At 36.8% G+C, this 52,212-nt stretch carries 39 protein-coding genes, 1 rRNA gene and 1 riboswitch; of the genes, 10 read left to right on the forward strand and 30 right to left on the reverse strand.

Going from position 1 to position 52,212, the window contains the following annotated elements; genetic code table 11:
* Window positions 1-371: 371 nt before the first annotated feature.
* The 6 genes from J7Q84_RS16365 to J7Q84_RS16390 all read right to left on the reverse strand — a co-directional run bounded on the left by J7Q84_RS16365 (window position 372) and on the right by J7Q84_RS16390 (window position 12,988).
* Window positions 372-1,679 (reverse strand): hypothetical protein, encoded by a 1,308-nt coding sequence (locus tag J7Q84_RS16365; RefSeq protein ID WP_209096077.1) that lies wholly within the window; start codon window positions 1,677-1,679, stop codon window positions 372-374.
* A 130-nt stretch (window positions 1,680-1,809) separates the two neighbouring features.
* Window positions 1,810-5,148 (reverse strand): DEAD/DEAH box helicase family protein, encoded by a 3,339-nt coding sequence (locus J7Q84_RS16370; RefSeq protein ID WP_209096079.1) that lies wholly within the window; start codon window positions 5,146-5,148, stop codon window positions 1,810-1,812.
* Window positions 5,149-5,182: 34 nt separating this feature from the next.
* The gene (locus tag J7Q84_RS16375) at window positions 5,183-6,382 is read right to left on the reverse strand and encodes a restriction endonuclease subunit S (protein WP_209096081.1); all 1,200 of its coding nucleotides are present in this window, start codon (window positions 6,380-6,382) and stop codon (window positions 5,183-5,185) included.
* Window positions 6,372-7,889 carry a type I restriction-modification system subunit M gene (locus tag J7Q84_RS16380; protein WP_209096082.1) on the reverse strand — a complete coding sequence of 506 codons (1,518 nt, stop codon included), beginning with the start codon at window positions 7,887-7,889 and terminating at the stop codon, window positions 6,372-6,374. The genes J7Q84_RS16375 and J7Q84_RS16380 overlap by 11 nt, the downstream gene beginning before the upstream one ends.
* A 34-nt stretch (window positions 7,890-7,923) precedes the next feature.
* A complete protein-coding gene (locus J7Q84_RS16385) occupies window positions 7,924-9,786 on the reverse strand; it encodes an N-6 DNA methylase (RefSeq protein WP_209096084.1) in 1,863 nt (620 codons plus the stop codon).
* A 463-nt stretch (window positions 9,787-10,249) separates the two neighbouring features.
* Window positions 10,250-12,988 (reverse strand): immunoglobulin-like domain-containing protein, encoded by a 2,739-nt coding sequence (locus J7Q84_RS16390; RefSeq protein ID WP_209096086.1) that lies wholly within the window; start codon window positions 12,986-12,988, stop codon window positions 10,250-10,252.
* Window positions 12,989-13,608: 620 nt separating this feature from the next.
* Here J7Q84_RS16390 and J7Q84_RS18635 point away from each other — a divergent pair.
* From J7Q84_RS18635 to J7Q84_RS16405, 4 genes are all read left to right on the forward strand, one after another.
* On the forward strand, window positions 13,609-13,731 hold the full coding sequence (locus J7Q84_RS18635; RefSeq protein ID WP_280635608.1) for a hypothetical protein: 123 nt from the start codon (window positions 13,609-13,611) through the stop codon (window positions 13,729-13,731).
* Window positions 13,732-13,975: 244 nt separating this feature from the next.
* Window positions 13,976-15,382, forward strand: a complete 1,407-nt coding sequence (locus tag J7Q84_RS16395) for a recombinase family protein (RefSeq protein ID WP_209096088.1) — start codon at window positions 13,976-13,978, stop codon at window positions 15,380-15,382.
* Window positions 15,379-16,848, forward strand: coding sequence for a recombinase family protein (locus J7Q84_RS16400; protein ID WP_209096090.1), 1,470 nt, complete (start codon window positions 15,379-15,381; stop codon window positions 16,846-16,848). The genes J7Q84_RS16395 and J7Q84_RS16400 overlap by 4 nt, the downstream gene beginning before the upstream one ends.
* Window positions 16,849-17,189: 341 nt before the next feature.
* The gene (locus tag J7Q84_RS16405; RefSeq protein WP_209096092.1) at window positions 17,190-18,692 is read left to right on the forward strand and encodes a recombinase family protein; all 1,503 of its coding nucleotides are present in this window, start codon (window positions 17,190-17,192) and stop codon (window positions 18,690-18,692) included.
* Here J7Q84_RS16405 and rlmD read toward each other — a convergent pair.
* Entirely contained in the window at window positions 18,689-20,074 is a 1,386-nt protein-coding gene (gene rlmD / locus J7Q84_RS16410; RefSeq protein ID WP_209096094.1) for a 23S rRNA (uracil(1939)-C(5))-methyltransferase RlmD, read from the reverse strand. The two genes, J7Q84_RS16405 and rlmD, sit on opposite strands and share 4 nt — an antisense overlap.
* 251 nt (window positions 20,075-20,325) lie before the next feature.
* Between rlmD and J7Q84_RS16415 the strand changes: the two genes are divergently transcribed.
* The gene (locus J7Q84_RS16415) at window positions 20,326-21,375 is read left to right on the forward strand and encodes a polysaccharide deacetylase family protein (protein WP_209096096.1); all 1,050 of its coding nucleotides are present in this window, start codon (window positions 20,326-20,328) and stop codon (window positions 21,373-21,375) included.
* A 25-nt stretch (window positions 21,376-21,400) separates the two neighbouring features.
* Here J7Q84_RS16415 and J7Q84_RS16420 read toward each other — a convergent pair whose 3' ends face one another.
* The 4 genes from J7Q84_RS16420 to gatC all read right to left on the reverse strand — a co-directional run bounded on the left by J7Q84_RS16420 (window position 21,401) and on the right by gatC (window position 26,120).
* A complete protein-coding gene (locus J7Q84_RS16420) occupies window positions 21,401-22,285 on the reverse strand; it encodes a diacylglycerol kinase (protein WP_209096098.1) in 885 nt (294 codons plus the stop codon).
* 624 nt (window positions 22,286-22,909) lie between these two features.
* Window positions 22,910-24,340 (reverse strand): Asp-tRNA(Asn)/Glu-tRNA(Gln) amidotransferase subunit GatB, encoded by a 1,431-nt coding sequence (gene gatB / locus J7Q84_RS16425; protein WP_209096100.1) that lies wholly within the window; start codon window positions 24,338-24,340, stop codon window positions 22,910-22,912.
* A 14-nt stretch (window positions 24,341-24,354) separates the two neighbouring features.
* On the reverse strand, window positions 24,355-25,815 hold the full coding sequence (gene gatA / locus J7Q84_RS16430) for an Asp-tRNA(Asn)/Glu-tRNA(Gln) amidotransferase subunit GatA (RefSeq protein ID WP_209096102.1): 1,461 nt from the start codon (window positions 25,813-25,815) through the stop codon (window positions 24,355-24,357).
* Window positions 25,816-25,829: 14 nt separating this feature from the next.
* The gene (gene gatC / locus J7Q84_RS16435) at window positions 25,830-26,120 is read right to left on the reverse strand and encodes an Asp-tRNA(Asn)/Glu-tRNA(Gln) amidotransferase subunit GatC (protein WP_209096103.1); all 291 of its coding nucleotides are present in this window, start codon (window positions 26,118-26,120) and stop codon (window positions 25,830-25,832) included.
* A 196-nt stretch (window positions 26,121-26,316) separates the two neighbouring features.
* Between gatC and J7Q84_RS16440 the strand changes: the two genes are divergently transcribed.
* From J7Q84_RS16440 to J7Q84_RS16450, 3 genes are all read left to right on the forward strand, one after another.
* The gene (locus J7Q84_RS16440) at window positions 26,317-26,799 is read left to right on the forward strand and encodes a MarR family winged helix-turn-helix transcriptional regulator (protein ID WP_209096104.1); all 483 of its coding nucleotides are present in this window, start codon (window positions 26,317-26,319) and stop codon (window positions 26,797-26,799) included.
* A gap of 82 nt (window positions 26,800-26,881) precedes the next feature.
* Window positions 26,882-28,060: an ArsA family ATPase gene (locus J7Q84_RS16445; protein WP_209096105.1), complete on the forward strand. Its 1,179-nt coding sequence runs from the start codon at window positions 26,882-26,884 to the stop codon at window positions 28,058-28,060.
* A complete protein-coding gene (locus J7Q84_RS16450) occupies window positions 28,053-28,259 on the forward strand; it encodes a DUF3926 domain-containing protein (RefSeq protein WP_209096106.1) in 207 nt (68 codons plus the stop codon). The genes J7Q84_RS16445 and J7Q84_RS16450 overlap by 8 nt, the downstream gene beginning before the upstream one ends.
* A gap of 360 nt (window positions 28,260-28,619) precedes the next feature.
* On the opposite strand, the gene pruA is transcribed toward J7Q84_RS16450, so the two are convergent.
* Entirely contained in the window at window positions 28,620-30,167 is a 1,548-nt protein-coding gene (gene pruA / locus J7Q84_RS16455) for an L-glutamate gamma-semialdehyde dehydrogenase (RefSeq protein WP_209096107.1), read from the reverse strand.
* Between the two features lie 256 nt (window positions 30,168-30,423).
* Here pruA and J7Q84_RS16460 point away from each other — a divergent pair, with 256 nt between their 5' ends.
* Entirely contained in the window at window positions 30,424-30,882 is a 459-nt protein-coding gene (locus J7Q84_RS16460; RefSeq protein ID WP_209096108.1) for a hypothetical protein, read from the forward strand.
* Window positions 30,883-30,917: 35 nt separating this feature from the next.
* Here J7Q84_RS16460 and J7Q84_RS16465 read toward each other — a convergent pair whose 3' ends face one another.
* The 5 genes from J7Q84_RS16465 to pcrB all read right to left on the reverse strand — a co-directional run bounded on the left by J7Q84_RS16465 (window position 30,918) and on the right by pcrB (window position 37,906).
* On the reverse strand, window positions 30,918-31,688 hold the full coding sequence (locus J7Q84_RS16465) for a TSUP family transporter (RefSeq protein ID WP_209096109.1): 771 nt from the start codon (window positions 31,686-31,688) through the stop codon (window positions 30,918-30,920).
* Window positions 31,689-31,774: 86 nt separating this feature from the next.
* Window positions 31,775-32,962 carry a CamS family sex pheromone protein gene (locus tag J7Q84_RS16470; RefSeq protein ID WP_209096111.1) on the reverse strand — a complete coding sequence of 396 codons (1,188 nt, stop codon included), beginning with the start codon at window positions 32,960-32,962 and terminating at the stop codon, window positions 31,775-31,777.
* 14 nt (window positions 32,963-32,976) lie between these two features.
* Entirely contained in the window at window positions 32,977-34,986 is a 2,010-nt protein-coding gene (gene ligA / locus J7Q84_RS16475; protein ID WP_209096113.1) for an NAD-dependent DNA ligase LigA, read from the reverse strand.
* A gap of 17 nt (window positions 34,987-35,003) precedes the next feature.
* Window positions 35,004-37,202 carry a DNA helicase PcrA gene (pcrA, locus tag J7Q84_RS16480; protein ID WP_209096115.1) on the reverse strand — a complete coding sequence of 733 codons (2,199 nt, stop codon included), beginning with the start codon at window positions 37,200-37,202 and terminating at the stop codon, window positions 35,004-35,006.
* Window positions 37,203-37,219: 17 nt separating this feature from the next.
* Window positions 37,220-37,906, reverse strand: a complete 687-nt coding sequence (gene pcrB, locus J7Q84_RS16485) for a heptaprenylglyceryl phosphate synthase (RefSeq protein WP_209096116.1) — start codon at window positions 37,904-37,906, stop codon at window positions 37,220-37,222.
* Window positions 37,907-38,208: 302 nt separating this feature from the next.
* On the opposite strand from pcrB, the gene J7Q84_RS16490 reads away from it, so the two are divergent.
* Window positions 38,209-38,520 (forward strand): YgaP family membrane protein, encoded by a 312-nt coding sequence (locus J7Q84_RS16490; RefSeq protein ID WP_209096117.1) that lies wholly within the window; start codon window positions 38,209-38,211, stop codon window positions 38,518-38,520.
* A gap of 150 nt (window positions 38,521-38,670) precedes the next feature.
* Here J7Q84_RS16490 and purD read toward each other — a convergent pair whose 3' ends face one another.
* From purD to rrf, 13 genes are all read right to left on the reverse strand, one after another.
* Entirely contained in the window at window positions 38,671-39,939 is a 1,269-nt protein-coding gene (gene purD / locus J7Q84_RS16495; protein ID WP_209096118.1) for a phosphoribosylamine--glycine ligase, read from the reverse strand.
* Between the two features lie 62 nt (window positions 39,940-40,001).
* Entirely contained in the window at window positions 40,002-41,537 is a 1,536-nt protein-coding gene (gene purH / locus J7Q84_RS16500) for a bifunctional phosphoribosylaminoimidazolecarboxamide formyltransferase/IMP cyclohydrolase (protein ID WP_209096119.1), read from the reverse strand.
* Window positions 41,537-42,115 carry a phosphoribosylglycinamide formyltransferase gene (purN, locus tag J7Q84_RS16505; RefSeq protein ID WP_209096120.1) on the reverse strand — a complete coding sequence of 193 codons (579 nt, stop codon included), beginning with the start codon at window positions 42,113-42,115 and terminating at the stop codon, window positions 41,537-41,539. The genes purH and purN overlap by 1 nt, the downstream gene beginning before the upstream one ends.
* Window positions 42,112-43,152, reverse strand: a complete 1,041-nt coding sequence (purM, locus tag J7Q84_RS16510; RefSeq protein ID WP_209096121.1) for a phosphoribosylformylglycinamidine cyclo-ligase — start codon at window positions 43,150-43,152, stop codon at window positions 42,112-42,114. Before purM ends, purN begins: the two co-directional genes overlap by 4 nt.
* A 127-nt stretch (window positions 43,153-43,279) precedes the next feature.
* On the reverse strand, window positions 43,280-44,689 hold the full coding sequence (gene purF, locus J7Q84_RS16515; protein ID WP_209096123.1) for an amidophosphoribosyltransferase: 1,410 nt from the start codon (window positions 44,687-44,689) through the stop codon (window positions 43,280-43,282).
* Window positions 44,665-46,893 carry a phosphoribosylformylglycinamidine synthase subunit PurL gene (purL, locus tag J7Q84_RS16520; RefSeq protein ID WP_209096125.1) on the reverse strand — a complete coding sequence of 743 codons (2,229 nt, stop codon included), beginning with the start codon at window positions 46,891-46,893 and terminating at the stop codon, window positions 44,665-44,667. The genes purF and purL overlap by 25 nt, the downstream gene beginning before the upstream one ends.
* Window positions 46,877-47,560: a phosphoribosylformylglycinamidine synthase subunit PurQ gene (purQ, locus tag J7Q84_RS16525; protein ID WP_209096127.1), complete on the reverse strand. Its 684-nt coding sequence runs from the start codon at window positions 47,558-47,560 to the stop codon at window positions 46,877-46,879. The genes purL and purQ overlap by 17 nt, the downstream gene beginning before the upstream one ends.
* Window positions 47,557-47,811 carry a phosphoribosylformylglycinamidine synthase subunit PurS gene (gene purS / locus J7Q84_RS16530; RefSeq protein WP_209096128.1) on the reverse strand — a complete coding sequence of 85 codons (255 nt, stop codon included), beginning with the start codon at window positions 47,809-47,811 and terminating at the stop codon, window positions 47,557-47,559. Before purS ends, purQ begins: the two co-directional genes overlap by 4 nt.
* Window positions 47,799-48,521 carry a phosphoribosylaminoimidazolesuccinocarboxamide synthase gene (gene purC, locus J7Q84_RS16535; protein WP_209096131.1) on the reverse strand — a complete coding sequence of 241 codons (723 nt, stop codon included), beginning with the start codon at window positions 48,519-48,521 and terminating at the stop codon, window positions 47,799-47,801. Before purC ends, purS begins: the two co-directional genes overlap by 13 nt.
* Before the next feature lie 89 nt (window positions 48,522-48,610).
* The gene (purB, locus tag J7Q84_RS16540) at window positions 48,611-49,906 is read right to left on the reverse strand and encodes an adenylosuccinate lyase (RefSeq protein ID WP_209096133.1); all 1,296 of its coding nucleotides are present in this window, start codon (window positions 49,904-49,906) and stop codon (window positions 48,611-48,613) included.
* The gene (gene purK, locus J7Q84_RS16545) at window positions 49,903-51,054 is read right to left on the reverse strand and encodes a 5-(carboxyamino)imidazole ribonucleotide synthase (RefSeq protein ID WP_209096135.1); all 1,152 of its coding nucleotides are present in this window, start codon (window positions 51,052-51,054) and stop codon (window positions 49,903-49,905) included. Before purK ends, purB begins: the two co-directional genes overlap by 4 nt.
* Entirely contained in the window at window positions 51,054-51,542 is a 489-nt protein-coding gene (purE, locus tag J7Q84_RS16550) for a 5-(carboxyamino)imidazole ribonucleotide mutase (RefSeq protein WP_209096137.1), read from the reverse strand. Before purE ends, purK begins: the two co-directional genes overlap by 1 nt.
* Before the next feature lie 145 nt (window positions 51,543-51,687).
* Window positions 51,688-51,789: riboswitch (purine riboswitch) on the reverse strand.
* Window positions 51,790-52,086: 297 nt separating this feature from the next.
* Window positions 52,087-52,202 (reverse strand): 5S ribosomal RNA (gene rrf, locus J7Q84_RS16555).
* Window positions 52,203-52,212: the final 10 nt, after the last annotated feature.

Consider the following 52,212-nt stretch of genomic DNA (forward strand, 5'->3'; position numbering starts at 1 on the left):
TCTGTTGCTTGAAATCTTCAGTAAAGGTTCGGCGTTCTCTTTTGGCCATGTAGATTCTCCTCAAATGTTTTTATATGTAGTCTACTTGACCTTAAAAATTCTGTCCAACTAAGTGTAGCCTATCCAATAAGTACAGCATATTTTAAACTCTTTTTCTCTTAAATCATTTCTGGAAAGCTTTCCCCCAGCTATTCCCCTAAAAATGAATGTAAAAGCAACTATAATGAGACTAATAAAAAAGCCAACAAATTTACCATTTGTTGACCCAAGTTAACCCTTTATCATCATCAACTGATAATAAAGACTGTACCATTCAAAGAATCCCATATCTTTATTAGTAGACACACAGATTAGTAGGAAAAGAAGTAACTTTATCCTTTAATAGCTTCGAAAAATTCCTTTTCTTTGGTTTCGTCCACTAAATACCTCAAAAGTTGTTTATCGTGATAATTTTCCGAAACTCTTTCCAAAACAATGTTTCCCAGAGAGCGCAATCTCCTCAATTTTGCAGGATTGTTAATTCTTTGCTTAAGGCGTCTATTCGTTTTTATTGAATTAATAAAAGCATCCGCTGCTGAATCGTCAAACTTTTCGAACATCCCTGGGACTCTCACACTTGCTCCGTCAGCATAAAAGTCTGTTCTCGCAAAATAAGCAGACCCTCCGGTATGTCCTACATATGTTTGTGTTAAAGCATTAACATATCTAGGTAACAATTCTACAGGGATATTACTTTCAAATCGCTCTAACTCTTTTACGCATTTATCTTCAATATTAAATACATCTAAATTCGCTTCGAGTTCATTGATAATTGGCTCAATAATATATTTCTTTGCATTTAATGACAAGTAAACATTTCCACCAACATTTTCAACAAATGAGAAAGCAAGTTCAATCGATGTAGAATTTCCTTTAGTTATTTCTTGGTCTACTCTTCTAACTATTTGAATTTTAACCTCTTTAGGAAGTACTTTCCATAAGATAGGGGAACAAAATTCGATGTTAGATCGCAGTATGGTACTACTATTTGAATGAACATATGCTGTAAATAATTTATTCGATAGCTCATTTTTATATCTATCAGGAAGATCCCCAAGGGCATTTTCAATTCCAATAGCATTTCTATCATAATCTTCAGTTGACATTAATGTAATATACTCATCAATATCGATGATTTGCATAGGATACTCTTCGTTTAGAACGTATTTTATACAATCATCCATTACTGCAAGAACTTTAATAATCGAAGGATCTGAACTTTTAGGATGTCCACTAAAAATATGTCTTGTCTCTTTAGCGTGCCTTAATACTTTACTAGCTTCCCAGCCAATTACTCCAATTTTGTACGCACCTTCAATTAATTGGTCATCATTTACGTAGTTTTGGAAATCCTCATACGTTTTTATCTCTCTACTCAATTGCATTTCTTTATTAAATAACGAGATACTCCTAAACAGTATTTTATTTCTTAAATCGTCTACTACTGCATTCCAAAATGCACCTATTGCACTACGATATCCCCCAACAGGTAAGACCCTTAATGTTTCTTCAATATAAGGATTATCTTGCATATCTTCACGAACATTTAAAAGTGTCTTTTTAATAATAGAATGTACATCATCGCTTGTAACATTAGCTATTTCTGCTGATGAACTTAAAATAATTTCGTTGGAACTCACATAATTTCCCCCTCGATAATTTCGTACAACCCCCATTAAAATTATACAACATCAACAATTTTCCGAAAACTTAAAATTGGAAAATTTTTCATTCAATAAAGCTAAATTACATCCGTAACTAAGTTGATAATTAAGAAATCTCCTCTGCATTACGCTTAATAGTATCAAGTATCTCCAAAATCCCTTTTGCTTTTGGCAATTGATCTTTAAAGACAACTGTAATACCTCCTAAAGTTGTAAATGGATCTTGTTGCAATGCTTGACGCTCAAGTGTACCGTTTTTAACAACATAATCAATGATTAACTCAACAAATTTCGTTTGTTGAAGATTTAGTTTTTCTACCGATAAAAATGTAGAAAATGCCTCAACAGCCGCTCGACGATCTAAGCCTACAATCTTACGAACAAGCTTTGTAATTGGTGTATCACCAAAGTCTTTTTCATACTGTTCTTTTGAGCCCAATTCATTCCATAAAATATTCTCTAAATAATCGACGTCTTGTTTGGTTAAGGGCTTATTGTTACGTAATTTGTAAATTGCCAATGTATCTTCGTGTTGATGTTCTTTTAAATAATGTTCTACCTTTTTACGATAGCTTTGAAGATCATTTACATTTAAAATGGAAGCATTTTCTCTTACTTCCATTACTTCATCTTTAAAATCTGTGTAATAATCTTTTTGTCGTGAGCGTTCAATATAACGAATTAAATCACGAAGAGCGATTCGAACTTTTTCTAAATCCACAATCGATGCTCCTTGCCAAAATTCACTAGTTCTCACTTCTTTAATAATTTCTTTTTGTTCCATTACTTGTGGAATTGTGCCTAATTTTGAAAGTGCTTCTGCAGTATCGACTACTCGTCGAATTGATTTAGTTGCATTGTTTGATTGTAAGATAGCCAATTCAATTGTTAACATTAATAAGTCAAAGCGTTTTGCTAATTCATCATCATCAATCGGTGCAATTAACGGTGCTAAATTTTCTTTTACTTCATTAATTTGAACAACGGATATTGCTTTCCAATTATCCGAATTTTGGTATTTATGCACGTATTGCAAATATTGGCGGACACGGAAATTTTCATCATTTAACGATCGTACATCCGATAAAATATCTTTTAAAAGCTGCTCACGATAACTGGAATATGGTTCATCTTGGTACTGAATATCCTGAAGCTCTCGCACAATTTCCACCTTTGAATTGAAAAGTTTTTCTGTTAAAGTTTGCTGGTTTTTAGATTCTTCTCCTTTTTCATTAGCGCGAAAATATTCAAAATTACACAAATAATCAAAAATCAAAAAGTACTTTTTATCCATTTCAGGACCAAATAAATCTTTACATAAACGTGTACCGCGGCCAATCATTTGCCAGAATTTCGTCTTTGAACGTACCTTTTTGAAGAAAACTAAATTTACTACTTCTGGTACATCTATTCCTGTATCTAGCATATCTACAGAAATAGCAATTTGAGGCATTTTCTTTTTATCTGAGAAGTCATCAATCAACGTTTGATAGTAATTAACACTGTAATCAATTACTTCAGCAAAGTTACCACCAAATTCAGGGAATTTTAATTCAAAGCGCTCTTTAATTGCTTCCGCGTGTTTATGATTTTTCGCAAAGATAATCGTTTTCCCTAATTTATCTCCACCCTCTACTTTTATGCCGTGCTCCATTAAATCTTGTAGTACGTGATCAATTGTATTTTTATTAAAGACGAAGTTATTAATAGCTGCGCTATCAATATCTTTTACGTTTGGTTCGTCTTCGAAAATATCTTCAAACTCTTCCTGTTCTTCTTTCGATAAATCATCATATCGAATTCCATCATCTAAAATCTTTAATGTTGTTTCACGCGTACGATAATCCACTAAATAACCGTCTTCTACAGCTTTGGCTAGCTCATACGCAAAAGTCGGCACACCATTTTCTAAATCAAAAATCGTATAAGTATTTTTATCTAGTTCATCTTTTGGCGTAGCTGTAAGACCGACAAGCATTCCATCATAATAATCAAAGATACTTTTATATTTTTGATAAATGGAGCGGTGTGATTCATCAATAATGATTAAATCAAAATGGCCTATTGTAAATAAACGATTACCTTTTTTACTTTTTACTTCATCAATCGCATTCATCATTGTTGGGTAAGTTGAAAATACCATACGTGCTTCTTCAGGATTAGACTTTTTCTCTAGCATATTACATAGCGACAAGTTTGGTAATAACGTATTAAAGTTACGAAATGCTTGCTTCACAAGTGATTTACGGTCTGCTAAAAACAATACGTTTTTAATCCAGTGGTGATTGGTCAATACATCTATTAATGTAATAGCGGTACGTGTTTTCCCGCTACCAGTTGCCATTACAAGCAATGCTTTACGTTGATTGTGACTAAATGCCTCACACACAGCCAAAATTGCCTCTTTTTGATAATAACGGTTTGTTATTTCTTCATTTATTTCAATATTAGATAAAGGTTTTTTCAACTTTCGACGATCAATGATTAGCTGCAACTCATCTTGAGTATAAAATCCGGAAGTACGGCGTGCTGAATAATCGTCGTGCCAAAATTGAGTTTCAAAACCATTTGTATAGTAAATAACTGGTCTAATTTTTTGCGCTTGCTCAATGCAATCTGCATATAATTTTGCTTGTTGACGACCAGCTTTAGCGTCTTTTGAAGTTCTTTTTGCTTCAACAACAGCTAACACTTTGCCATTTGTTCCAAGTAATACATAATCAACAAACCCTTCTCCCATATTATATGGCATACCTATCACGGGATACTCAACTATTACGTTTTTACCAATCTCCCAACCAGCTAATTTTAAATCTAAGTCAATGTAATGTTTACGTGTTTCTAATTCTGAAATTTCATCAACCTGGAAACTGTAATCATCTTGCTGTGCTTGACGATTAGCAGTTAATTGTTGGCGAAGTTCTTCATTTTGTTTACGTAAATCTTCTAATGATTTATCTTTAGCACTTAACTTTTCATATAAATTGTTAAGTTCTTCAGGTCGTTCCCTTTTATACTCTGCTGTATAAAGAAGGGATTCATCAAAATCTAGTGCTGTATATTCTTCTGCATAACAATAATCAATCCAGGAAATAAATTGATGTAAATTATGTAGTGATAAAACAGCTTCATCACGTGTTATCGCTACATTCGTGTGTACAGCAGCATTCCCTAGCTTCACTATATATTTCAACATCGGTAATAATTCTTCATCAAGAATGCCTAGGAAATGACGATCGTGAATTAAACTGGATAGATTATCTTGATACGGAATCTTCACATCATTATCAAACTGATACACCCATTTAACAGCAAGTTCCAGCGCACGGCGCGATAAAATCGCACACGTTGCTGGACTTATTTGCATTGCTTTCTCAGCTTCTACACAAGCATAAGCAAAACTATTAAATGTATTTTTAGACTTTAAAAAAACAAAGTTTGACATTGATTCAACTCCTTTAGGTTATACAAATTAAACTTTAACTTGCAAACTCTCCTTTAAATGCTGATTGAAGAAGAGAGCGATATAGAACATTCATATCCTCTTCTGCTTTAATTAATTTCTGCTTCATTTGTTGGATTTCCACAAATTTCGTACTAAATAATTGCTGTTTTTCAATCGAAGGTAAATTAATTTCAACTTTTTTAAATTTTTGCATAGATATATTCAACATTGATCCACTTGTACCAGTCGCATTTTTAGAAAATTCGTCCCGGACCCTCTTTGTGTTTATTACTGTATAAAAATATTCAGGTGTTATTATTTCTTTGTTTAAGTTAATTTTCCAAAGCTTATCTGGTAAAATTAAATCTTCATAATCTTTTGGAACTATGACTGAAGCTCCTACTAACTCTCTTGTATTTGCTCGACTGAATAAAATATCACCTTTTTGAGGATACACTGCTTTTTTTATTTTTAAATTTGAATTTAGAACTTTATATTCATTCTCATTAAATTTTCCTTTTGTAATAGCACTTATCTTTAAAACAGCAACTTCATTTTGCTCCTTTGGGCGTTCTTCTCCTGAAACACTCCAACCGGCCTCAATTGAATCTACAACTTGCTCAATATTGACTTTTGATAATTTTTTATTATCACCAAACATCTCGTAGTATAGACTTTGTGTTAAATCGTTTAACTCTGCTATTTGTGATAGGCGTTTATTTATTAAATTTCTAGCTAAATTTAATAAATTAACTATTTGAAGTTGTTTGTTTGAATCTGGAATATAAATACTTAAATTATCTATATGTTCGTTCTTCATATTTTTTATATTTGCACCATTGATTTGATTCTGAATAGTATTTCTAAAAGTTGATGTTTTAAAATAATGAGCTAAATACTCTGCCTGAATGTCAGTTGGACGAACAACCTTACAAAATGCACCAAAAGTGAACTTACCGTTACTTTTAAACAATGCTGACTTTCCTATTGCTTTTAAACTTCCACTAGATGCGGCGATTAGTATATCACCTTTTTGTAGTAACTGTTCCTCTTTTACTAAGGATTCTTCAACATATATGACATTTTCTAAATCTAAATCCCCATCTAAAATATTAGTTGCTCTTAATAACGGAATGTACCCTTCTTTCCACACTTCAATTACTTGGTGAGGTTTATACGAAATACCTCTAATTTGTTTAATAAATTTTTTTAACTCTTTTTGGTCACTCTTCATTTTGCATCACCTGTAGCATTGCTTTTAAACTTGAAATATCTTCTATGATTACTTTTTCCATTAGTTCAATGCTTTTAAATATCTCATTTGTTGATTTATATTCAATTTCCTCATACACAAACTCTTTATACTTATTAATCGACAAATCATATCCTTGCTCACGAATTTCTTCTACGGATACAAAGAATGATTGCTCTGTACGTTTTCGTTCAGTTTCACCATTTAAGTTATGAAAACGAGAAATTATATCATCAATATCATTTTCTTCAATTGGTGTACGGTGATCATTCAAAGTAAATCCATCCGCTTTCATATCATAGAACCAAACTTTATCAGTACCTCCTGTACCTGTTTTTGTAAAAATCATAATACCTGTTGATACTCCGGCATACGGCTTAAATACTCCACTTGGCATCGAAATAATCGCATCCAGTTTATTATTATCAATAATTTCTTTACGAATTGCATTATGTGAATTAGAGCTACCGAACAATACACCATCTGGTACAATTACCGCTGCGCGTCCTCCTGGCTTTAAAGTACGAAGTATAAGAGCTAAAAATAATAATTCTGTTTTAGCAGATTTTGAATTTTTACTAATTACGTAACTTAAATCATTGGCAATAGATTCTTTATCAACAGATCCCTTAAATGGAGGATTTGCTAACACCAATGTATATTTATCTTGATCTTTATTTTCTTCTGAAACTGAATCCCGATATTCGATATTTGGTTCATCTACACCGTGTAACATCATATTCATTGCTCCAATACGTAACATCGTTGTATCCATATCATTTCCGTAGAACATTGTGCTATGGAAATGTTCAATTAACTCTTGTATTAGGAATAAATCTTGATGCTTTTTTCGTAAATATTCACTTGCTGATACCAAAAAACCCGCAGACCCCATTGCAGGATCAATAATTGAGTCTTCCGGTGTTGGTTTCATTAATTCTACAATCATATTTATGATGTGACGTGGAGTACGGAATTGACCGTTTGTACCTGATGTTTGTAATTTTGATAATAAATACTCATAGATGTCACCTTGTGTATCACGATCTTCCATTGAAATACTATCAAGGGCTGTCACAACTTTTTGAAGAGTAGCTGCCTTATTAATTTGGAACGAAGCGTCCTTCATATACTTAGAGAATGCTGACTCTTCTTTACCTCCTAATGTTTTAATAAAAGGGAAGGTAGTATTTACCATTACTTGGTGCATTTCATCTGCTGGCAGCTGTTTAAATTGAGTCCAACGCATTTTCGGCCAATGTTCTTTTTGAAGTGCATTAAAACTTGTTGGTGCCTCTGAGAAAATACCTTTATGTTCTAAGCCTAAAAATGACGCTTCATTTTCTTTTCGTAATTCACTTTCATCTAAGCCTTTAATGAATAATAAATATGTTAATTGTTCAATATTTGTTAGCGGGTTCGTGTTACCCTCTGTCCATAGAGTTGTCCATATCCCATCAATTTTATTTTTAATTTCGCCTGTAATCATCCCGTTTCCTCCTTATACTTAGAAATCAAAGTCATTACAACAATGTAAAGGCTTTATTGATTCCCATTGCTTCATATACTTCGAGCTTTAACTCCTTTTGACGTTCTTCCAAACGCGCTAATTCATCATTGATTTTACGTTTTTCAGCATCATAAGCCTCAACAATTTTACATTGCTCGTCTAATGAAATAAGCGGAACCGGTAAATCCTTTAGGTCCTTCATTGATAACGTCATAATAGTAGAACCTGTTGTATGTTTATCAAAGTAGAATTGTGCGATCGGTGACTCAAAATATAGTAGTAAAAATTTTGGATCTAGTAATTCACCACAACGAATGCCTGCAAAGTTTTGAGATGACAACACATCATCACGTTCACTAGTGAATAAAGCTGCTTTCCTGTTCACTCCACGAATTGACAATAAAACATCTCCTTGTTGAATAAGATTATTATCAACTTTCGCTTTATTTGTAATTGAATAACGAGTTACACTCTCCAAATTCACTAAACCATCTTGAATATCAGAAATTTTTACAACTGAGTAATCACCGTTTTCATTTTCGTCTTTCGTAGAAGCATTATAGCCTCGATAGAAATCTACTAATTCTGATAATGGTTTTGTTTGAATGTTACTTAATGCGTCCATATCAATAGCTATAGTACCAAATTCACTAACTTGGGTTTCTGTCTTGTAAATGTAATTATTAGGTGTCAACTGAGCTGAATTAATTTCGTCATTTGATACAAATCGACTAATTTCCTCAATTTCTTTACCCATAGAAATTATATCATTAATTAATTCAATTTTTTTCTCTTTCAATACCAAATCTCTTTTATTGACCATATCTCCTAAAGCTTCAGCGTTGATCATTAAAATTTTACCTTTACGAGATTCAGACTTATTTTTGTTACAAAGTAAAAGTACCGTTTTAATACCTGTGTACGGTTGTAGTAATGGTGGTAAAGAGACGATCGCCTCGATCACATCAAAGTCAATCAATCGTTGACGAATTTCTTTTTCAGGACCACTTCTAAATAAAACCCCCATTGGTAATAAGAATGCTGCTTTCCCATCTTCTTTTGTTGCACTTAAACCGCAACTTAAAAATGTTAAATCACCTTGGGAGCGAGGAGGAATTCCATATATAAATCGGTTAAACGGATCATATTTCATATCAATTTGTTGTTCTTCAGTTAAACGAAGCCCGAATGGTGGAGCCATAAATACTCGATCAAATTGTATTAGCTTATTTCCTTCTATATATGCAGGTTTCTTTATTAAATCCCCTACCGCGACAGTAGCTTCTATGTCATTTAAGAAAAGTCTTAATCGTAATACAGTTGCAGCCATAGGATTGATTTCTTGAAAAGCTAAACGACTATTTGGAAATTCCTTGGCAAACATCATTGCAGTTTGTCCATATCCTGCAGTTCCATCGTGAAAAGTAGATATTGAAGACTTTTGATCTAATAAATAATTTATAGATATCCTATTTATACTCTGTGGTGTCAGGAATAAATCTCTACTTTCTATCCCTACATATTCGATTAATTCATCAAAGACTACGCCCATTGAAAGATTTTTTAAATTCTGCTCTATAAATGAGAGAACATTTACCAAAGAATTTGTTAGCTTTGCAGTAAAAGTATTTTTAAATATTTCTAGCATCAGTTTCTTAAAGTAAACTTCTAGTTGAATGTCACTAATAATTTTTTCGACTTTTTCTAAAATATTTTGGCTTTGGATTACTTTAGTAAGTTCCAAACCATTTTGTTTTGCAATAGCTAAAACAGTACCTGTCAAAAGTAAATTTGTTTCCGGATCACTTGTATTTCTAGTAAAATTTGTAGTTTTTATAATGTCGTATATCTCTTTTGCGTAATTTATTTTTCCCATACTTAATTCCTCCTAAAACATTTATTCATTTTGTTAAGTTAAATATAATACAAAAACTTAGTATTGTACATACTAAGTTTTTGTATAGTTTATATTTTTTATTTATAATACCTGTACAAAAATTTAGATCAGTAATAATTATTTGCTATTTAAAGTTCTTTATTCTCTGAACTACACTACCTTAAAAATACTATGACTCGTACCCCTCAAATTTTATATCAAGTTTTATACTACTCTATTGATTTCGAATAACCTCAGTAAATGTCTTCATACTTAGCCATTGTTTTTTTAATCTTTGATACTATTATTAAGTTAATTAAAGAACTCTTAATGAAAAATAAAAATGTTTAGAGTGTTTATTTCTTATGGATTCGGAAAAAACTCGCTTCATCTAAAAATAAAAGACCTAGATATGAACTAGGCCTTTTTTCTAAACTAGACTATTTATTATTAAACAACTTTTCTAAGATACCGTAATTTTCCGAGTAATAATCGTTTTATTTCCTGATTTATCCGATACAGTATACGTTAAGGTGTAAGTTCCTCTTTTCTTAGTGTTTACACTACCAGTAATAACGATTGACTTAGTTAAGTCACCATCTACATTATCTTTTGCAGTCACACCTGTTCTTGGATTGAAAGTTGAATTTAGTTTGATAGTTTTATTTGTTGCTCCAGTAAAAACTGGTTTTATGTTATCAATGACAGTTATCTTTCTTATAACAGTTGTTACATTCCCTGAAGTATCTGAAACGGAATAAGTTAATGTATAGGTACCCTTTGCTTTTGTATTTACCGAACCACTTATTTTAATAATATTTGTTAAACTACCATCTACATTATCTGTTGCAAATACTCCAGTTTTAGCATTGAAACCTGTTCCGATCGCAATGGTTTTACTAGTTGCTCCGGTGATAATTGGTTTTACATTATCATATACCGTTATTTTTCTTATAACGGCGGTCGTATTTCCCGATTTGTCAGAAACAGTATAAGTTAAGGTGTATTCCCCTTTTTTCTTCGTATCAACCGTACCACTAACTTTCATATTTTCAGTAAGATCATTGTCTACATTGTCATACGCATATACGCTATCATATGGATCGAAAATTGAATTAATTGCAATGGATTTGGTAGTTCCCCCTAAAATTACGGGTTTAATATTATCAATAACTGTAATTTTTCTAGAGAGTGTAGTTTTATTTCCTGATTTATCAGTCACAATATACGTTAAAGTAGATGTATTTGGTCTTGAGTTATCAATCGTTCCAATAACACGTATATAATCAGTTAAATTCCCATCTAAACCGTCCTCAGCAGTCACACCTTTTAAAGTATCAAAAATTTCACCTATATTTATAGTTACATCTTTTACTCCGTTGATAACCGGTTTAGTAGTATCTTTTACAATTATTTCAGTAGCTTCACTTACATTTCCCGAATCATCAGTTGAAGTAACGAATAATTTTGTTCCCGCTTTCTGCTTATCAATCAATACTGTGAAACTACCATTCTCGTTTGTAATGGTTTTACCAAGTATCTCTTGTCCAGACTTCACATTAATTGTTGAACCTGGTTCTGCTTCACCATTTATATTCGTAGTTAGATCTGTTACCTCATTTACTGTTGGTGTTGTAGGTGATGTAACATCTTTTACAATAATTTTAGTGGCATCACTACTATTTCCTGCTGCATCTGTAGCAACAAATGTTAATTGCGTCCCCGCTTTTAAATAATTAATTGGTATGCTAAATGCTCCATCTTGCTTTGTTATACCACTAGCAATGTTTGTTTGTTCTGATGTTACTGTTATTGAAGAACCAGGCTCCGCTTTTCCTGTGATACTTAATGATTGATCAGTAACTTCATCGACAATAGGTACGTCAGGCGCGATTACATCTGTAGTTGTAAATGAATAAAGATAGCCGTTAGATGCGTATGCATAAAATTCATCATTATTAATGGTTAATGGAAGATCGAATGGTACGGAATCACCTAAAGAAATAGACCATAAATATTCACCTTTACTATTAAATGCTTCAGCTGCCGTTGCCCTACTGTTTAGTAGGGCAGATGGGACAGTTGCAGTTAGATAAATTGTTCCGTCTTTTCCTAAAATCGGGAGCGAATTTACACTAACAGGAATGGTCCATTTGACTGTCCCATCTGGCAGATAAGCGTATAATTTTTTTTGATCAAAAACATAAATTGTCCCATCTGCTGCAATGACTGGAGAACTTGGATTTGGAGACATATTCTCTAACGATACCGACCATTTTCTATTCCCGTCTGGACCTACAGCGTATAAACCACCGGAATTATCAAGTAAATAAAGAGTACCGTCTTCCCCAATAGTTGGTGTTGATAATACTGCATCACTGTAGTAAACCGCAATTCTTCCAATCATTTCTCCTTTTGCATTAATCGTAAATATTGAACCTCCTACTACAATGTAGATTGTCCCATCTTTTCCAATTACTGGAGTTGTAGGATAACTTGTATAAAGACGGGTTTCAAATGTCCATTTTTTCATCCCGTATGGACTAATTGCATATAAAGTTCCTAGTTTATCTAATACATAGATTGTTCCATCGCTACCAATTGATGGGGATGTTACAATTCCTGTACCTGTTTCAACAAAGAATTTTTCCGTTCCATCTAGATTGATTGCATAAATCCCGTTTTTGCTTCCGTTACCGTTTGCAATAGCCCCTAAATATAATGTTCCGTCTTCAGCGATTACAGGTGAAGCACCATTATCTGCTCCAGTTGTAATCGACCACTTCACTAGCCCATTTTTATCAATTGCTTTAAAAAAACCAGTAGCACTTCTCACGTAAATTGTTCCATCTGCTCCAATAACGGGGGAAGATAAACCATATCCAGAATAATTTCCAACTCCAATATTAGTAGACCAGCTCAACTTCGGATCAATACCCAAAAGAAAGCGCGTTTGCCTTGTCCAATTCGTTGCAGTCGGTTGAATAGCATTTAAATCGTACTTTCCTGTTTGGTAACCTCCGCCTTGTTTAAAGAGACCAGTACTCGTTGATTGAGTTGTAACATCTTTAGAGATTACTTGTTTAATTGGAATTGAGCTCTCGGCAAAAGTAGTTGGTAATACTATCGCATTTAGCAAAAAGATTGAGGAGATTAATATACAATGTAATGTCCTCGTTTTTGTATGTAATTTATTTTTCAACGCTATATCACCTTTTCAGTTTATTCAGTTCATTTTAGCATAAACTCATACTCTTCTATTCTTCTGAAAAAAATATATTTTGTTATTTTGCTAGCACTTGTATTTTTCAATCAATAAAACAACTAAATAATTTTTTTTATTTTTCCTTTTTAACTATTGGTTTTTAAAGAAGTTACCGAATATAATTCATTCGAAAAATTATAAGCAAGAAATTAAGAAGTAAATAAACCAATAATTAAACACTTAAATATAAGAATCAGTATTGAGCTTTAGTTACTTACTTTTTTTCTGACATATGTATAACCGAAATAAGGAGAGAGAATTTTGAAAGTTATCCGCTGCTATGCTACACAATAAAATGCAATTAATGCAAGTGCTATTATCCAAGATTTATTAATCTCTAAATTAGAAAGAATGCTAGATTATCCATTAAATCCAAAAGAGCTATCAGATAAAAAGAACAGTTAGGAAGTGAATGTGCTTGATATACACAAATCAAGATAGAACATTAACTAGATTAGAATTAGACACCTTTACAGAAAAATTAAAGAAACTTCAGAAGGAAGGCCACTTATCACAATTCCTACTAGAGCAATTTCTTACTTACGGGAGGTTAAAAGATGAAAGAAACTAACATCAAGTCTTTCCCTGGTCAAGAGAAAGGAATTATCAAAATAATTATTAAGACCACAGATAAAGAGGAATCTGTTCAACTAAGACTAGATTTGAAATTTGAAGATTAGTGCTCAAGCAATAGTTAGTTATATTGCTTACTCGTATAAACACACTTATTTCCGTCAAAGATGAAATGCGGAGGTGTGTTTATGCGGAAGAAAATTAATATACAAGCAGATTCTGAGATAAACTCTGTAACTAATATCTGGCTTCAACATTTAGTGCAGAGAATAATTGTGGATCAATTAGATGTATCTCATCGACTTCAGGCGAAGTTACTTTATCAAAACATAGTAAAGGAAAGAAAGAACAATGAGACAAACGATAGCAAATAAAAATAAGTACAAAGTTTTTTTTCGAAGGGTTAGTACAACTAATCAAGATATACAGTTGCAAGAATCGGCGGATGCTATTTACAGAAAGAATTACATTCCCAGTGAGATATTAATAATGAATGAGAAAGGCGTATCAGCCAACAAGCTAGATATTAATAATCGCCCACAAATGAATAAACTTATCCAACTGATTGTTAGTGATCAGATTGAAATTATCTATGCTTTTGACCGAACAAGATTGTTCCGTGACTTTTATGAATCAAATTTATTTGTTTCACTTTGTAAAAAGCATAATGTCAAAGTATTTTATACTTCAGCCGGAAATGGTAATCACCAATCTACCAATAGCACTCTACTTGAAGGTGTGATGAATATCGTGAGTGATGTTGAAGGAAAAAACATTGCTAGAAGAACTGAAGAAGCAAGAAAAAGGTACCCTCCTAAAAAATTTGGTTACTTTAAAGAGAACAAGAAGTTTAAAAAAGAACCTGAAAATAAGGATTTATTACTAGAATTCTTTAAAAAGATTAGGCAAATATCAACACACAAAGATTTAGAAATTACTTTAATGGAATTTAGGCGAAAACTAAACAAAGATCGAAAGGTGTTACTAAAAATTGCAATGGATCCTTTTTATGCAGGGTATGATCTAACTACTGGAAAAAATAAGCTTTTACACGTAGAACCTTACTTAACTTATGAGGAATTCCAACAATTTCGGGATAATAGCACCGTAATTTCAACTTATCTAGATATTGAAGAGTCTTTAAAAAATCAAGATAACTATGAGGTGAGTTGTGGTGTTTGTAAACGGTCAATGAAGTTTCACTTGAATGTCCCTGAAGTGAAAGCTTGGTATTCCTGTTCACATAAACATTCAAAAGTCTTAATATCAACAGAAGATTTAATTCTTATTGTCAAAAAGTCACTTGAGAAGACAATTGAGAGTCTAAATACAGAAACTCTTCTGAAAGATTCAAGGCACTACTTTCAACTAATTCGGAAAAATATTGATGGAGAATTTAAGTCACTAGAGGCACAAAAACACAATTTAATGGAAAAGACCATTTTAGAGATCGATGATATTAGTAAATGGAGAGACAATCCTGGTTACATTGAATTAATCAAATTGGAAGAAATTCAAAAGAATTTACTTAGCCAATTAGAAATAAAAAAGCAACTTTTATTAGAAAATGAGAGCTTGGTAGACCTATTGAAAAAATATCTTCATAAATGCAGGCAATCTAATTCTTTTTTTCTAACATCAATGCTTATCAAAAAAGTATTTGTATATCCGAATGAGGTAAACATTGAGGTTAGTAAATTTGACTATCTCCACGATTTACAGACTCAATATATTTTTAATGGAGGAGATTTCATATGAAAACAGCATTTGCATATATTCGTCGTTCTTCATATAAGCAACAAAAAAATAACAGTGTTGAAATTCAGAAACAGCATATTAAAGAATTCGCTAAACGTAATCAACTCTTTGTACCTGATGAACTTATTTACATTGAAGACGTTACGAGCGCTTATTCCAAACAAGCATCAAAACGAAAACAATTGATGGGACTTGGTGAGAGAATGGTTGAAATGAATATTCCAACCGTAATATTCCACGATATTTCCCGAATGGATCGTACGGGCTATTCATTTACGATTGACTTTTACCGACCATTAATAGAAATATTGCCAGAACTTGAGGTCTACACAACAGAATCAAATAAACCAATTGATCCAGAAGATTCTAAAATCAAAATGCATTTCTTAATGTCTCAATACGAATCAGAAATAAAATCTGATCGAGCAGTAGGTAATTTAATTGCCGACCTAGAAAACGAAGATTCGTTTAGGCCTGGCTCAAAAACACCTTTTGGATATAACCAAGTGAAAAAGCAGTTGGAACCGAACGATAATGCTGAGATTGTAAACTTCATATTTTTTCTTTCTAGTTGGGGAAAATCTTTACAAAAAATAGCCACAATTTTAAATGAGGCAGAAATCTCTTCACCTAAAGGTGGTGTATGGCGACCGAGCACAGTAGAAAACATAATAAAAAACCCAGTATATACTGGAAATTTAATTTGGGATATACACAAAAGAAATGATGATGGTAAAAAGCATTTCATTTTTGAAAAGGCCCACGAAACTATCATTAACAAATTTCATATTCAATTAATTAAACAAAATAATCAATTGCAAAAAACCTTCGGGCGAATAGATACACCTTTTTTATTTTTAAACAAAGTAAAATGCAGCCATTGCAATCAGTTTTTTAGAACCCATAATGCCTCTACTAAAAGAAATAGCATTAAGTACTATTATCATTACTATGTATGTAAAACTTGTGGGTATAAAGTTGACATTAAAGATGTTCACAACAGGTTTATACCTCAAATACTTAATCGTGTGAAAGAAATCGTTACTACAAAGCAAATAATACCTATTACATTGTCATACATTAATGAAATGAGTAAAGGCGTTGAACAAAGCATCGAACTAAAGGTTTGTCGCATACAAACTCTTGAAGAAAGGCTAATTTCAGCAAAAGACATCCAAGATAGAGAACTTGAAATAAAAATCCTTGAATTCATTCAACAGCACAAAGATTCTATAAAAGAATACTCGATTTGCAAAGAAAATTTACGTACAGCGTACCATCTAGTAGAGAGTGATCAGTTTTTTTCAAGATTTAATGAAATCCTGGATCACCAGTTAGGTCTAGATGAGCAGAGATTAATTGTATTGTATTTTGTTGACTACCTAATCCTTTCTACGAACCGAGAGTCACAATTATTTTTTAAATCAAATATTTTTTCAGATCTGATTGATTTAACATCTGGATGAAATACCGAATCCAATTAAATAGGTACTGGACAAAGTACCGAACAATAAATTTTTCAAAAACACCATCAACTTAGTTCTATCACCAGAACCCCTTTAACTAGGGGTTTCATTTAAGGGTTGTTCGGTACTTTATCCAGAATGGTATACCAATCTGGATAAAGTACCGAACTATTATTAGTAGTATGGACGAAATACCGAAAATTAAAACATAGATGTGAGAAATAAGGAGAACAAACATAAATGGATATAAATACACCACAGATAAGACAAATGAATATGGTCAATACTATAACTAGCCCACCAACATCTCAATACTTAACTACAATGGTGGTGATCGTGTTTTGAGATGTGCAGTATATGCTCGTGTCTCCACAGAGATGGATTCACAAAAAACATCTATTGATAATCAGAAGGATTTATTCCGTAATTACGTATCCGAACATAATTGGGAAATTTACGATTTCTACCAGGATCAGAAATCTGGAACAAAAGAGAACAGACCCGATTTGAAAAGGCTAATTGAAGACGGTAAAGCAGGATTATATGATGTGATATTAACTAAGGAACTTTCCAGATTAGCTCGTAACGGCAGGTTATCATATGAGTTACGGGACATCTGCTTGCAAAATAATATTCATATTGTATGCCTAGATAATTCAATCAATACCATTACCGGGGACGTTCAAAAATTTGGATTGTTTGCTTGGCTTTATGAAAACGAGTCAGAGAATAGTAGCCGAAGAAATAAAGCTGCCAAACGCACAAAAGCTAATAGAGGGTTATTTGTAGGTTCTAATCCACCTTATGGATACTATTCTGACAAGGGTAAGCTAAAAATTCGTGAAGATAACACACCAGAAATTGTTAGACGAATCTTTAGAGAATACTTGGATGGAAAAGGAATGGATTCAATAGCAAAAAGATTCACAGCAGAAAAAGTTCCTACACCTTCACAAATTGCTAATAAGTCTAATGCATCACCTCTATGGCACGCTACTACTATTAAGAATATCTTAAACAATCAACATTACTGTGGTGACCTTGTTCAAAACAGAACAGAAACAATTTCAGTAACGACAACAAAACGAAAAACTCTTGATGTAGCCCAAGCTTCAATTCAAGAAAACACTCACGAGCCGATTATCTCAAAAGAGACTTTTCAGGCAGTTAAAAAAATGCTTCTAACCAGAACACGTACAAGTACTGCTCCAAAAAGCCATTTATTCACTAATGTATTGTTCTGTGAAAATTGTCAAAAAGGAATGTGGTACAAGGCAAATCAAAAAGGGTATAGATGCGGAGGAAATATTAAGTACGGTGATCCTTTCTGTTTAAATAGAGTTGTTATCCGTGAGAAAGAACTAAAACACATTATCCTAGAGGATCTACAGGAGTTATTCCATTCCATTCAAGATGATGAGTTTATACAGAGTTTACACAAAAGATTGGATCAAAAGAAAGTTTCGATTACAAACGAACTAACAAAAATTAAAAATAAAGCAAATAAATTACTTTCTAGAAAGAAAGATTACATTGATATGTACGCTGACCAAATTATATCTCGAGAAGAACTGGTTGAATATAGAAAGCAGATTGACCAGGAAGTAGCTGAACTCGAAACAGCCAAGATTGAGTATCAAGAAAAGCTTGAAGAGTGCGAAAGTGAGAACTATACAATTGATTTAGGAAAAAAGCTTAAAGACGTTTCATTACTAGATGATTTAAATCCTCAAATCTTGCACTCTTTGGTGAATAAAATAACCTGTAGCATTGAAGGGAATCTACGTATTCATTACAACTTTGTAAATCCTTTCAAAGAAATAGGCAACAACCACAAGGGTTAGTTGCCTTCTTTTAAAATGAGTTGCGAGATACACTCGACGTGTGTCGTCTGCGGAAACATATCTACGGGCTGAATTTCCTTCGTCTTAAATCCGCCGTCTTCTAAGATGCGTAAGTCACGGGCAAGGGTTGCTGGATTACATGATACATACACTACTCGTTTGGGCTTCATTGCAATGATTGTATTTAATAATGCTTCATCACAGCCTTTACGAGGTGGATCTACTACAATTACATCTGCTTGAATTCCTTTTTTATACCAATTCGGAATAACCTTCTCTGCTTCTCCAACTTCAAATTCTACATTTGTTATATCGTTCAGCTGAGCATTGCGATTTGCATCATCAATGGCTTCCGGTACAATTTCCACTCCGTAGACTTGTTTTGCTTTCTGTGCCAAAAATAACGAGATTGTACCGATGCCGCAATATGCATCAATTACACTTTCTTTTCCCGTCAGTCCCGCATATTCCAATGCTTTATCATACAGGGCTTTCGTTTGTGTTGGGTTCACTTGATAAAAGGATCGGGCAGAAATAGCAAATCTGATGTCCCCGATATAATCATAGATATATTCGGAACCGTAGATTACTTTTGTGTTCTCGCCAAAAATTACATTTGTACGTTTATCGTTTACGTTTTGTACGATAGATTTCACATTTGGAAACTTTGCAGTAATTTCTTCAATCACCACTTGTTTGTGCGGTAGTTCTTCTGTACGTGTGATAAACACAAGCATAATATCACCTGTCACTTCTCCATAGCGGGCCATCACATGACGAAGAGTACCGTTGTGACGTTCTTCGTTATAAGCTCGTATACCATGCCTACTGCAAATTTGTTTTACTTCTTGAATGAGAATATCATTTTCTTCTGCTTGAATAAGACACTTTTCCATATCGATAATTTCGTGTGTACTTTGACGATAAAACCCTGCGACTAAGCCGCCTTCACGCTCCCCGATAGGGACTTGAGCTTTATTACGATATACCCATGGATGTTCCATTCCAAGCACCGGATGAATAGTTACATCTTGAAGACCGCCAATGCGCTGCATTACATCGCGAACTTGCTTTTCTTTTGCCTTCAATTGTCCTTCGTAGCTTACGTGCTGCAGCTGACAGCCTCCGCATTGCTTATATACTGGACACGGCGCCTCCTGACGATACGGACTCTCTTCATATAATTCAACTAAACGACCATAAGCAAAATTCTTTTTCACTTTGATCACTTTCACTTTTGCTTTTTCTCCTGGCAAACCATTCTGGACAAAAATAGGATAGCCGTTGACCTTCGCTACACCGGCTCCTTCATGGGTCAAGTCTTCGAAAACAACATCTATGTATTCATTTTTTTGTATTGGCGGGGCAACTTTCGTACTCATTTTTCTACTTCCTCTTTTTCATATTTACACTGCGTTACATTGTACCATATTCTTCTCTTCTTTAGCTATTTACGTTTTCTCAAAAGTTCATACTGCCGTCCATATAGCATCTTAAGTTCACTAGACTATAGTACATCTCCCCTATAAACAGTAACACTAGCGGCATATTACAAAAAGTAATATTCCATTCATTATACAACAACGGGATTTACACATACTAAATACAAGAACACCGAGAGAGAAGGGATAGTATGCGTTTTATAGCTTTATTTTTCTTCCTTACCTTTTTCACTGCCAGCACTTCCCCCTTAATAAATGATACCTTTTTTCGATTGCTAAAAAGAGAAACTATTATAACCTGGAACCCGCCTCCCACCTATAATTCCACTTCCACTACCCTGTATACAAATAATATAAAAGACAATATATCAGCAGTTCGTTATCACATTTGGCGAACCGCTGATGGAAAACAAAGCACACAAACATTCAAGTCTACAGATAAACGCCATAACTTTCCTTTTCGATTTAACCTTAGTTCCTTTCAATCTAAAAGAGGGGAATTTAATGTAGAGGCATATGGCATAAAAAAAGATGGTACTGAAAAGCATCTTGCCCAAGCTTCCCTTACGTTTCCTCAGTATATTTCTATTTTAATGTATCATTCTATCGATACATTCACTGGAAGCGGTCTAAAGGAGCTTTACGTATCACCTGAAAGCTTTGAAGCCCAAATAAACTTTTTGAAAACAAACGGTTACACACTGCTGACATTTGAGCATTGGAATGACATTAATAAAGTGAATAAGCCTGTTATTGTCACCTTTGATGACGGATATAAGAATAATCTGAACGCATACAAGACCTTCCAAAAGCTGAAGAATGAACGATTTCATCCTTGTGGAACATTATTTGTTATTACAGAACTTATCGGCAAACCAAAACGCTTAACAGCCTCTGATTTAAAAGAGTTATCAGATTCCGGTTATTTTTCAGTTCAATCTCATTCTGCTACACATCCGGACTTAAGAAAAATTAGAAATTATGAATACGAATTAAAGAGCTCTAAGGATACAATTAAGAAGATTACCGGAAAGCCCGTAATCGCATTAGCCTACCCATATGGGTTCTTCAATGAAAAGGTAATTAATGAAACACAGAAATACTATAATTTTGCGGTGACAGTTAAGAAAGGTCAATACATTGAAAAAGGACTACCAAATGAGCTATACACTATGCCTCGTGTCTGGATTGAATATGACACTACGCTGGAGCAATTTGCAGACCTTGTTCGTGTAAAATAAAAAAGCTGGTCAATGACCAGCTTTTTTACGGTACAAATAACTCTAAATGATGATACAGGTTTTCGAATTCCATCGGGGCATCTCCGCCGTATTCTCCATCCAGGTTAATCATCAATTTTTCTGCCACAGCCTTAACTTTAATCCGGCTGGCTTGTGTATACAGAATTTGCGGGTTATTAATATGCTCTCCTCGCAGCGCTTGTGATGCTGCTTTAATTAAATCTGCTACCGACCCCTTTTTCAATACAAGTAAATCGAATAGGCCATCATTAATGGAAGCATACGGAGCAACTTTTTCAAATCCTCCAACAGATGTTGTGTTCGTAATGAGAAACATCATAATTTCTTCCTTGAGTTCTTTACCGTCATATTCCATCTCTACATATGTAGGGTGCAAGGAAGGGAGCATTTCAATCCCTTTTAAATAATAGGCAAGCTGACCAAGCACTGTTTTCAGCTTACTTGGCACTTCATATGTTAATTCTGTAATACGGCCGCCTCCAGCAATATTAATAAAATATTTATTATTTGCTCTCCCAATATCAAGAGGGACAGTTTTCCCGCGGCAGATAACATCAACCGCCTCATCAATCGAACGCTGAATACCGATAGCGCGAGCAAAATCATTTGTCGTTCCTACCGGAATAATTCCAAATTGAGGGCGGTACGGTTGGTTTACAAGACCGTTAATAACTTCATTGAGCGTACCATCCCCGCCTGCTGCGATAACAACATCAAATTTCCGTTCAGCTGCTGCCATCGCTGCCGCTGTTGCATCTCCAGCTCCTGTTGTTGCATGACAAGATGTTTCATAGCCTGCACGCTCAAGCTTCACCAATGTTTCCGGCAAATGCTTTTTAAACAGTTCACGGCCGGAAGTCGGGTTATAAATGATTCTTGCACGTTTCATTTCCCATCATCCTAATTTCAAATTGTTTTTGTTTTAGTAAGTAAAACTTTTCCTCACACTTCTAGATTTATCACTAATAGGCATATTTTGCAACTCTAACGTCAATAGTTTATCTTACAAAAGATTTTTTAATCAAACGTTTGATTAAAGTATATTAATGATACAGACTTTTTAGCGGGAGTAGCCTCTAGGTCCCTTATTAAAAATCCAGAAAATAATGAAATTCCTATATAATGCCGCACACTAAACAAGGTAGTACAACATCATAGCTTACCCTGTTTATTGAAACAGAAATGCTGTTCTCTGATAAAGATTACCTTTAAGCTACGCTAGTTCTCTTCCATATAATCTATCCTCTCTCTTTCAAGGGAGAAATAAAAAAATCCTCCCATTTCATTTGGAAGGATTAGCCGTACCGTTGCATCATCAAATAAACTATTTTTATTAATAGCTTTACTTTACAATTGATAGAAAATGAGCAGACTAATCCTATTTCGTATGATTTGAAATATGTGATTTCAAATTTTTAAAATAAGATTAGTTAATCATGGTCCACCCATCATCCCTTCTAATATTATTAAAAGCAGTATAGTACAAATTCATCTGTAAAAGCAGCTATCTTTCTTATCGTTTTTGAATTTCCTCTAAGAGAAGCTTGTTTACGAGCGGCGGATTAGCTTGTCCTTTTGTTGCTTTCATAATTTGACCGACTAAAAAGCCAACTGCACGCTCTTTTCCGCTCTTATAATCCGCGATAGACTGAGCATTGTTATTCAGTACTTCTTCCACAATCTTACGGAGAGCGCCTTCATCTGAAATCTGTACTAGACCCTTTTCTTTTACTATAGCTTCCGGATCTCCTCCATGTTCAATCAACTCCGTAAATACTTTCTTCGCAATTTTGGAAGAGATAGTGCCATTTTGGATTAATGCTATCATTTTTGCTAAACTTTCCGGTGTAAGCGCGATGTCTTGCAGCTCTTTTTGTTCTTTATTTATGTATGCAGATACTTCTCCCATCAGCCAGTTGGAAGTAAGCTTAGCATCGACTCCTTCGGCTACCGTCATTTCAAAGAAATCTGCCATTTCCTTTGTAACTGTCAATACTTGTGCATCGTATGCAGGCAGCCCAAGCTCTTCAACATAACGTTTCTTGCGTGCATCCGGAAGTTCAGGGATTTGCGCACGTATTCGTTCTTTCCATTCATTATCAATATACAATTCTACAAGATCCGGCTCCGGAAAGTAACGATAATCATCAGACCCTTCCTTTACCCTCATTAAAATAGTGGTTTTCGTCGCTTCATCATATCGACGTGTTTCTTGTTGAATAGTCCCCCCAGAAAGAACCACTTCGCGCTGGCGCGTTTCTTCATACTCCAGCCCTTTTTGTACAAAGGCGAAAGAATTTAAGTTTTTCAATTCTGTTTTTGTACCAAATGCCTCTTGTCCGACTGGACGAATGGAAATATTGGCATCACATCGTAAGGATCCCTCTTCCATTTTACAGTCGGATACGCCGGTATACTGGATAATAGATTTTAACTTTTCCAAATAAGCATATGCCTCTTCAGGCGTACGAATATCCGGTTCAGATACAATTTCAATCAAAGGTGTACCTTGACGATTGAAATCCACTAAAGAATATCCATCGCCTGTATGAGTCAACTTACCTGCGTCTTCCTCTAAATGAAGCCGAGTAATCCCGATTTTCTTTTTCTCGCCGCCCACTTCGATTTCAATCCAGCCATTTTCTCCGATTGGTTTATCGTATTGAGAAATTTGATAGGCTTTCGGATTATCTGGGTAAAAATAATTTTTCCGATCAAACTTTGTTTCAGTCGCAACTTCACAATTCAATGCCATGGCTGCTTTCATAGCAAATTCCACTGCTTGCTTGTTTAACACAGGCAGGACACCCGGATACCCTAGATCAATAACACTTGTTTGTGTATTCGGAGGCGCACCGAAATCTGTCGGACTCGCAGAGAAAATTTTAGATTTTGTTTTCAATTCCACGTGAACTTCTAAACCAATAATTGTTTCAAAATTCATCCTTTCACGCCTCCTTACAGGTTTGGTTTTTGCTTATGATAATCTGTTGCCTCCTCAAACGCATGGGCCACGCGATATACAGTAGCTTCATCAAAGTGCTTACCTATAATCTGCAGACCAAGGGGCAGGCCGTTTGCTCCCAATCCACACGGAACAGAAATACCTGGAACACCCGCAAGGTTTACAGGAATTGTCAAAATGTCATTCGCATACATCGTCATTGGATCATCAGTTTTTTCACCTATTTTAAACGCTGTTGTCGGTGCTGTCGGTCCAATAATAACATCATAGTTTTCAAATATGTTTTCAAAATCATTTTTAATAAGAGTGCGTACTTTTTGAGCTTTTTTATAATATGCATCATAATACCCTGAGCTTAATGCAAACGTACCGAGCATAATACGACGCTTGACCTCATCACCAAATCCTTCGCTGCGTGTTTGCTTATATAACTCTAGTAAGTTTGCTGCATTATCAGAACGTACACCGTAACGTACACCATCAAATCGCGCTAAATTTGCAGAAGCTTCAGATGAAGACAATATGTAATACGTTGCCAGTGCATACTTAGAATGCGGAAGTGATACCTCTTCCCAAGTTGCTCCTAGACCTTCTAAGACCTGTAGGGAATTCCGTACTGCTTGACGCGCCTCTTCGCTTACCCCTTCTCCTAAGTATTCCTTTGGAACGGCAATGCGTAATCCTTGTACATCCCCTGTTAGAGCCGATAGATAGTCGGGCACCTCTATATTGGCAGATGTCGTATCCATCGTATCCACTCCTGCAATTGCTTGTAGTAAATATGCATTATCCTCTACCGTACGTGTAATAGGTCCGATCTGATCCAAGGAAGATGCAAATGCGACAAGACCATAGCGTGACACACGTCCATATGTAGGCTTCAATCCGACTACCCCGCAATACGCAGCTGGCTGACGAATAGATCCACCTGTATCAGAGCCTAATGAAAATAATACTTCTCCTGCGGCTACAGCGGCTGCAGAGCCTCCGCTCGATCCACCTGGAACATATTCCAAGTTCCATGGATTTTTCGTCGGTTGGAAACCTGAATTTTCATTAGAAGACCCCATTGCAAATTCATCCATGTTCAATTTTCCAATTGTAATTGCTTCTGCTTGCTTCAATCTTTGCATGACCGTTGCATCATAAATAGGATTAAAGTTAGCTAATATTTTACTTGCACACGTTGTGCCAATCCCTTTTGTTACAATGTTATCTTTTATCCCGATTGGCATACCGAATAATAAACCGTACTCACTAGCCTGACCTAGCTTGTTGTCCATTTCCTTTGCTTTTGCACGCGCTCCTTCTTCATCTAAAGTAAGGAAGGCCTGCACTTTATTATCTACTTGCTTAATGCGCTTATAGGATTCCTCTATTAAATCCAAAACTGAAATTTCTTTACTATGTAATTTTTTATGTAAGGCCATTACAGAGTAATCGAATAATGACATATTTCTCCCCTCCTCTATTCTAGAATGGCTGGTACACGTATTTGACCTTCTTTATGATCCGGTGCATTTTTCAATACTTCCTCTATCGGCAGCCCTTTTGCTGCGACATCTTCGCGCATTACATTTTTCATATCCAAGACATGAGAAGTCGGTTCTATATTCTCAGTATCCAGTTCATTCAATTGCTCTGCAAACATAAGAATCGCATCTAATTGTTTCGACAACTTCTCCGCTTCTTGCTCAGTAATTGCAAGGCGGGCCAAATGGGCTACATGTTTGACTGTATCGACAGAAATTCTTGACACGGCTGAGCCACCTCCATCCATAGTCGTTCACTATGCAATAATATTGATGATAACAACTTTCCCAACCGCAATCAAGCAACGGCACGTCTAAAGTAAATTTTTTACATATCCCCTCTAATCATATTGACAAAATAAAAAAGAAAACATATGATAAAAATAAATATTACGAAACACGAAATATACGGGAGTAGAAATAATGATTCAATACGAAGATTTTTTAGAAACTCTGCTTGATAACACCAAAAAACTTTTCTCACCAGCAGAATGGGTAACACTTGATCTGTCTCTTTCCAAAACAGAAATTTTCTGCTTGCTTTGGATGAGCCGCAATCACGAAGTCATTATGAGCCAAATTGCTGAGATGCTGGATATTCCGATGAGCACTGCAACTGGGGTTGTTAATCGCTTGGTAAAAAAGGGATATTTGGAACGATATCGCAGTGAAACGGACCGCAGAATTGTCGTTATTCGTTTAACAGGAGATGGGCAAAAGCTTGTAGATGAAGTAAAAGCAACCGCTTCTAAATACTTCCAGCTGTTTACGGAAGCATTAACCGAAGAAGAGAAAGCAGCTTTGCTTCAAATTATGAGAAAGATGTTAAACCATTTTGGAAAGAAAGAGATGAATACAACAGAAGCACCTTCTTCTTCAGGAATAAAACAGATCCCTATTGAATGAGCCCATAAGATGGGTTTCATTTTAATCATTTATTTCGAAACTCGTAATATTCGATTGACGTTTCTTTCAAGGAGGATTTTTTATGAGAATCATTTTATATACAGGCAAAGGTGGAGTGGGTAAAACTAGTATTTCCGCAGCAACTGCCATTCAAAGTGCAAAGCAAGGGTTAAAGACATTGGTTATGAGTACCGATCCAGCACATAGTTTAGGAGACTCATTAGGTATGACCCTTCCCGCTGAACCCATAGAAATTATGGAGAATTTATGGGCACAAGAAATTAATACAATTTATGAGATGGAAAAAGGATGGGGCAAAATCCAAAAATATATTACTTTGCTGTTTACAGCAAAGACCGTAGAGAATATTACAACTGAAGAGTTGACTATGTTTCCTGGCATGGAAGATTTAATGAGCCTTCTGAAAGTGCTAGAGCATTATAAAGAAAAAACGTTTGATGTTATCATTATTGACTGCGCTCCTACAGGGGAAACTTTAGCTATGCTCAGCTTTCCTGATATGCTCGGATGGTGGATGGAGAAGCTCTTTCCTGTTAAGCGGAAGGTATTAAAGATGGTTCGTCCCGTAGCTCAGCCGCTTCTCGGTATTCCTCTTCCAACAGATGACATTATGAACGAGCTTGGAAACGTACTGGAGCAGTTGGGTGAAATGCGTACTATTCTATCTAACCATGACATCACAAGCGTACGCATTGTTGTAAATCCTGAAAAGATGGTTATCAAGGAGGCGCAGCGCAGCTTTACCTATTTAAATATGTATGACTACAATGTCGATGCGGTAATGGTAAACAGGGTTATTCCAGATAACGTAACTGATCAATACTTTACCGTATGGAAAGAAATTCAACAAAAGTATAAAAAACTGATTATTGACAGCTTTGAACCTCTCCCAATTTATTACGCTCCTTTGTTTGAGCAAGAAGTAGTCGGTTTAGAAATGCTGGATCGAATGGGAACTGCGTTATTCACGGATGATGAAGATCCCATTAAAGTTAAATTCAACTTACGGACACAACAAATCACAAAAGAAGGCGAAAAGTACATTTTCGCTCTACACATTCCATTCGCCGACAAAAAAGCATTATCTTTAAACCAAAAAGGGGATGAACTTATTGTTCGTGCAGGGACTGTTAAACGAAACATTACCTTGCCAAGAACTTTGACCCACCTTAGTATCCAAGGAGCAAAATTTGAGGAAGAGGTTTTAAAAATCCAGTTTGGAGGCGATATCGATGAATGAAGAAGTGTTAAAAGCTGTTATTCGTGCAAAATGCCAAGTCGGTTCTGTATTGTTAAAAGAGCTTCCTACCCCTGTTCAAACAACAGTAAATACTGTATTAGAAACATTAAAGGAGGAACTGGAATCCTATCTGGAACAAACAAACATTACTCAAGATACAAAAGGCCGAAACGAAATCAAATCAGTGATAATCGATTAACATGAATATCGTACTAATTTGACATTTATGTTTCTTTCCTCTCATACCCATTGAGGTTTTTATAATAAATGAAAGCAGCGTCCAATGAATATTGGACGCTGCTTCTGTCATGCATAGATTTTCTTTACATATGCTATGTATACACACCTTATGTGAAATACATGTGAATTTTTGCTTTTATTAAAACAATAAGGTCTAAGCAAAAGCTTGGACCTTATTATAAGTAAGGGAATTTAAGGGGTAGGGAAATTTAACTACACGTACAGTGTAATATTTTAATGTGTATTTCACGTGAACAAGACAAAAATTTTTCTGCAAAAAAGAGACTCCTCAAAATTAAGGAGTCTCTTCTGTTGGTTCTTATAATGTTTCAGAAGTTGTTTTTGCTTGCATATGAAGAGTTAAGTAGTCAGGACCGCCCGCTTTGGAATCAGTACCGGACATGTTGAATCCGCCGAATGGTTGGTATCCAACGATTGCACCTGTACAGCCGCGGTTGAAATATAGGTTTCCTACATGGAAATCTTCACGTGCTTTTTCAATATTTTCACGGTTATTAGAGACAACTGCTCCTGTTAAACCGAACTCTGTATTGTTAGCGATATCTAACGCATGGTCAAAGTCTTTTGCTTTACAGAATGCTACAACTGGCCCGAAGATTTCTTCTTTCATAAGGCGAGCATCTTCTGCTACATCAGCGATGATTGTCGGTTGGATAAACCATCCTTTAGAATCATCTCCTTCGCCGCCTGCCATAAGCTTACCTTCTTCTTTACCAATTTGAATATAGCTCATAACTTTATCAAATGCGCCTTGATCATTTACAGGACCCATGTATGTGCCTTGCTCAGCTGGGTTGCCTAGAGTCAATTCCTTCGTCAATTCTACTGCTCTGTTTAATACTTGATCGTATACATCTTCTACAATTACAGCACGAGAACAAGCAGAACATTTTTGGCCAGAGAAACCAAACGCAGATGCAACGATAGATTTAGCTGCTAATTCAAGATCTGCCTCTTTATCTACCACGATTGTATCTTTACCGCCCATCTCAGCGATAACGCGTTTTAACCAGATTTGACCTGGGTTTACTTTTGCTGCACGCTCATAAATGCGGATACCCACTTCTTTAGAGCCTGTGAAGCTGACAAAGCGAGTACGCGGGTGATCTACTAAATAGTCTCCTACTTCTGATCCGCTTCCTGGAACGAAGTTTACTACGCCTGCAGGTAAACCTGCTTCTGCCAATACTTCCATGAATTTTGCTGCAACTATAGGAGTTGTACTAGCTGGCTTTAATAGTACTGTGTTACCAGCTACTACTGCTGCTGTAGTCATACCCGCCATAATTGCGAATGGGAAGTTCCAAGGAGAAATGATTACACCTACTCCTAATGGAATATAGTTGAAACGGTTATATTCGATAGGACGGCTTTCTACTGGAATTCCATCTTTGATTTTAAGCATTTGACGTCCGTAGTATTCTAAGAAATCAATTGCTTCTGCAGTATCTGCATCTGCCTCATTCCATGGCTTACCTGCTTCTTTTACAAGTAATGCTGAGAATTCATGTTTTCTGCGGCGAATGATTGCTGCTGCACGGAACAGAATATCAGCGCGCATTTCAGGCTTTGTTTTTCTCCAAGTTTTAAACGTTTCATCGGCTATTTGCATAGCTTTTTCCGCTAAGTCACGACTTGCTTTAGATACGCTTCCTATTACTTCTTCTTTATTTGCAGGGTTTACAGAAATAATTTTGTCTTCTGTAGTAATACGCTCCCCACCGATAATTAATGGATAATCTTGTCCTAAGTAAGATTCTACTGTTTTCAAACCTTCTTCAAACGCCAATTTGTTTGCCTCTACTGAAAAATCAGTAAATGGCTCATGTTTGTAAGCTACTACCATAATTGTTGGCCTCCCCTTTATGCATAAGCGTTTTCATTATACATTCCTATTCTACATGATACGACAAATTAGTTCAAATCTTCTTGATGTTATTATCTTAAAATAATTAAATTTTTTACAAAATCGCATTATACTTCTACATGTTTTTAGGTTTCGCCTTAAATTCAATTGTATTAGAATTTTGTTTCAGTAAAATTTTCCAGTATAATTCAATTCAATATAACAAAAAGAAAAGATAATAAAGGAGGAATCCGTAATGTATGAAGAGGATTTATATTACCCACACGTGTTAACAGAACAAAGAAAGCCTGCTGTACATACAAGAAAAAAAGAACTAAAAACTTCCTACCTTCTTCTTGGGATCGTTGGTACAGCTCTCGGGGCAGCTGCTGTATATATGCTTACAAAAAAAGATAATCGTGAAAAATTAGCATCCACCTATGAAGAAGGGATGACAAAGGTATCAGAATGGAAATATAACGTTGCTCCAGTCGTCATCGAAGCTGCGAAAGAAGGCATTGCTAAAGTAGATGAAGCGGTAGCAAAAACAAGTACTTTCATCAGCCATGCGGAACAAGTATTGGATGTAGTCAAGCAGGGGGTTCAAAAAGCTGAAGAAACAGTACACATTGTGGACGAAGCTGTAGAGGAAGCTGAAGAAAAACTGTTAGAAAAAGATCTCATTGAGCATAACCTTAAAATCGTAAAACCATAATAAGAAGAGTCCGCTGTAAAACGGACTCTTCCTAATTATATGATGTGTATATATTCTAATATACTTTTACTAATAAGCATTAACGTCACAATTAAAAATAAAATGCGGATATAGGAAACTCCTTTCTTCACGGCAAAGTTCGCTCCTGTATATGCGCCTGCAATCATCGCAATTCCCATAATAATACCGTATTCAAACTTTATTGCATCTAAGAAAAAAAAGGTACAAAGAGACGCTATGTTACTGGCAAAATTCAATACTCTACCACTTGCCGCCGCACGAACGAAATCAAACCCTACTGTTAAAAAAGCAAAAATCAAAAATGAGCCTGTCCCAGGACCAAAGAATCCATCATAGAATCCCAGCGTAAAAATGATAATGATAAAAAAAAGCAAACGTCCTTTTCCCATCCCTTTATATGTAGAATGAGAACCCCAATCCTTTTTAACCATGATGTAAACAGCAACAAGCACCAGCATGACTAAAATGAGCGGCTTCAATACAGCAGGAGAAACGAATTTTACAGTGAATGCTCCTAATACGGCACCTATAACAGTAAGCGGGATAAGCTTCCCTATTAACGGCAATTCTACTTTTTTGGAACGTATGAAATATAAAGTGCTAGTAAATGAACCCATAGTGGCCGCCAGTTTATTTGTACCAATCGCAATAGAGGGAGACAATCCTACAAATAATAGGGCAGGTATAGAAATTAATCCTCCTCCTCCCACTACTGAATCGATAAATGCAGCTAAAAACCCGAATACAATAAGAAATAAAGCGACCTGCAGACTTATATCTTCCATACTAATAAATCTCCTATCCGTAAATTTAATTCGTTTTCATTATTAATGAAAAACCGGCTTCCTTAGTAGGAAACCGATTTTAATCACTACTCAAAAATATGGACAAACGGCTTTTCTTGATCTACATCTCTGATAATTACTGCTTCTTGTTTATTAATAGAATTGATATACGCTTCAACCTTAATATAAGATGGGAAATGCTCCATAATCAGCCCTGTTACATACTGAGTAAAGCCTATAATTTCAGCTTCTCCATTAAACTTAATTGGGATGTCAAGCTTCAGTTCACGTAATTGTCCGTCTTTATAGAATCCGCGCCCTATAACACCTACGTAGTCGTTCTCGAAGTATTCAGAGATATCCGATTTAAAATTCAACACTTTAGTCGCATCTTCTCGATAGTTTTCGGTTACCTTTTTCGACGGAAATAAATAGTACTCCTCATCTACAGAATGCCAATCTCCTATAGAAGTACTGCCTTTATCTGATGTAGCATAAGTCAAAAAATGTCCGGGTACCAGTGAAGACTTTGCTTCTTGTCGATAAATAGCGAAAATGATAGGTACATTTTTCAGGTCTTTTTGCTTGCGGAGTTCCGCCAAAATTTTTTGAGCCATTGCCTTTCCTTGCGTCAAGATTTCCTCTTTTGTAATCTCATATTGTCGAGAATATCCTTTTTCCTGAGTAAAATAATGAACAGAGTTCATAGCAAGTCCAATCACAATACCGCCAAGTTCTACTTTATTATCTTCTTTCTTTCTTAAGTAATTGTGTTCTAAGATATTTGATATATAAATAGGACTTTTAGCATTTTTCTCTTCCAGCGTTCCAGGCGCAGTTTTATCAAAAGGAGGATTCAATCCCATATCAGGAACCTCCTTATCACCCGCCTTCTGTTCCACTTCAGCTTGCTCCTCCGCTGTTCGTTTTCTTGCGAGCATCTTCTGCACTGTATCTCTATCTAAATACTGTCCTTCCTGAAATAAATAATCCTTTGGACTAAATGAATTTTTTGCAACCCTCATTAAACCCATTTCATATTCCGCCATATCAAGACGACTATTTAACCCTTGCACTACCAATCCCCGGGCTTTTCCAGGCTTAAAAGGAATGATGGATTTATAATAATCCTCCGAGATAGAATACTTTGGAATAATAGCATTATCCTTGGATTTTGTATTCTCTTGTACGACCTTATCCTCCTTTTGAAGATTTTGGCCGCAACCGCTAAGCAATAATCCAAGACTGATACAAACTAGCATTACCTTCTTCATATGTGTACACCTTCTTACTTATTTAACTCCTCCACGAACCTCGTCTCATTCCAAACCTCTATACCTAGCTTTTCTGCTTGAGCTAATTTAGAACCTGCAGCTTCCCCAGCAATAACTAAATCTGTACTTTTGCTTACGCTTCCTGCTACCTTCGCACCTAGAGCCTCCAGCTTTTTCTTTGCTTCACTCCGGCTCATTTCTTCCAATTTACCAGTCAATACTACTGTTTTATCTGCAAAATAAGAATTAATATTAGCTGTATCAGATGGCTTTAGACCTTTATACTCCATATTTACATCGTATTCCCTCAATTGTCCAAGCAAATCCTTTACTGCATCATTAGCAAAATACGCAACAACGGATTCTGCCATCTTTTCTCCAATTTCATTAATGCCAGTCAACTCTTCCCTCGTTGTACTCTGGACACACTCCATCGTTTTAAAATGCTGTGCCAGCGTTTTAGCTGCTTTGGCTCCTACATGGCGAATTCCGAGCCCGAATAACAGCTTCTCTAATGAATTCGATTTTGATGCTTCAATAGCTTCAATAAGCTTAGAAGCCGATTTTTCGCCAAACCGTTCTAATTCAAGCAGTTGGTCCTTTGTCAATGTATAGATATCGGCAAATGTATGAATCAACTTTTCATTAAAAAGCTGTGTAATTACACGTTCTCCAAGACCATCAATATTCATAGCATCACGTGAGACAAAATGAATCAAGCCCTCTCGAATTTGTGCAGGGCATGTTGGATTTATACAGCGTAGTGCCACTTCTCCTTCTAAACGGACAAGTTCGCTGCCACATTCAGGACAACAATCCGGCATTGTAAATTCTTTTTCTTCTCCGCTTCTTCGTTCAGTGAGAACATTCACGACCTCCGGAATAATGTCCCCAGCTTTTTTTACCACAACAAAATCCCCTATGTGAATGTCCTTTTCCCGAATTAAATCTTCATTGTGAAGAGAAGCACGACGAACAATCGTTCCAGCAACACGGACAGGCTCTAAAATAGCAGTCGGCGTTACTACGCCTGTACGTCCGACATTCAATTCAATATCAATTAATCTTGTCACAACTTCTTCTGCTGGAAACTTAAACGCAATAGCCCAACGCGGGCTTTTTGCTGTCGTTCCAAGACGACCCTGCAAGCTAAAATTATCGACTTTAATAACAATGCCGTCAATCTCGTATGGAAGCTCCGGACGTTTTTCCTGCCATTCTTTCACATATGCAATCACTTCTTCAATAGACATGCATTTGCGACGATGGGAATTGGTTTTAAAGCCAAGTTCCTGTAAAAAATCCAACGCTTCACTGTGAGATGATATCGAATACTCTTCCAAGTGTGCTAATCCATATACAAAAAAGGATAAATTACGCTGTGCAACAATCTTAGGATCTAACTGTCTCAGAGATCCTGCCGCAGCATTACGCGGATTCGCAAACAACGCTTCGCCTTGGTTTGCTTTTTGTTCATTCAGCTTCTCAAAGGATGGTTTGGGCATGTAGGCTTCTCCCCGTGCCTCTAGGCTAACCTTTTCTTTTAACCGCAGAGGAATAGAGCCGATAGTTTTTAAGTTATGAGTAATATCTTCGCCAACGGTCCCATCTCCACGCGTCGCACCTTGAATAAACAAACCGTTTTCATAATGGAGGGATACTGCTAGCCCATCAATTTTCAATTCACAAACATACACTACAGCTTCGTCTCCTGCTTCTTGACGTACCTTTCGGTCAAAGTCTCGCAGGTCTCCCTCATTAAAGGCATTTCCTAAGCTGAGCATAGGGGATTTATGCGTCACTTTGTCAAACATGTCTAAGACTTGTCCTCCAACACGGACAGAAGGTGAATCCTCTGCAAAAAACTCAGGATTTTCTACTTCCAAGGTCATTAATTCTTGCAGATAACGATCATATTCCGCATCAGACACTGTAGGATTATCTAGTATATGGTACTCATAATTGAACTGATTAATTTTCTCACGCAATACATCAATGCGTTGCTTGATTTCTACTTTTCCCATTATCTCACCCCTTTTGCTCATACTTTTGTAATTGGAGCGAACTTCGCTAACAGTCGTTTAATGCCAATTGGACTAGGGAATGCAATATCAAGCTCCATTGCATCTCCCTCTCCTTTCACACTTACAACGGTACCTATTCCCCATACTTTATGAGTCGCTTTGTCACCAACCTTCCAACCCATTTGCTCGCCGCCTGTCGTTTTTTGAACAGAACGAAGCATAGAACCTCGGTTCATCGATGCAGTTGGCACGGCCTTCCGTATTGGTGGTTTCTGATGAAGAAGCTCTAATAAATGTTCTGGAATTTCTGCAAGAAAGCGGGATTCTGAATTGATATTTGTTCTGCCAAACAGTGTTCGCATTTGTGCATTTGTCAAATACAGCTCTTCTTCTGCTCTCGTAATACCTACATACGCCAGTCGACGCTCTTCCTCCATTTCAGTTTCATCAAACAAAGAACGGGTATGAGGAAAAATCCCTTCCTCTAATCCTAAAATGAAAACAACAGGAAACTCTAAGCCTTTTGCAGAGTGCATTGTCATTAATACAACTTCTGATTTCTCTTCTTCATCTTCATCCGCACGATTAATATCAGCGACTAAAGCAAGGTCCGTCAAGAAAGCGACTAAGCTTTTATCTTCACTTTGTGATTCAAAATTTTGTGTTACAGATAAAAATTCGTTAATGTTTTCTAAACGCGCTTCGGCTTCAATCGATCGTTCATTCTTCAACATATCGCGATAACCTGTTTTATCGAGCACTTCTTCTACAAGCTCAGTTACAGATAAGTATTCCTGCATGTTCACCCAGTTATTTAATTGATTATGGAATTTTACAATAGCAGCAGTAATCTTTCCGCTCAAACCTACAAAATCAATTTGCTCTAGCGTTTCTGTAAGCGCTAAATCATTTTGCGCACCATAGTTCCTAATTTTATCAATAGAAGATGCTCCTACCCCTCGCTTTGGCACATTTATAATGCGCGCAAAGCTAATCTCATCATCAGGATTGGCAATTAAACGCAGGTAGGCCAATATGTCTTTAATCTCTTTACGATCATAGAACTTTGTGCCTCCCACAATTTTGTATGGAATATTGGATTTTAAGAATATTTCCTCCACTACACGCGATTGGGCATTCGTACGGTATAAAACAGCTATGTCACTATAATCACGGCTGCTCTCCACTGTGAATTCCTTGATTTTTTTAGCAACAAAATAGGCCTCTTCTTGTTCTGTCCCTGCACGATAATATGAAATTTTTTGTCCTGGAGGATTATTTGTCCATAAGTTTTTTGGTTTTCGGTTTACATTGTTTTCGATAACTGCATTTGCAGCATCGAGAATACTTTGTGTGGATCGATAATTTTGCTCCAGCAGAATTACTTTTGCATTCGGGTAATCCTTTTCAAAGGAAAGGATATTTGCGATATCTGCACCGCGCCAACGGTAAATAGATTGGTCCGAATCACCTACTACACATAAATTCTTAAAACGCTCTGCCATCATTTTCACCAATAAATATTGAGCACGGTTCGTATCCTGATACTCGTCCACATGGATATATTGAAATTTACGCTGATAAAATTCCAACACCTCAGGGACACGTTTGAATAACTGAATTGTGGTCATAATGAGATCATCAAAATCAAGGGCATGGTTTTTCAACAGTCTTTTTTGATACTCTTGATAAACTTCGCTTACCATCCCTTCAAATGGATCACCAGGTTGTATTTTTTTTGTGAATTCTTCCGGCGTAACCAGTTCATTCTTTAAATTACTAATACTGCTGAGCAATGCACGAGGATCAAATTTCTTTGTATCAACGTTCCGCTCCTTTAAAATATTTTTAATGACTGTCAATTGATCACTATCATCTAAAATCGTAAAGTTACGATTAACACCTAGACGATCTATATCACGACGTAAAATACGTACACACATAGAATGAAATGTTGAAATCCAAATATCATTTGCTTCTGGACCCACTAATTTATCAATACGCTCTCTCATTTCTCTAGCCGCTTTATTTGTAAACGTAATTGCTAACACATTCCAAGGAGCTACATCTTTTTCAGAAAGCAAATAAGCAATACGGTGGGTTAATACGCGTGTCTTCCCACTCCCCGCTCCCGCCATCAATAATAGTGGACCATCCGTGGTCCTTACTGCCTCTTGTTGTGGTGGATTCAATCCAGATAATAGTGAAGTGCTCATTGTTTCACCGTCCTTTTTTACTTCTTTACTGCTTTTACAGTACGCAAAGCTTCTTTTATATCAGTATAAATAATATTTCCTACTACAACTGTATCAGCATGCTGAGCCATCTCTTCAGCCTGTGCAACGGTTTCAATACCGCCACCATAATACAGCTTCGTTTCCATTAATTGAGATTTTACTTTCTTCACAAGATCTGGATCTCCATATGTACCACTGTACTCCAAGTAAAAAATTGGTAAACGGAACAGTTTTTCCGCCATTTGCGCATAAGCAACTACGTCTTCGTCTGTCAGCGCGCAATTTGCTTCCGTCAAATTTGCCACTTTAGATTCTTCATTTAAAATACAGTAACCTTCAACAAAAATTTCTTCCCAATTCATAAGTTGACCAAATTCTTTGAATGCCTGATGATGCAACCCAATAATCCAGTCTGGATTTTTGCTATTTAAAACTGTTGGAATATAGTAGTAATCAAACCCGGGTGTCACAGAATCTATTGTTGATACTTCTAATACACAAGGCACAGTATAACGACGAATACGAGCCAGCATAAACAAAACATTATCAATTGTAATTCCGTCGCTGCCCCCAACAATCACCGCATCTGTACCAGATTCACAAATGAGTTCCAAATCTTTATCGCTAATATCCTTATTAGGATCGAGTTTAAATACATGCTTCCATTGAGTAATATCGTACACGACGCTATCCCCCTAATTTATTATGGCATTTAATCATTATAGCAAAAATCGGCAGAAAAACCGAGTACGACCAAATAGTCTGTTTTTAGCATTTTTGCTAAGCATATACTCATGTTTAAGCCTTTACAGATAGCCTCTTGGGATTATTCTTTACTATGGTACATAACTGCATTTTCCTTTTAAAGCTTACATCTTTAGCTTATCCTAAAGTTGGTTTGCATAGCGGGAATAAGCAGAGGAACAATAATTAATGAAATGGAAGATAAGTTCCATTTTAAAGTGCTTGGAAGGAGCTGTTTCGATTGAAGCAAAATATCGGAATTATTAATGCTCTTATACGCATTACGTTAGGACTGACCATAGTAGGCTTAGGAACTTCAAAGCTTGTACGTAAACCGTGGTGTTCTTCTGCAAAATTTGCAATATTTTTAGGGGCAATGAAAGTGGCAGAAGGAATACTAAGATTCTGTCCAATAACAGAGGCAATGAAGCTGGGGAAATATATGAACGCTGCTAAGAGTGTAACAAAAGGCATGGATTTCATAAATTTACCGGATATGAACAAAACAAAAAAGAAAGATACTACTATACAAGAAGCAATTAATGCTTCTTAAACATATACTGATTACGGGTTCTGGGTACGAAATCCATTGGGAATTCAGAAGAAGAATCTATAGACGAACAGAATGCTAAAGCAGTTTGTGTCAACTGCTGCTATATAAGCATGTGAGGCTGTCCTATTCACAGGACAGCCTCTTGTATTATTAGGATTTAACGTAGCTAATGGCTTTGTGACCAATATCGGTACGATAAAATAAACCAGCACTTTCAATATGGTGTAGCTCTTTGTAGACTTGTTCTTGCGCTGCTTGTAAATCACTGCTTTTACGAGCAACAAATAATACACGGCCTCCGTTAGTCACAAATTCACCATCTTTTACTGCTGTACCAGCATGGAATACAAGAGTATCTTGTTGCAGCTTTTCAAACCCGGTAATCTTATAGCCTTTTTCATAGCTTTCCGGATACCCTTTCGCAGCTAATACTACTCCTATTACAGCTTCTTCAGACCATTGTAGCTCTAATTCTTGCTTATCGAGAAGCTTAATCATCACATCTGCGAGATCATTTTCCAAGCGCGGCAATACAACCTCTGTTTCCGGATCGCCAAAGCGGGCATTGAACTCGATTACTTTTGGACCTTGCTTAGTCAATATAAGACCCGCATATAAAATACCCGTAAACGCACGATTTTCTTGCACCATTGCGTTTGCGACAGGATGTAAAATAGTGTTAATCGCTTGCTCTACTGCTTCCTCAGGGATTTGAGGAACTGGAGAATACGCACCCATTCCACCTGTATTTGGACCTTCATCATTATTGAATGCTCTTTTATGATCTTGCGCAATGACCATCGGATATACATTTGTTTCACTCACAAATGCCATTAAGGAAAACTCTTGACCTTCTAAAAACTCTTCAATTACAACTTTCTTACTTGCTTCCCCAAACTTTTCATCCATCATCATTTCTTTGACAGCTATTAGCGCTTCTTCTAATGTCATTGCCACTGTAACACCTTTACCTGCAGCTAAACCGTCCGCTTTAATTACTATAGGAGCACCGATTGTTTCAATATACGCTGCCGCTTCTTCGTAATCCGTGAACGTTTCATAATCAGCTGTCGGTATATTATATTTTCTCATCAGTTCTTTTGTAAAAGCCTTGCTTCCTTCAATTACTGCTGCTTCTTTACGCGGACCAAATACACGAAGTCCTTCTTCCTCAAAGCGGTTTACAATTCCATTGATAAGCGGTACTTCCGGTCCAACTACTGTTAACTCCACTTTGTTATCTTTTGCAAATGACAGTAATCCATCAAAATCATTTTCGTCTATATGAACAAGAGTGGCAACATCCTTCATTCCTTCATTACCTGGAGCAACAAATACGTTTTCTACCTTCTCCGATTGTTTCAACTTCCAAGCTAATGCATGTTCGCGCCCGCCGCGCCCAATGACTAATACGTTCATGATTTTGCCCCTTCCTGAAAAAGAATAGAAGCCGGAGCCTGTAAAAGGCTCCAGCATAGAAATTAATGTTTAAAGTGACGTACTCCTGTAAAGACCATTGTGATACCATACTCATCTGCTTTTTTGATAGAGTCTTCATCACGAATGGAGCCGCCAGGTTGAATAATAGCTGTTACACCTGCTTTTGCCGCAGCTTCTACTGTATCATCCATTGGGAAAAACGCATCTGAAGCAAGTGCTGAACCTTGTGCTTTTTCACCAGCCTGATTGATAGCAATCATTGCAGCGCCGACACGATTCATTTGTCCTGCTCCGATTCCAATTGTCATATTATTCTTTGCTAATACAATAGCATTGGATTTCACGTGCTTAACCACTTTCCATGCAAGCTTTAAGTCTTCCCACTCTTGTTCATTAGGCTCGCGTTTCGTTGGAATCGCAATGGTTGCATCCTCTAAAGATAATACGTCTTCTTCTTGCATTAATAAGCCGCCTTGTACAGAAGTAAGGCACTTACTCGCTACTGGGCTCTTTTCAACGTCTACTGTTAATAATCGTAAATTTTTCTTACTCTGTAATACTTCTAATGCTTCTTCAGTGAATGAAGGAGCAATAATAATTTCTAAGAAAATTTCATGCATTTTTTCTGCTGTTGCACGATCAATTTCACGATTAGCAGCCACAATGCCGCCGAAGATAGAAACTGGATCAGCTTCATAGGCACGTTGGTACGCCTCATGAATATCTAGGCCAACACCAACACCGCACGGATTCATATGCTTTACTGCTACAACTGCAGGCTCACTGAATTCCTTAACAATGCTTAAGGCAGCATCTGCATCATTGATGTTATTATAAGAAAGCTCTTTCCCATGTAATTGGGTAGCAAATGCAATTGAAGATGTTGTTGCTAACGGCTGTTTATAGAACGCTGCTTTTTGATGCGGGTTTTCCCCATAACGTAAATCTTGTTTTTTCTCAAAAGTAACTGTGTATGACTCTGGACTTTCTTCACCTGCTTGCTTTGTTAAATATTCCGCAATTAAAGCATCGTATGCTGCTGTATGACGGAATACTTTTGCTGCAAGCTTACGATTTACATCAACAGACACCTTGCCGTTCTCTTTAAGCTCTGCTAGAACTGTACTATAATCAGTCGGGTCCACTACTACAGTTACAAATTCATGATTTTTTGCCGCTGAACGAATCATTGTAGGTCCGCCGATATCGATATTTTCAATCGCATCTTCAAACGTTACGCCTTCTTTTGCAATCGTTTCTTTGAACGGATATAAGTTAACAACAACAAAGTCAATTGGCTGAATACCTAGCTCATTGATTTGCTCCATATGCTTTTCGTTGTTTCGAACTGCTAATAATCCACCATGAATGCTCGGGTGCAATGTTTTTACGCGGCCATCCATAATCTCTGGAAAGCCTGTTACTTCTGAAATTCCAATAACATCCAAACCGCTTTCTTGTAATAATTTCTTTGTTCCGCCTGTTGAAATGACTTCTACACCTTGCTCAAGCAAGCCTTTTACAAAAGAAACGATTCCTTCTTTATTGGACACACTTACTAATGCACGTTTTTTCATTACACTCTCGCTCCTGTTTGCAATAATTTTCCGATAGTATGAACATACAAGGAATGCTCTACCTCATGAATTTTCTTCTGCAACGTTTCAAGGGTCTCCCCTTCTGTAATTGCTACTGCCTGCTGGGCAATGATAGGACCTGTGTCCATTCCTTCGTCCACATAATGAACCGTTACGCCCGTTATTTTTACTCCTGCTTGCAATGCTTGTCCCATCGCGTCTTTACCAGGAAAACTTGGCAACAAAGATGGATGGATGTTGACGATGCGGCCACCATAAGCACTTAATAACGTCCCGCCAATCAAACGCATATATCCCGCTAAAATAATCCAGTCTGCTTTTGCCTCTTGCAAATGTGCTAAAACATCAGATTCGAACGCTTCTTTTGATGAATATGCTTTAGGATGGAATGCAAAAACCGGGATACCGTGCTTCTTAGCACGTTCGATTGCTTTTGCTTCAGGTCTATCGCACACAAGCAAGCAAATTTCCGCTTCTAATCTCCCTGTCTCCCATGCATCGATAATAGCTTGAAAGTTTGAACCATTCCCTGATGCAAACACCGCTAAACGATTCATTTCATTGCTCCTCCGCCAAAGCTTACTCCTTCACCGTCTACCGTACGACCGATGATATAAGCCTTCTCTCCCTGTTGCTCTAATAATTCAATTACATCCACTAAATCCTTCTGATTGACTGCCAAGACCATGCCGATTCCCATATTAAAAATATTGAACATCTCTTGACGATCCAGCTTACCAACCTCTTCTAACAAATCAAAAATCGGTTGAATCGGCCAAGAACCGTAATCAATCTCAGCACCAATGCCTTCTGGAAGCATTCGTGGGATATTTTCAATAAAGCCTCCGCCTGTAATATGAGCCATACCCTTCACGTCAAATTTCTTCAACACTTCTAAAATTGACTTAACGTAAATTTTTGTTGGGCGCAGCAACTCTTCTCCAAGTGTATGTCCGATCTCTCCATATGTTTCATTTAAAGAAAGCTTACCGTCTTCAAGCAATGCCTTACGGACAAGAGAATATCCATTGCTGTGGATGCCGTTGGAAGATAATCCAATTAGTACATCTCCAGCTTGGATTGTTTGACCTGTAATCATTTTTTTCTTATCTACAATACCTACAGTAAAACCGGCAAGGTCATACTCTTCTTCACTGTACATGCCCGGCATTTCCGCTGTTTCTCCTCCGACTAAAGCACATCCAGCTTGTTGACAGCCTTCTGCAATTCCCTTGACAATGCTTTCAATCTTTTCAGGATGTGCTTTCCCGCATGCAATATAGTCTAGAAAAAACAAAGGCTCTGCCCCTTGTACTACAATGTCATTTACACACATCGCAACCGCATCTATACCGATTGTGTCATGTTTGTCGGCCATAAACGCTAGCATAAGCTTCGTTCCAACCCCATCTGTGCCTGATACTAGCACTGGTTCCTCTAATTTAAACTTAGAAAGATCGAACATGCCGCCAAAACCACCGAGTCCGCCAAGCACCTCCGGACGTATAGTTTTTTGCACATGCTTTTTCATACGAGAAACCGCTTCGTATCCCGCTTCAATGTCTACCCCAGCTTGTCTGTAAGCATTCGCCATCGTTTGCAAACCCCTTTCGAGAGAGTGTAATGAAACCTCTATTAACAGAAATTTTTATTCGTGCCAGCAGTTTCTTAAAACATGATAAAATAATGCGGCTTCTACTAAAGTAGAAGCCATTATGAAACTAACATTTGTTATGAACAAGTTCTTCTTCATAAGTTGGTGTCGGATAGCAGCCGTTGAAGCATGCCATACATTGTCCCCTAAACTCATTTGTATGGTTTCTTCCAATTGCTTCAAGTAATCCTTCTTGACTTAAGAACGATAATGAATCCGCACCAATTTCTTCACAAATCTGCTCAACACTGTGAGACGATGCAATAAGCTCTTCACGTGTAGAAGTATCAATACCGTAATAGCATGGATTAATGATTGGTGGCGCAGCAATACGAACATGCACCTCAACTGCTCCTGCATCCCGAAGCATTTGCACAATTCGACGGCTTGTCGTACCTCGTACAATTGAATCATCAATCATAACTACGCGTTTCCCTTCTACGATTCCCCGAACTGCAGAAAGTTTCATTTTCACACCGCGTTCACGAAGTTCTTGAGAAGGCTGAATAAACGTACGTCCTACATAACGATTTTTAATTAACCCTAGTTCATATGGAATCCCCGTTGCTTCAGCAAAACCAATGGCAGCTGAGATACTAGAATCAGGTACACCTGTAACCACATCAGCCTCAATCGGAGCTTCCTTCGCCAGCATTTTCCCCATATTTTTACGAGCTGCATGAACGTTAATACCAGCTATATTGCTGTCCGGACGAGAAAAGTAAATGTACTCCATACTGCAAATAGCATGCTGTGTATTAGATGTAAATGTTTGAGAATTAATACCCTGATCAGAAATAACTAATAGCTCTCCTGGTTCCACATCACGAATGTACTCTGCGCCTACTATATCGAACGCACAAGTTTCTGATGCAACAACATAAGCATCTCCAAGTTTTCCTAATGCCAATGGACGGAATCCATTAGGATCAAGAGCCACAAGCATCTCTGTTTCTGTCATCATCAAGAATGCATAGGCACCTTGAATTTTATTTAAAGCAACTTTAGCTCGCTCTAGTAACGGAAATTCGCTATTTCGTTTTAAAAGATGAGCTAAGACCTCTGTGTCTGATGTCGTTTGAAAAATACTGCCTTGCATTTCTAACTCATATTTTAAAAGGTGGGCATTTACAAGATTTCCGTTATGTGCTAAAGCAAGTCCTCCTGTTTGAGAACGGAAGAGAAGCGGCTGTACGTTCTCGTAACCGCCTCCTCCTGCCGTCGCATAACGAACATGACCGATAGCTGCTTTTCCCTTTAATTTCTCAAGCTGCCCTTCTGAAAACACTTCTGTAATTAAGCCTAACCCCTTATGACCAACAAGCTGTTCACCATCATTTACAACAATGCCCGCACCTTCTTGACCGCGATGCTGCAAGCTGTGTAATGCGTAGTACGTGATTTGAGCTGCATTTTCATGCCCCCAAACTCCAAAAACACCGCACTCTTCGTTTAAGCCTTTGATTTCAGCAAGCATGGGATTGCCCCTTTCCAAGCTGTTCTCATTTCATCTACAGATGCACTTACAAGCTCTGCTCCGCTCTCATGTTGTATAACAAGCATATTTGTTCCCGTCACTTCTCCTACGAGATACGCTTCTACTGCTTGTTCAAACGCTTCTTTATTTTCACGTTTTACAGAAACAATAAAGCGAGATTGCGTTTCAGAGAATAGAGAAGCAACTTCTTCCCCTGCTACTTTCACGTCTGCTCCAAGACCAGTTGCGCCCATTAAGCACTCTGCAGCTGCTACAGCAAATCCACCTTCAGAAATGTCATGAGCAGATTGTACAAGACCGGATTGAATCGCAGCTAACAATTGTTTTTGACGCTGAGCTTCCACATCTAAGTCAATAGCTGGTGCTTTACCGAAAATTCTGCCGTATTGCATCTTTTGCAATTCGCTTCCGCCAAATTCTGCGTGTGTTTCTCCGATTACATAAACAAGGTCGCCTTCTTGCTTAAACGCTTGTGTTGTAATATGGTTTGTATCATGAACTAGTCCAACCATACCTACTGTCGGAGTCGGATAAACCGCATCTCCGCTTCTTTCATTGTATAAAGATACGTTACCGCCGATAACTGGAGCATTTAATACGCGACAAGCTTCACTCATACCATCTACGGATTTTTCAATTTGCCAGAAGATTTCAGGCTTTTCTGGGTTACCATAATTTAAGCAGTCTGTAATAGCTAAAGGTTCTGCACCTGAACATACGATGTTACGTGCTGCTTCAGCTACTGCAATTTTACCGCCTGTTTCTGGATCTAAATAAATGTAGCGAGAGTTACAATCTGTTGTCATTGCTAATGCTTTATTAGTATCGCGTACACGAACGACTGCTGCATCAGATCCTGGTGCAACAACTGTGTTAGTACGAACTTGGTAATCGTATTGATCATATACCCACTCTTTGCTCGCAATTGTAGGCTGCTCTAAAAGATTGATTAATGTTTCTTTGTAATCTTCTACTTTTGGTGTTTCAACTGTCATATTTTGAAATTTGTTAAAATATGCAGGTTCTTGAGACGGTTTATGGTATACAGGTGCTTCCTCTGCTAATGCATCAGCTGGAACTTCTGCAACCATTTCACCTTTATGGAATAAACGAAGCATCTTATCTTCTGTTACTTTTCCGATTGCTACTGCTGCTAAGTCATATTTTTCAAACAAGTCAATAACTTCTTGTTCACGTCCCACTTTCACAACAATCAACATACGCTCTTGAGATTCAGATAACATCATCTCATACGCTGTCATACCTGTTTCACGCTGAGGCACATCGTCTAAATACATTTCAATACCCATGCCAGCTTTGCTCGCCATTTCAGCAGAAGAAGATGTAAGTCCAGCAGCACCCATATCTTGAATTCCGACTAACGCATCGGATTTAATAAGCTCTAAGCATGCTTCTAAAAGCAGCTTCTCCATGAACGGATCTCCTACTTGGACAGCAGGACGTTTTGCTTCTGAGTCCTCAGAAAGCTCTTCTGAAGCAAATGTCGCACCGTGAATACCATCACGTCCTGTAGATGCTCCTACGTACATTACTGTATTTCCTGCTCCATGTGCTTGTCCTTTTTTAATATCTTCATGATTAATTAAACCGACACACATAGCGTTTACAAGAGGATTTCCTTCATAGCAAGGATCAAATTGGACTTCGCCCCCTACTGTCGGGATGCCGATGCAGTTTCCATATCCTGCAATTCCTGCAACAACTTCTTCAAACAAGTATTTTACTCGAGGTGATTGTAATTCACCAAAGCGTAGAGAGTTTAATAGAGCAATAGGACGTGCTCCCATGGAAAATACATCACGAATGATTCCGCCTACCCCTGTTGCTGCTCCTTGATACGGCTCGATAGCAGATGGATGGTTATGACTCTCAATTTTAAATACAACAGCCTGATTATCTCCAATATCAACAATTCCCGCACCTTCACCTGGTCCTTGTAATACACGTTCGCCCTTTGTAGGGAATTTTCGTAATACAGGTTTAGAGTTTTTATAGCTGCAGTGTTCTGACCACATGACAGAGAAAAGTCCAAGCTCTGTATAGTTTGGAAGTCGTCCAAGAATATTTTTTACCATTCCAAACTCTTCATCTGTTAAGCCCATTTCTGCATAAATTCTTTGTTCTTCAATTTGTTGTGTATTTGGCTCAAGCAGTAACGACATGTGTTTCCCTCCAATGTTTCAAAATTGATTGAAATAGCTTCAGTCCATCCGCGCCGCCTAAAAGCTCATCTGCTGCACGCTCAGGATGCGGCATCATTCCTAACACATTTCCGCGCTCGTTAGTGATACCTGCAATATCTTCCAAGCTTCCATTTGGATTGCTAACATAACGGAAAGCAATTTGATTGTTCTCTATCAGTTTTTGTAGTGTCTCTTCATCACAGTAATAGTTTCCTTCTCCATGTGCGATTGGGATTTGAATAATCTCACCTTGTTCATATTGGGAAGTAAACATTGTTCCGTTATTTTCAACTCTTAACTCCACTGTACGGCACATAAATTTAATATTTTTGTTGCGCATTAATGCCCCTGGCAAAAGACCTGCTTCAACTAAAATTTGAAATCCGTTACATACTCCCAGTACAGGCTTTCCTGCTTCAGCCGCTTTTTTCACTGCATTCATCACGTTAGAGAAACGAGAGATTGCTCCGCAGCGAAGATAGTCACCGTAAGAAAATCCTCCTGGCAGTAAAATACCGTCATATTCATCTAAATTATCAGCATCATGCCACACATATTCTACCTCTTCACCAAGCCCGTCTTTAATGGCATGGTACATATCTACATCACAATTAGAACCTGGAAATACGATTACGGCAAATTTCACTGTGTGACAACCTCCTCAACTTCGTAGCGATAGTCTTCAATTACAACATTTGCAAGAAGCTTTTCACACATTTCTTTTACCATTTCATCAATATTTTGATCACATTTTTCAATTGTCAATTCCATATATTTTCCGATACGAACATCTTGTACTTGATTGAATGAAAGACTGTGTAACGAGCCCTTCACTGCACTTCCTTGCGGATCTAAAACGCTCTCTCTTAATGTTACAAACACTTTTACTTTGTACATGCTAATCCCCCTAAACGTTTTAAAATAATCTCATAAGCATCTGTCAAACTTCCTAAATCGCGTCGGAATACATCCTTATCAAACTTTTCATTGCTTTCTTTATCCCAAAGACGGCATGTATCTGGTGATATCTCATCTGCTAAGATAAGTTCTCCATCGTTTGTTATACCAAATTCAAGTTTAAAATCTATTAATCTTACATTACAGTTCGCAAAATGTTCTGAAAGTACTTCGTTCACTTTCAGTCCCAATTGACGCAACTGTACTAGCTGTTCTGGTTTTGCAATGTTTAAAATAGCAATATGGTCCTCTGTTACAAGCGGATCCCCTAAATCATCGTCTTTATAATAAAATTCTACAATTGGATTCGGTAAAGTTGTACCCTCTTCCATTCCTAATCGCTTTGCAAGGCTCCCTGCCGCTACATTACGAACTACTACTTCTAAAGGAATAATGGAGACTTTTTTGACTAATTGCTCAGTTGCTGAAAGTTGTGCAACAAAATGATTCTTAATTCCTGCTTCATCTAGCTTCTTAAATAACAAACTTGTAATTTCGTTATTCAAGCGCCCTTTTCCTGAAATTTCATCTTTCTTTTCTCCATTAAATGCTGTTGCACTGTCCTTGTATGCTACCCATACAATTTCTTCATCATTTGTTTTGTAGATTCTTTTTGCTTTTCCTTCATAAAGTAATTCCAGCTTCTCCATCTCTGTAAGCCCCCTTGAATACAGAATAATAAGAATCATCTTATTAATAAAAATGGCACAGAAGATAAAATCTGTGCCATATACAATTATCAGTTCAAGCCAAGACGTTCAAAAATTGTATCTACATGTTGCAGATGGTATTCGTAGTTAAAGCACTCATCGATATCTGCTTGCGTAAGCTTGCTTGTAATGCGCTCATCCGCTTCAACCAACTGCTTAAATGGTACTTGTGTTTCCCAAGCTTCCATTGCTTTTGGCTGTACAATGTCATACGCTTCCTCACGAACCATACCCTTATCAATTAACGTCAGCATCACACGCTGAGAGTAAATTAATCCGTATGTTCTTTCCATATTGCGCTTCATATTTTCCGGGAACACCGTTAAATTTTTCACAATGTTACCAAAACGGTTCAGCATATAATTTAAAGCGATTGTTGCATCTGGCAAAATAATGCGCTCTGCGGAAGAGTGAGAGATATCGCGTTCATGCCATAACGGAACATTTTCGTAAGCTGTAACCATATGCCCGCGAATCACACGTGCTAAGCCTGTCATATTTTCAGAACCGATTGGATTACGTTTATGCGGCATTGCTGAAGATCCTTTTTGCCCCTTCGCAAAAAACTCTTCTACTTCACGCGTTTCACTTTTTTGTAATCCGCGAATTTCCACTGCCATCTTTTCGATAGATGAAGCAATCAATGCCAATGTTGACATATAGTGTGCGTGACGATCCCTCTGCAAGGTTTGAGTTGAGATTGATGCTGCTTCTAATCCAAGCTTTTCACATACATACTTTTCAACAAATGGATCGATATTAGCATATGTTCCTACTGCGCCTGAAATTTTTCCAGCACGTACACTTTCTGTAGCGTCTTCAAAACGCTTCAGGTTACGCTTCATTTCTTCGTACCAAAGAGCAAGCTTTAATCCAAAAGTTGTCGGCTCTGCATGCACCCCATGTGTACGTCCCATCATAACTGTATACTTATGCTCTTGAGCTTTATTCTTTAAAATTGTAATAAAGTTTTTAATGTCTTTTAATAAAATATCATTTGCTTGCTTTAACAAATAAGATAAAGCTGTATCTACAACATCTGTAGAAGTTAAACCGTAGTGCACCCATTTACGCTCTTCACCAAGTGTTTCTGAAACAGCACGTGTAAACGCTACTACATCGTGACGCGTTTCTTCTTCAATTTCATAAATACGGTTAATATCAAAAGATGCATTTTCACGAAGCTTTTTCACGTCTTCTTTTGGGATATCTCCAAGCTCTGCCCAAGCTTCACATGCTAAAATCTCTACTTCTAGCCAAGCTTGGAATTTATTTTCTTCTGTCCAAATAGCACCCATTTCAGGGCGAGTATATCTATTGATCATCGTTTTCCCTCCACAAGTTGTTGTTCGTCCATCCAAATTTGAAGTGTTTCAGCTTTTTGTAAAGCTTGTTCCGTAGTTTCAGACAAAATATTCAAGTGCCCCATTTTTCTTTTATGTTTTGCTTCTTTTTTCCCATACAAATGCAATTTACTATCAGAAAAATGCGAAATGCTTTGTAAAACTCCTTCTATATGTTGTCCAAGGATGTTTACCATTACAACCGGCGTACGTAATGTACTTTCTCCAAGTGGCCAATTACAAATTGCACGAATATGTTGTTGAAATTGCGATGTTTCACATGAATCCATTGTATAATGACCAGAATTATGCGGTCTTGGTGCAAGTTCATTAATATAAATCTCTCCATCTTTAGTCACAAACATTTCAACTGCGAGTGTTCCAACTAATTCGAGTTCATTTGCAAGACTTACAGCGTATTGCACAGCTTTTTGTTCTGTTTCTTTATTAAGACGAGCCGGAACAATAGACTGATGAAGAATATTTTCTACGTGTATGTTTTCAGAAACAGGGAATGTCTTAGTTTCTCCCGCCACACTTCTTACTACTATGACAGATACCTCTTTTTCAAAAGGAATCCAATCTTCTAAAATACACTCATGCGCTTCAATTAACTTAAGAGCCGCAGAGATATCAGCTTCACTCTTAATAACTACTTGTCCTTTTCCATCGTATCCACCTGTTGTCGTTTTCAACACACACGGATAGGAAAATTTTTCAATCCCAAACATTAAATCATCATGACTCTCGATAAGTAAGTAAGGTGCTACTTTAATTCCTGCTTGAGATATAGCATTCTTTTCTGTAAAACGATTTTGCGTAATGTTCAGTAACCTGCTTCCCTGAGGCAAATAGGCATTCTCCTCGAGCCATTGCAGGCATTTATAGTCAATATTCTCAAATTCATATGTGACAACATCACTTACTTCGGCAAGCTTGCGAATGGCTTCTAAATCATTGTATGGAGCCACAAATTCAAAATCAGCTACTTGTGCGCATGGTGAGTTTGGCGTCGGATCAAGCACTGCAATAGAATACCCCATCTCTTTTGCAGCAATTGCCATCATCCGTCCTAACTGACCACCGCCAATTATCCCGATAGTTTTTCCTGGTAAGATTGTTTTTGCCATTAGTTTAGCTCACTGCCTTCCAGTACTGTTTTTTTTGTTTCTTCTCGCCGCTTTTCTAGTGCAGCAGCCACATTTGCATCAAATGCCCCTAACACTTCAGCCGCTAATAAAGCAGCATTTGTTGCTCCAGCTTTTCCAATCGCTACAGTAGCTACTGGAACTCCACCCGGCATTTGTACAATCGATAGAAGAGAATCTAAGCCATTGAGAGCTTTGGATTGTACCGGAACACCAATTACCGGTAATGTCGTTTTTGCTGCTACCATTCCAGGTAAATGAGCCGCTCCTCCTGCACCTGCAATAATAACTTTAATTCCTCTTTCTCTGGCAGTTTCAGCATACTCAAACATATAATCTGGTGTACGGTGAGCCGATACTACCTTTTTCTCATAGGAAATTCCTAGCTCTTCAAGAACATCACAGGCATGCTTCATAGTTTCCCAATCAGACGTACTTCCCATAATTACTCCGATTACTGGATTTTTCATAGAAGGAACCTCCATTATGCTTATTGTATTTAAAAACCATAAAATTATATCAATATATAAATAAAATCCTAATCTATAAAACTAAAAATACCTGAATAGAATGCTTTCCTATAGGAGAAAGTACTCTACTCAGGTATCTTTGGAAAACCGAGTCACTTTCCCTCATAGTCCAATAATTTAAGGTTATCGGGTAGAAACTTCTGGGCCATATTCCCATGATTATACGAGGTTGTGCTTTTATTATTATCTCTATAACTATATTACCAATTTTCTAAAAGAGGTGTCAACAAATATCGAATATTTATTACATAACTTTGTTTATCGTTCGTATTTTACATAATTATACAGCGCTTACAACATATAAAATTCTGAATTTTTAAATAAAAAATGATTAATACAAATATATTTAATTATTAACAGTTCCCCTTATATATTTAAATAACAATATTTATTTTTCAATAAAAACAGTTACTACTATAACAAAAAAATATATTTTATTAAAATCAAGCACAAAAAAACCAGTCAATTTGACTGGTTTTTTTGTGCCTAGCGACGTCCTACTCTCACAGGGACAAGGTCCCAACTACCATCGGCGCTGAAGAGCTTAACTTCCGTGTTCGGAATGGGAACGGGTGTGACCTCTTCGCCATCATCACTAGACCTATTAGAG

Source organism: Bacillus sp. 165, assembly GCF_017742235.1.
Taxonomy (GTDB): Bacteria; Bacillota; Bacilli; order Bacillales; family Bacillaceae_G; genus JAGHKQ01.

What these genes read in the sequence shown, in the direction of transcription:
- purK (WP_209096135.1), bottom strand. Translation starts at nt 51,054, where the DNA reads ATGGCAAAAACAATCTTACCAGGAAAAACTATCGGGATAATTGGCGGT.
- J7Q84_RS16445 (WP_209096105.1), top strand. Translation starts at nt 26,882, where the DNA reads ATGAGAATCATTTTATATACAGGCAAAGGTGGAGTGGGTAAAACTAGT.
- gatB (WP_209096100.1), bottom strand. Translation starts at nt 24,340, where the DNA reads ATGAATTTTGAAACAATTATTGGTTTAGAAGTTCACGTGGAATTGAAA.
- purM (WP_209096121.1), bottom strand. Translation starts at nt 43,152, where the DNA reads ATGGCGAATGCTTACAGACAAGCTGGGGTAGACATTGAAGCGGGATAC.
- J7Q84_RS18635 (WP_280635608.1), top strand. Translation starts at nt 13,609, where the DNA reads ATGAAAGAAACTAACATCAAGTCTTTCCCTGGTCAAGAGAAAGGAATT.
- purS (WP_209096128.1), bottom strand. Translation starts at nt 47,811, where the DNA reads ATGTACAAAGTAAAAGTGTTTGTAACATTAAGAGAGAGCGTTTTAGAT.
- gatA (WP_209096102.1), bottom strand. Translation starts at nt 25,815, where the DNA reads ATGTCATTATTCGATTACTCTGTAATGGCCTTACATAAAAAATTACAT.
- J7Q84_RS16380 (WP_209096082.1), bottom strand. Translation starts at nt 7,889, where the DNA reads ATGATTACAGGCGAAATTAAAAATAAAATTGATGGGATATGGACAACT.
- J7Q84_RS16385 (WP_209096084.1), bottom strand. Translation starts at nt 9,786, where the DNA reads ATGGGAAAAATAAATTACGCAAAAGAGATATACGACATTATAAAAACT.
- pruA (WP_209096107.1), bottom strand. Translation starts at nt 30,167, where the DNA reads ATGGTAGTAGCTTACAAACATGAGCCATTTACTGATTTTTCAGTAGAG.
- pcrA (WP_209096115.1), bottom strand. Translation starts at nt 37,202, where the DNA reads ATGAGCACTTCACTATTATCTGGATTGAATCCACCACAACAAGAGGCA.
- J7Q84_RS16375 (WP_209096081.1), bottom strand. Translation starts at nt 6,382, where the DNA reads ATGAAGAGTGACCAAAAAGAGTTAAAAAAATTTATTAAACAAATTAGA.
- purD (WP_209096118.1), bottom strand. Translation starts at nt 39,939, where the DNA reads ATGAACGTATTAGTCATTGGGCGCGGCGGGCGCGAACATGCATTAGCT.
- J7Q84_RS16415 (WP_209096096.1), top strand. Translation starts at nt 20,326, where the DNA reads ATGCGTTTTATAGCTTTATTTTTCTTCCTTACCTTTTTCACTGCCAGC.
- rlmD (WP_209096094.1), bottom strand. Translation starts at nt 20,074, where the DNA reads ATGAGTACGAAAGTTGCCCCGCCAATACAAAAAAATGAATACATAGAT.
- purN (WP_209096120.1), bottom strand. Translation starts at nt 42,115, where the DNA reads ATGAATCGTTTAGCGGTGTTTGCATCAGGGAATGGTTCAAACTTTCAA.
- purL (WP_209096125.1), bottom strand. Translation starts at nt 46,893, where the DNA reads ATGTCGTTACTGCTTGAGCCAAATACACAACAAATTGAAGAACAAAGA.
- ligA (WP_209096113.1), bottom strand. Translation starts at nt 34,986, where the DNA reads ATGGGAAAAGTAGAAATCAAGCAACGCATTGATGTATTGCGTGAGAAA.
- purB (WP_209096133.1), bottom strand. Translation starts at nt 49,906, where the DNA reads ATGATCAATAGATATACTCGCCCTGAAATGGGTGCTATTTGGACAGAA.
- J7Q84_RS16465 (WP_209096109.1), bottom strand. Translation starts at nt 31,688, where the DNA reads ATGGAAGATATAAGTCTGCAGGTCGCTTTATTTCTTATTGTATTCGGG.
- purC (WP_209096131.1), bottom strand. Translation starts at nt 48,521, where the DNA reads ATGGAGAAGCTGGAATTACTTTATGAAGGAAAAGCAAAAAGAATCTAC.
- J7Q84_RS16395 (WP_209096088.1), top strand. Translation starts at nt 13,976, where the DNA reads ATGAGACAAACGATAGCAAATAAAAATAAGTACAAAGTTTTTTTTCGA.
- purH (WP_209096119.1), bottom strand. Translation starts at nt 41,537, where the DNA reads ATGAAAAAACGTGCATTAGTAAGTGTGTCCAATAAAGAAGGAATCGTT.
- J7Q84_RS16440 (WP_209096104.1), top strand. Translation starts at nt 26,317, where the DNA reads ATGATTCAATACGAAGATTTTTTAGAAACTCTGCTTGATAACACCAAA.
- J7Q84_RS16370 (WP_209096079.1), bottom strand. Translation starts at nt 5,148, where the DNA reads ATGTCAAACTTTGTTTTTTTAAAGTCTAAAAATACATTTAATAGTTTT.
- purE (WP_209096137.1), bottom strand. Translation starts at nt 51,542, where the DNA reads ATGAAAAATCCAGTAATCGGAGTAATTATGGGAAGTACGTCTGATTGG.
- J7Q84_RS16450 (WP_209096106.1), top strand. Translation starts at nt 28,053, where the DNA reads ATGAATGAAGAAGTGTTAAAAGCTGTTATTCGTGCAAAATGCCAAGTC.
- purF (WP_209096123.1), bottom strand. Translation starts at nt 44,689, where the DNA reads ATGCTTGCTGAAATCAAAGGCTTAAACGAAGAGTGCGGTGTTTTTGGA.
- J7Q84_RS16400 (WP_209096090.1), top strand. Translation starts at nt 15,379, where the DNA reads ATGAAAACAGCATTTGCATATATTCGTCGTTCTTCATATAAGCAACAA.
- J7Q84_RS16460 (WP_209096108.1), top strand. Translation starts at nt 30,424, where the DNA reads ATGTATGAAGAGGATTTATATTACCCACACGTGTTAACAGAACAAAGA.
- J7Q84_RS16420 (WP_209096098.1), bottom strand. Translation starts at nt 22,285, where the DNA reads ATGAAACGTGCAAGAATCATTTATAACCCGACTTCCGGCCGTGAACTG.
- J7Q84_RS16470 (WP_209096111.1), bottom strand. Translation starts at nt 32,962, where the DNA reads ATGAAGAAGGTAATGCTAGTTTGTATCAGTCTTGGATTATTGCTTAGC.